The organism is Sphingopyxis sp. NFH-91 (assembly GCF_021401285.1).
GTDB lineage: Bacteria > Pseudomonadota > Alphaproteobacteria > Sphingomonadales > Sphingomonadaceae > Sphingopyxis > Sphingopyxis terrae_A.
The window spans coordinates 281,962-339,632 of sequence record NZ_JACBGA010000003.1; the positions used below are offsets into that span (position 1 = coordinate 281,962).

At 62.5% G+C, this 57,671-nt stretch carries 47 protein-coding genes and 1 tRNA gene (1 of these 48 running past the window's edge); 23 read left to right on the forward strand and 25 right to left on the reverse strand.

The window, feature by feature from the left end; translation table 11 throughout:
* From L0963_RS09480 to L0963_RS09510, 7 genes are all read right to left on the reverse strand, one after another.
* Positions 1–52 carry the 5' end (the start) of a heavy metal translocating P-type ATPase gene (locus L0963_RS09480; protein WP_003046486.1) on the reverse strand. The gene continues 2,489 nt to the left of window position 1, outside the view, so only the first 52 of its 2,541 coding nucleotides appear in the window; it begins with the start codon at positions 50–52; its stop codon lies beyond the left edge, outside the window.
* A 190-nt stretch (positions 53–242) separates the two neighbouring features.
* A complete protein-coding gene (locus L0963_RS09485; protein ID WP_003046490.1) occupies positions 243–713 on the reverse strand; it encodes an SRPBCC family protein in 471 nt (156 codons plus the stop codon).
* An 81-nt stretch (positions 714–794) separates the two neighbouring features.
* Positions 795–1,139 (reverse strand): DUF190 domain-containing protein, encoded by a 345-nt coding sequence (locus L0963_RS09490; RefSeq protein WP_003046493.1) that lies wholly within the window; start codon positions 1,137–1,139, stop codon positions 795–797.
* A gap of 12 nt (positions 1,140–1,151) precedes the next feature.
* Positions 1,152–4,394 (reverse strand): efflux RND transporter permease subunit, encoded by a 3,243-nt coding sequence (locus L0963_RS09495; protein ID WP_003046495.1) that lies wholly within the window; start codon positions 4,392–4,394, stop codon positions 1,152–1,154.
* Positions 4,395–4,397: 3 nt separating this feature from the next.
* A complete protein-coding gene (locus L0963_RS09500; RefSeq protein WP_003046498.1) occupies positions 4,398–5,567 on the reverse strand; it encodes an efflux RND transporter periplasmic adaptor subunit in 1,170 nt (389 codons plus the stop codon).
* A gap of 109 nt (positions 5,568–5,676) precedes the next feature.
* Positions 5,677–6,984 (reverse strand): TolC family protein, encoded by a 1,308-nt coding sequence (locus L0963_RS09505; protein ID WP_037553274.1) that lies wholly within the window; start codon positions 6,982–6,984, stop codon positions 5,677–5,679.
* A 65-nt stretch (positions 6,985–7,049) separates the two neighbouring features.
* Positions 7,050–7,412, reverse strand: a complete 363-nt coding sequence (locus L0963_RS09510; RefSeq protein ID WP_003046504.1) for a hypothetical protein — start codon at positions 7,410–7,412, stop codon at positions 7,050–7,052.
* Positions 7,413–7,858: 446 nt separating this feature from the next.
* On the opposite strand from L0963_RS09510, the gene L0963_RS09515 reads away from it, so the two are divergent.
* The 8 genes from L0963_RS09515 (at position 7,859) to L0963_RS09550 (ending at position 16,579) form a co-directional block, all read left to right on the forward strand.
* Positions 7,859–8,233, forward strand: coding sequence for a DUF3703 domain-containing protein (locus tag L0963_RS09515; RefSeq protein ID WP_037553271.1), 375 nt, complete (start codon positions 7,859–7,861; stop codon positions 8,231–8,233).
* Between the two features lie 49 nt (positions 8,234–8,282).
* Positions 8,283–8,621, forward strand: a complete 339-nt coding sequence (locus tag L0963_RS09520; RefSeq protein ID WP_003046510.1) for a hypothetical protein — start codon at positions 8,283–8,285, stop codon at positions 8,619–8,621.
* A 65-nt stretch (positions 8,622–8,686) separates the two neighbouring features.
* The gene (locus L0963_RS09525; RefSeq protein WP_003046513.1) at positions 8,687–9,922 is read left to right on the forward strand and encodes a TolC family protein; all 1,236 of its coding nucleotides are present in this window, start codon (positions 8,687–8,689) and stop codon (positions 9,920–9,922) included.
* The gene (locus tag L0963_RS09530; RefSeq protein WP_003046516.1) at positions 9,919–11,181 is read left to right on the forward strand and encodes an efflux RND transporter periplasmic adaptor subunit; all 1,263 of its coding nucleotides are present in this window, start codon (positions 9,919–9,921) and stop codon (positions 11,179–11,181) included. The genes L0963_RS09525 and L0963_RS09530 overlap by 4 nt, the downstream gene beginning before the upstream one ends.
* Before the next feature lie 17 nt (positions 11,182–11,198).
* On the forward strand, positions 11,199–14,360 hold the full coding sequence (locus tag L0963_RS09535; RefSeq protein ID WP_037553392.1) for an efflux RND transporter permease subunit: 3,162 nt from the start codon (positions 11,199–11,201) through the stop codon (positions 14,358–14,360).
* Positions 14,361–14,477: 117 nt separating this feature from the next.
* Positions 14,478–15,074 carry a cation transporter gene (locus tag L0963_RS09540; protein ID WP_003046522.1) on the forward strand — a complete coding sequence of 199 codons (597 nt, stop codon included), beginning with the start codon at positions 14,478–14,480 and terminating at the stop codon, positions 15,072–15,074.
* Between the two features lie 590 nt (positions 15,075–15,664).
* On the forward strand, positions 15,665–16,069 hold the full coding sequence (locus L0963_RS09545) for a rolling circle replication-associated protein (RefSeq protein ID WP_234179285.1): 405 nt from the start codon (positions 15,665–15,667) through the stop codon (positions 16,067–16,069).
* Between the two features lie 258 nt (positions 16,070–16,327).
* Entirely contained in the window at positions 16,328–16,579 is a 252-nt protein-coding gene (locus L0963_RS09550; RefSeq protein ID WP_234179286.1) for a hypothetical protein, read from the forward strand.
* 14 nt (positions 16,580–16,593) lie between these two features.
* Here L0963_RS09550 and L0963_RS09555 read toward each other — a convergent pair whose 3' ends face one another.
* The 4 genes from L0963_RS09555 to L0963_RS09570 form a co-directional block, all read right to left on the reverse strand.
* Positions 16,594–17,622 carry a hypothetical protein gene (locus tag L0963_RS09555; RefSeq protein WP_234179288.1) on the reverse strand — a complete coding sequence of 343 codons (1,029 nt, stop codon included), beginning with the start codon at positions 17,620–17,622 and terminating at the stop codon, positions 16,594–16,596.
* Between the two features lie 443 nt (positions 17,623–18,065).
* Positions 18,066–20,519: an SIR2 family protein gene (locus L0963_RS09560; RefSeq protein ID WP_234179289.1), complete on the reverse strand. Its 2,454-nt coding sequence runs from the start codon at positions 20,517–20,519 to the stop codon at positions 18,066–18,068.
* Positions 20,520–20,718: 199 nt separating this feature from the next.
* Positions 20,719–21,000, reverse strand: a complete 282-nt coding sequence (locus tag L0963_RS09565; RefSeq protein ID WP_234179291.1) for a hypothetical protein — start codon at positions 20,998–21,000, stop codon at positions 20,719–20,721.
* Positions 21,001–21,226: 226 nt separating this feature from the next.
* Complete coding sequence (locus L0963_RS09570) at positions 21,227–21,691, reverse strand: hypothetical protein (RefSeq protein ID WP_234179294.1); 465 nt, start codon at positions 21,689–21,691, stop codon at positions 21,227–21,229.
* Positions 21,692–21,778: 87 nt separating this feature from the next.
* Here L0963_RS09570 and L0963_RS09575 point away from each other — a divergent pair, with 87 nt between their 5' ends.
* Positions 21,779–22,453, forward strand: coding sequence for a recombinase family protein (locus L0963_RS09575; protein ID WP_234179296.1), 675 nt, complete (start codon positions 21,779–21,781; stop codon positions 22,451–22,453).
* Between the two features lie 84 nt (positions 22,454–22,537).
* A complete protein-coding gene (locus tag L0963_RS09580; protein ID WP_234179298.1) occupies positions 22,538–23,200 on the forward strand; it encodes a hypothetical protein in 663 nt (220 codons plus the stop codon).
* A 43-nt stretch (positions 23,201–23,243) separates the two neighbouring features.
* On the opposite strand, the gene L0963_RS09585 is transcribed toward L0963_RS09580, so the two are convergent.
* Positions 23,244–23,453 carry a helix-turn-helix domain-containing protein gene (locus L0963_RS09585; protein WP_267960601.1) on the reverse strand — a complete coding sequence of 70 codons (210 nt, stop codon included), beginning with the start codon at positions 23,451–23,453 and terminating at the stop codon, positions 23,244–23,246.
* A 129-nt stretch (positions 23,454–23,582) separates the two neighbouring features.
* Here L0963_RS09585 and L0963_RS09590 point away from each other — a divergent pair, with 129 nt between their 5' ends.
* Positions 23,583–24,398, forward strand: a complete 816-nt coding sequence (locus tag L0963_RS09590; protein ID WP_234179300.1) for a hypothetical protein — start codon at positions 23,583–23,585, stop codon at positions 24,396–24,398.
* Between the two features lie 50 nt (positions 24,399–24,448).
* On the opposite strand, the gene L0963_RS09595 is transcribed toward L0963_RS09590, so the two are convergent.
* The 3 genes from L0963_RS09595 to L0963_RS09605 form a co-directional block, all read right to left on the reverse strand.
* Positions 24,449–24,805, reverse strand: a complete 357-nt coding sequence (locus L0963_RS09595; RefSeq protein WP_234179302.1) for a hypothetical protein — start codon at positions 24,803–24,805, stop codon at positions 24,449–24,451.
* Between the two features lie 36 nt (positions 24,806–24,841).
* Positions 24,842–26,065: a tyrosine-type recombinase/integrase gene (locus tag L0963_RS09600; protein ID WP_234179304.1), complete on the reverse strand. Its 1,224-nt coding sequence runs from the start codon at positions 26,063–26,065 to the stop codon at positions 24,842–24,844.
* Between the two features lie 271 nt (positions 26,066–26,336).
* A tRNA-Gly gene (locus tag L0963_RS09605) sits at positions 26,337–26,411 on the reverse strand.
* A gap of 225 nt (positions 26,412–26,636) precedes the next feature.
* Here L0963_RS09605 and L0963_RS09610 point away from each other — a divergent pair.
* Entirely contained in the window at positions 26,637–27,548 is a 912-nt protein-coding gene (locus tag L0963_RS09610; RefSeq protein ID WP_234179305.1) for a tetratricopeptide repeat protein, read from the forward strand.
* Positions 27,548–28,198 (forward strand): LON peptidase substrate-binding domain-containing protein, encoded by a 651-nt coding sequence (locus L0963_RS09615; protein WP_186401323.1) that lies wholly within the window; start codon positions 27,548–27,550, stop codon positions 28,196–28,198. The genes L0963_RS09610 and L0963_RS09615 overlap by 1 nt, the downstream gene beginning before the upstream one ends.
* Before the next feature lie 207 nt (positions 28,199–28,405).
* Here L0963_RS09615 and L0963_RS09620 read toward each other — a convergent pair whose 3' ends face one another.
* Complete coding sequence (locus L0963_RS09620; protein WP_062901209.1) at positions 28,406–29,635, reverse strand: FAD-dependent monooxygenase; 1,230 nt, start codon at positions 29,633–29,635, stop codon at positions 28,406–28,408.
* Positions 29,636–29,774: 139 nt separating this feature from the next.
* On the opposite strand from L0963_RS09620, the gene L0963_RS09625 reads away from it, so the two are divergent.
* The 4 genes from L0963_RS09625 to ribA all read left to right on the forward strand — a co-directional run bounded on the left by L0963_RS09625 (position 29,775) and on the right by ribA (position 35,107).
* On the forward strand, positions 29,775–32,090 hold the full coding sequence (locus L0963_RS09625; RefSeq protein WP_234179307.1) for an FtsK/SpoIIIE family DNA translocase: 2,316 nt from the start codon (positions 29,775–29,777) through the stop codon (positions 32,088–32,090).
* 111 nt (positions 32,091–32,201) lie between these two features.
* Positions 32,202–32,858, forward strand: a complete 657-nt coding sequence (locus L0963_RS09630) for a LolA family protein (protein ID WP_234179308.1) — start codon at positions 32,202–32,204, stop codon at positions 32,856–32,858.
* Positions 32,859–33,245: 387 nt separating this feature from the next.
* Positions 33,246–34,040 carry an exodeoxyribonuclease III gene (locus tag L0963_RS09635; protein ID WP_062901212.1) on the forward strand — a complete coding sequence of 265 codons (795 nt, stop codon included), beginning with the start codon at positions 33,246–33,248 and terminating at the stop codon, positions 34,038–34,040.
* Positions 34,037–35,107 carry a GTP cyclohydrolase II gene (ribA, locus tag L0963_RS09640; RefSeq protein ID WP_186401326.1) on the forward strand — a complete coding sequence of 357 codons (1,071 nt, stop codon included), beginning with the start codon at positions 34,037–34,039 and terminating at the stop codon, positions 35,105–35,107. Before L0963_RS09635 ends, ribA begins: the two co-directional genes overlap by 4 nt.
* 102 nt (positions 35,108–35,209) lie before the next feature.
* Here the strand turns inward: ribA and L0963_RS09645 are convergent, their stop codons facing one another.
* Genes L0963_RS09645 through L0963_RS09655 form a run of 3 tightly spaced genes read right to left on the reverse strand, consistent with a single transcriptional unit; the run spans position 35,210 to position 37,716 of the window.
* A complete protein-coding gene (locus L0963_RS09645; RefSeq protein WP_186401327.1) occupies positions 35,210–36,016 on the reverse strand; it encodes a LytR/AlgR family response regulator transcription factor in 807 nt (268 codons plus the stop codon).
* Complete coding sequence (locus L0963_RS09650; RefSeq protein ID WP_186401328.1) at positions 36,013–37,158, reverse strand: sensor histidine kinase; 1,146 nt, start codon at positions 37,156–37,158, stop codon at positions 36,013–36,015. The genes L0963_RS09645 and L0963_RS09650 overlap by 4 nt, the downstream gene beginning before the upstream one ends.
* 48 nt (positions 37,159–37,206) lie before the next feature.
* Positions 37,207–37,716, reverse strand: a complete 510-nt coding sequence (locus L0963_RS09655) for a winged helix-turn-helix transcriptional regulator (protein ID WP_003046553.1) — start codon at positions 37,714–37,716, stop codon at positions 37,207–37,209.
* A 123-nt stretch (positions 37,717–37,839) separates the two neighbouring features.
* Here L0963_RS09655 and L0963_RS09660 point away from each other — a divergent pair, with 123 nt between their 5' ends.
* Together L0963_RS09660 and L0963_RS09665 are read left to right on the forward strand one after the other, a co-directional pair.
* Positions 37,840–38,175: a CC_3452 family protein gene (locus tag L0963_RS09660; protein ID WP_186401329.1), complete on the forward strand. Its 336-nt coding sequence runs from the start codon at positions 37,840–37,842 to the stop codon at positions 38,173–38,175.
* A 142-nt stretch (positions 38,176–38,317) separates the two neighbouring features.
* Positions 38,318–40,411, forward strand: a complete 2,094-nt coding sequence (locus L0963_RS09665; protein WP_058811283.1) for a RelA/SpoT family protein — start codon at positions 38,318–38,320, stop codon at positions 40,409–40,411.
* Positions 40,412–40,418: 7 nt separating this feature from the next.
* Here L0963_RS09665 and L0963_RS09670 read toward each other — a convergent pair whose 3' ends face one another.
* From L0963_RS09670 to gdhA, 5 genes are read right to left on the reverse strand one after another with little or no spacing between them, the layout of a single operon-like run.
* Positions 40,419–44,759: a hypothetical protein gene (locus L0963_RS09670; protein ID WP_442800556.1), complete on the reverse strand. Its 4,341-nt coding sequence runs from the start codon at positions 44,757–44,759 to the stop codon at positions 40,419–40,421.
* Between the two features lie 3 nt (positions 44,760–44,762).
* The gene (locus L0963_RS09675; protein ID WP_234179310.1) at positions 44,763–46,721 is read right to left on the reverse strand and encodes a hypothetical protein; all 1,959 of its coding nucleotides are present in this window, start codon (positions 46,719–46,721) and stop codon (positions 44,763–44,765) included.
* Between the two features lie 3 nt (positions 46,722–46,724).
* Positions 46,725–48,704: a heme-binding protein gene (locus tag L0963_RS09680; RefSeq protein ID WP_186401330.1), complete on the reverse strand. Its 1,980-nt coding sequence runs from the start codon at positions 48,702–48,704 to the stop codon at positions 46,725–46,727.
* A gap of 4 nt (positions 48,705–48,708) precedes the next feature.
* Positions 48,709–50,148, reverse strand: coding sequence for a cytochrome c family protein (locus tag L0963_RS09685; protein WP_234179312.1), 1,440 nt, complete (start codon positions 50,146–50,148; stop codon positions 48,709–48,711).
* Between the two features lie 37 nt (positions 50,149–50,185).
* Complete coding sequence (gdhA, locus tag L0963_RS09690) at positions 50,186–51,541, reverse strand: NADP-specific glutamate dehydrogenase (protein WP_003046570.1); 1,356 nt, start codon at positions 51,539–51,541, stop codon at positions 50,186–50,188.
* Positions 51,542–51,707: 166 nt separating this feature from the next.
* Between gdhA and L0963_RS09695 the strand changes: the two genes are divergently transcribed.
* Complete coding sequence (locus L0963_RS09695; RefSeq protein ID WP_234179314.1) at positions 51,708–52,634, forward strand: tetratricopeptide repeat protein; 927 nt, start codon at positions 51,708–51,710, stop codon at positions 52,632–52,634.
* A gap of 23 nt (positions 52,635–52,657) precedes the next feature.
* A complete protein-coding gene (locus tag L0963_RS09700) occupies positions 52,658–53,326 on the forward strand; it encodes a hypothetical protein (protein ID WP_186401333.1) in 669 nt (222 codons plus the stop codon).
* A gap of 13 nt (positions 53,327–53,339) precedes the next feature.
* On the opposite strand, the gene putA is transcribed toward L0963_RS09700, so the two are convergent.
* Positions 53,340–56,432, reverse strand: coding sequence for a bifunctional proline dehydrogenase/L-glutamate gamma-semialdehyde dehydrogenase PutA (gene putA, locus L0963_RS09705; protein ID WP_234179316.1), 3,093 nt, complete (start codon positions 56,430–56,432; stop codon positions 53,340–53,342).
* Between the two features lie 97 nt (positions 56,433–56,529).
* Between putA and L0963_RS09710 the strand changes: the two genes are divergently transcribed.
* Both L0963_RS09710 and L0963_RS09715 read left to right on the forward strand, forming a co-directional pair.
* Positions 56,530–57,000 carry an Lrp/AsnC family transcriptional regulator gene (locus L0963_RS09710; RefSeq protein ID WP_234179318.1) on the forward strand — a complete coding sequence of 157 codons (471 nt, stop codon included), beginning with the start codon at positions 56,530–56,532 and terminating at the stop codon, positions 56,998–57,000.
* A gap of 77 nt (positions 57,001–57,077) precedes the next feature.
* Entirely contained in the window at positions 57,078–57,605 is a 528-nt protein-coding gene (locus tag L0963_RS09715; RefSeq protein WP_234179319.1) for a hypothetical protein, read from the forward strand.
* Positions 57,606–57,671 lie beyond the last annotated feature (66 nt).

Below are 57,671 nucleotides of genomic sequence, written 5' to 3' on the forward strand. Positions count from 1 at the left end.
CGGCGACTTCGGGGAGGAGAAGCGGAATATCGAGCCGCAACTGGTCACTCATGATGCCATCCTTTTCTGTTGGCGGTCGGCAATGCGATCCGGGCGCATGTTAAACGCGCGGCAGGATGAGGTGCGGGAGCCATTGCGGGATGCGACCCGGCTCCCGCACCTCCCTGACAGCCGGAAATCCCTGCCCGTGGTGAGGGGGGCGATTGAGAGGGGCCTCCGACGGCCAGGTTTCGAATTCAAGATCATGCGCGGCGCCCGCTTGGCCGCGCGTAGCGGGACTGAACTGTCGTGCGACGGAGTTGCTGTTCGAGCGCCATGTTCGAGCGCTTGAGAAAAACGCTGCAAACCCGCCGCAGAATGGGATAGCCGAGCCATGAGAAGAGACCCGCGCATTCCAGGCGATGGGTAACCTCCACCCCTTGGCCGAGCTTTTCGAGCCGGTAGCTCTCCTCGATGACGAGCAGCCCGCGCGTGCCTGTCCGCCAGGAGAAGCCCGTCAGCCAGTCGAGGCCGGTTATCCGCCCCTCGGATGCAAATTCCGGACCCCGCTTCCCGCGCGGAGAATAGACATAGCCTACGCGCTCATCATCTCCCGGACGATCGGTGAAACGGAGCGTCGGATGCCAGTCGTCGTACCGCTCGATATCGACGAGCAGTCGCCAGACCCGCCCGATCGGGACCGGCAAGCGGAGCGAGGTGCCTACCGAGAACATCGGAGACCTCCTCGCTCGCACGAGCTGGTCCGCGACGCAGGCCGGGGACCTGCGCCGCGGTGTAGACCGGCAAGATGCCGGTCAGCTCTGAACATCGGGGGGCTCCGCGGCGGATTTCCCGCCGAGGATTTCGACCGCTTCGAGCGTGATGAGCCCGATGTCCGGTATTTCGGTCAGCTGCGCCGCAAAGTCGCGGAGCCGCTGCTCCTCGTCGATGATCTCGATCACGACCGCCCGGTCATTCTCCAGCGCATGCTTGCGGTGGAGATGCGCCGAGCGACCGAAACCGAGAACCGCTTCGAGCACCGTAACGCCTGCCAGCTTTTGCTGGCGAGCGAGTTCGGAAATGAACTCGAAGACCCGCTGATCACCGAAGAAGGCGGATTCATCGGTGTAGATGCGCAAGAGCTTGGATGCTTTTGTCATGACAGTCTCTCCCTATTCCGTGACCGGCTGGACCGCCGACTCCGCTTTTCGCTTGAGGAACTTCGGCTGCCAGTTCGCCCCGAGGACGACTTTTGCGATCGCGGGGAGAACGAGCAGCGTCAGGATGGTCGCCGCGATGAGACCGCCGATGACGGTCGTCGCGAGAGGCTTCTGCACCTCGGCACCCGTGCCGGTCGCGATCGCCATCGGCACGAAGCCGATCGCGGGCACGAAGCCGGTCATGATCACCGCACGCATCTTCTCGGTCATGCCCTCGCGGATTGCCTCCGTGAGCGGGACATCATTCTCGAGCCGTTCGCGGATCGCCGTCATGACGACGAGACCGTTGAGCACCGCGACGCCGGCAAGGCAGATGAAGCCCACCGCCGCCGACACCGAGAAGTTGATGCCCGTAAGCGCGAGAGTGAACACCCCGCCCGCGAGCCCAAGCGGCACGGCGAGGAACACGGCGGTCGCGCGCCCGAACGTGCCGAGCGCCATGTAAAGCAGGATGAAGATGCCCGCGAAGCAGAGCGGCACCACGATCGAGAGCCGCTGCGATGCGGCCTGCAGACTTTCGAACTGCCCGCCCCATTCGAGGTAATAGCCCGCCGGAAGCTTCACATTGGCGATCTTCGCCTGCGCTTCGGCCACGAAGGATCCCGCATCGCGGCCTTCGAGGTTCACCTGCACGACGACGCGCCGCTTGCCATTTTCGCGGCTGATCTGGTTGAGCCCTTCGGTCAGCCGGATCTGCGCCACCTGGGCGAGCGGTATCTGTCCGCGATTGCCGCCCTCGGAGGGCAGCAACACGGGCAGCGCGCGGATGTCGTCGAGATTGACCCGGGTCGCGTCGGGGACGCGAACCGTGATGTCGAAGCGCCTGTCGCCCTCATAGAGCAGGCCGGATTCCCGCCCGCCGAGCGCCGCCGACACCGTATCGGCAACCTCCTGTACCGAGAGACCGTAGCGCGCGATCGCATTGCGATCGAGCTTCACGTCGAGCGTCGGAGCGCCGCCCACTTGGTCGGCCTTGACGCTGCCCGCACCCGGTATGCCCTGGAGCACGCGCACCATCTCGTTCGCCGCGAGCGACATCTTGTCGAGGTCGTCCCCGTAGAGCTTGATGGCCACGTCGCCGCGAACGCCCGCGATCAGTTCGTTGAAACGAAGCTGGATCGGCTGGCTGACTTCATAAAGCTGGCCGAGCTGGCCGCCAGCGGCTTTCTCGATACGCTCGACGACATCGGCCTTCGAATCGACACCTGCCGGCCACTGATCCTGGGGTTTCAGGATCACGAAACCGTCGGAGATGTTCGGCGGCATCGGGTCGGTCGCCACCTCGGCCGTACCCGTCTTCGAAAACATCAGCTCGACTTCGGGCAGGCTCGAGATCGCCGTCTCGACGTTGCGCTGCATGACCAGAGACTGTTCGAGGCTCACCGAAGGCACGCGCGTCGAGGCAAGCGCCATATTCTTCTCGTCGAGCTGCGGAATGAATTCCGAGCCGAGCAGTCCGAACGCCGGGATCGCAAGGACGAAGAAGGCAAAGCCGCCGGCGATGAAAGCCCACGGCTTGGCGAGCGCCTTGTCGAGCAAGGGCAGGTAGCGCTCCTTCGACTTGCGGATCGCCCAGACTTCCTTCTCGGCAACCTTGCCGCGAATCATCAGCGCGACAAGCGCCGGAACCAGGGTGATCGCGAGAATGAAGGCCGCAACGAGCGCGAGCATGATGGTGATGGCCATCGGCGAGAAGGTCTTCCCCTCGACGCCCGTAAACATCAGCAACGGCGCGAAGGCCAGTAGGATGATCGCCTGGCCGAAGACGGTCGGTTTGATCATCTCCTGGCTCGCGCGCATCGTCTCCTCGAGACGTTCGCGAAGGTTGAGCAATCTCCCTTCATGCTCCTGCCGGTGCGCCAGTCTGGCGAGGCAGTTTTCGATGATGATCACCGCCCCGTCGACGATCAGACCGAAGTCGAGCGCGCCGAGGCTCATCAGGTTACCGGGGACCCGGAAGGCGTTCATGCCCATCGCCATCATCAGGAAGGAGAAGGGAATGACGAGCACCGCGATGATCGCGGCGCGCCAGTTGCCGAGCAGGAAGAAGAGCGCGGCCGCTACGAGCAGCGCGCCTTCGGTGAGGTTCTTTTCAACCGTGCCGACGGTTGCGTTCACGAGCTTGGCGCGGTCGAGTACCACCTTCACTTCGACGCCGGGCGGCAGGGTCTTCGACACCTGCGCGATCTTCGCCGAAACATCCTCCGCAACAGTGCGGCTATTCTGCCCGATCAGCATGAGCACGGTCCCGATGACCGCCTCCTTGCCGTTCATGCTGCCCGCACCGGTTCTGAGGTCGCCGCCGATCTTCACATTGGCGAGCTGTCCAACCGTCACGGGCACGCCGCCGCGCGTCGCGACGACGGCGTTGCGGATTTCGTCGACCGAGCGGACGCGTGCATCGACGCGCACGAGATAGGCCTCGCCTGCCCGGTTATAGTAGTTGGCACCGACCGCGAGGTTGGCGCGTTCAAGGGCTTCGCCCAGTTCGCTATAGGAAATGCCGTAGCTGGTGAGGCGGGTCGGATCGGGTTCGACCACGAAGGTCTTGGCATAGCCGCCGATCGAGTCGACGCCGGCGACGCCGCCGACCGACTTCAATTGCGGGCTGACGATCCAGTCCTGGACCGTGCGAAGATAGCCCGATTTGGCGATCTCGTCGGTGAGGATATCGCCCTCGGGGGTCAGATAGCTGCCGTCGGGTTGCCAACCTGGTTGGCCCGCGACCTTCTTGGCGCCCTTCCCGTCGGGATTTTTGTAGCCGACGGTGTACATGACGACCTCGCCGAGACCCGTCGTGACGGGACCGATCTGCGGCTGGGCCCCGTCGGGAAGATTCTCGCCCGCCTGGAGAAGCCGTTCGCCCACCTGCTGGCGCGCGAAATAGAGGTCGGTTTCATCGGTGAAGATTGCCGTCACCTGGCTGAAGCCGTTGCGCGAGATCGAGCGTGTCGTCTCGAGCCCCGGAATGCCGGCGAGCGAGATTTCGATCGGATAGGTTACGAGCTTCTCGATTTCGACCGGCGAGAGACGCGGATCGATCGTGTTGATTTGCACCTGCTTGTTGGTGATGTCGGGAACCGCGTCGATCGGCAGCTTGGTGAGCTGCCATACGCCGAGTCCCGCGATCACGAGGAAGAGAAAGAGTACCGCCCAGCGCGCGCGGACGGATAGCGCCATCAGTTTCGCGATCACGGTTTATTCCTCCTCGCCCGCGCCCTTGCCGAGTTCGGCCTTGAGCAGGAATGCGTTCTTGGTCGCGACGATCTGGCCCGGCTTCAGCCCGGCGAGGATTTCGACACGGCCCGCGCTGCGCTGGCCGACGGTCACCTGCTGCGCGCGGAAGCCGTCCTTCGTGCGGACAAACACCACGTCGCGGCCTTCGAGCGTCTGGAGGGCTTCGTCCGCGATCACGATACGGGCCGGCCCACCGGTTTCGGCGCCGCGGCTCGGAAGCAGCCGCACCCGGACCGCCAAGCCCGGCTGGAGCGCCCCGGGTACGTCGAGCACGGCGGTTGCCGAGCGCGTGTCGCCCGACAGGCCGGGCGTGACGGCGCGCACGCGGGCATCGATCGTCCGTCCGTCGGGAAGTTCGATGATCGCACGGTCTCCGGGCGAGAGCCGCTGGGCATCGGCCGGACCGACGGCGGCCTCGATCTGCACCTTGCTGGGATCGGCAACGCGGAACAATTCGGTTTCGGGCTGAACGAAGGCGCCAAGGCTGGCGTTCTCGGCCGTGATCCGTCCCGAGATCGGGCTTGCCACGATGACGCTGCTGCCATCGCGCGTGACCTGCGCGGCGCTCGCTGCGGCACGCGCGCGCTGCGCTTCGGCCGCGGCGGCCGCGGCTTCGGCTTGCGCCTGCTCATAGTCGACGCGCGCCGACACCTTCTGGTCGAACAGGGTCTTCTCGCGGTGGAGATTTTTCTGCGCGAGCGTCGAGCGCGCATCGGCGGCAATCCGTTCGGCCGCAATCTGGGCGGCGTCGCGGCTTTGCACGATCGCGATCGTCTCACCGGCGCTGACCGGATCGCCGAGCCGCTTGAAGAGACGGGTGACCGCGCCGCCCGCGCGGGCGGTGACGATCGCCTCGCCGCTCGGCGCGGCGGTAACGGTCGCTTGCGAGATGATTTCCGAACCGAGTCCGCCGGCGCCGATCGTCTCGACGCCGATCTCGGCGGCCTTGATCGCTTCGGGCGTGATGGCGAGGCTGCTCGGAAGGGCTTCGCTCGCCGCTTCCTTTTCGCCTTCGGCAGCCGGCGCGGCGGCCGGGTCGGCGGTGCAGCGTGCAACGCCGAAGCCCGTGACGGCAGCGAGTATCATGGCGCCCGCGACAGTGCCGAGGAGACGCTTGTCCTTGGTGATCATATTCTATCTCCGCTGTTGATGCGGTTCGCGCGCCGACCGGCGGCGCACCCCTGTTGACTTGGAAGGACGATGGCGAAGGCGCCTCCGTCCACTGGAAGGCTCGGTGCGCTCATGGCTGATGATCCGCATCGCCGTCGGCGGCTGCCTGGCGCGATAGGATGGCGCGGGCTTCGGCCCGGGCCTGGCGCGCCGCGATCAGTTCGGCCTGCGTTGCCGCATAGGCCTGCTGCGCGTCGATATATTCGACGAGCGAGGACTTGCCGGCGCGGTAGCTGAGTTCGGCGAGCCGGACACCTTCGCGCGCCTGCTCGATGCCGCTACCCTCAAGCGCCGCGAGGCGGGCCTCTGCGGCTTCGAGTTCGGCCTGCGCATTGGCGATCTCCGCCTGAGCATTGACCACTGCATTCTCGCGCCGCGCAATGGCGGCGGCGACATCGGATTTGGCTGCCGAGATGTTGCCGCGGTTGCGGTCGAAGACGGGGAGCGGCACGGAAACATTGGCGATCAATGCGCGATCGCCGGTGTCGCGAAGCTGACGCACCCCGAAGCCGACCGACGGATCGAGCCGGCCATCGGCGCGCTGCCCCTGGAGCCGCGCTTCAGCAATCAGCTTCTCGGTTTCTGCCAAGCGAACGTCGAGCGTCGCGAGCGAGTCCACCGTCTCCGGTGCCACCCACATATCGCCTTCCATCAACTCGGCAGGCGGGACCGAGCTTCCAAGGAGCGCCGCGAGCGAACGCCGGGCGGTCCTTTCTTCGGCCTCGGCCGTGCGTAGCTCGGCGGTGGCCTGAACGAGAGCCGCATTGGCGCGGAACGCACGGAGCGGCGGCTCGTTGCCGGTATCGACCATGGCCTGTGCCACGCGGACGAGTTCGCGGGCACGCGCTTCATTTTCGCGTGCGAGCGCGAGGCTATCGCGGGCCGCGAGAGCGGTCGCGAACTGGTTGCGGACATCGAGCGCAAGATCTGCGCGTGCAATCTCCAACTTGTACTTCGCGGCCAGAAACTCGGCGTCGGCGAGCGTCATGCGCGACCGGCGCCGGCCCCCGATATCGAGACGCTGATTGACCGACACGGTCGTTTCGAGACCGTTCAGGCCCGAGTAGGGGCCGGTGCCTGCGAAATTCTCGACATCGACATTGAGCGTCGGATTGTAGCGATAACCCGCCTGACGCTGGCGACCGCGAGCGGCCTCCACTTCGGCTTCGGCGGCAACCACGCGCGGCGAGCGCGCGTCGGCTTCCTCCATCGCCTGCGCGAGGGACAATCGAGCGGGAAGCGGGCCGGTACGCACGGCCTCGCCTGCGGAAGAAGGCGGTCCCACCAGCTCCGTCGCTGCCGACTGGGCAGCGGCGGGCGCGGAATTTGAGCCTGCAACGAGCGCCACGAGACTCGCGGCGACAACTATGGATTTCATGAAAAGGAGACTCCTGACGTTTCCAGGGAGAAGCGCACGCGAAGGGCACGCGCAGACCTAGAGCGTCAGGCGATTGGAGGGCGGAACGTCCCGATATAGGCGACGGGCGGCAAGGCGGCCGTCAGGATGCGCGTATGCGCTTCAGGGGCAGGCGTTTCGGTCGCTGCCGACAGCGATTCCGCCGGGACGCCCGAATGGTGACCGTGGCAGCCATGAGCGGCGGCAGGCACCTGCTGCTTTTCGCCGGGAGAGGATTTTTTCTTGTCGACTTCGGCGCCTTCGATCGCCGGTGCGGGAACGCAGCCGGCTTCGATCACAGCAACGAAAAGGCTCGCCTCGGCCCGATCCTCGGTCGCATGTGCGAGCGACCCCGCAACCGTTCCGGATGCAAGGAGAAGGGTCAGGAGGAAGAGGATCACCCGTCGCATTGAAACCGGCCCCTAGCATCGAAACGGCGCGGTGAAAAGTAGAAGATTTTCAATCAACTTCGGCGGCACTCTTCGAACCCCCGAACCGGCTCCGTAATTTTATCTCATGGAGGTAAGAGAGCAGTGCACCTTGCCCCTCTATAGTTGCAGATGCGCCTCAAGAAACAGGATATCGGCCGAACAATCACGCGTTAAGCACAATAATTCTACAATTGTCTTTCACTCTTATTTCTATCGCTTCGCTATTGGCCCCCGCCTCCTTTGTTCGGGACGACATTCGAGCGATATGCTTCCCGTGAGACGAGGGGGTAAATCGGACGCAGAGCGGCACAGCGTCCTGCCGGAACATCAGGGCTTGACCCTGTATCTACTACAGGGTGCAAGAGCCTGCCCTGCACAAAAAAGGGGGAAAGAGGATGGTGCCGCCGACAGTAAATCCCGTGAGCATGGCCGTCATCGAGCCGCTGCTGCGCGAGCAATATCGCCTGTTTTGCGAATCACGCCGAATCGGAGATGAAGCCGCTGCGTGGCAGGCGCTGGAATGGGAACATATATTGAGCCAGCCCTATATGGGCGCGCATCTCGCCTCCCACTGGCACATGTTTCGCTATGCGATCGAGCTCGGCGATGCCCGTGAAGCTACCGGTCAGGCAATGCGGTTCCTGCTCGTCCCGCTCGGTTCGCTGACCGGCCGCCTCCCCGCAGGGAATAATGGTCGCGCGCGGGTGAGCGCCTTCGAGCCGATGCCGATGCCGCAGGCCCTCGAAGCGCTGATCGAAACGGCCCGGTCGACGGAGAGCCGCGCTGCGCGAACCGATTGATCCGGTTTTGGACTTCCGGAACGGGTCATTCGCTGTTAGGGGCGCGACCATGTCCGGCGCTACCCTTCGCCTGTTGCTTGTGTTCATCCTGCTGCTCAGCGGGCTCCACAATGCTGCGCCGGCGATGGCGGGCATGACGCACCATGCGACGGATTCGCATCTTTCGCACCATGTCGAGCCGGGCCATGCGTCGGACAAGGACACGCAAAAAGGTCAGCAGGACGCCGACCTCCACGGCAGTCACCATAATTGCCCGGTCGCATCCGATCAGGCCCTTTCGGGTCATGACGATCTGTCCTGTTTTTCCGGCGGCCTGCACTTTGCGTTGCCCGCGACGCGCCTCGCTTCGCGCGCGCTCGCACCGCCCCTGAACCCTCCCCTCGCCTGAACGCCGCCTGCCGCGCGGCCCCTTTTCGGCCTGCGCTCAGTCGAATCGTTCAGGAGTGATCATTCATGCATATCCATATGCGCGCCGCCCTGTTGGCCGGGGCTGCGCTGCTGGCGGGGTCCGTTTGGGCCCAGCCGCTAACGCTCGACCAGGCGGTCGAGCGGGCCATCGCTGCATCGCCCGAGCTTAGAGCGGGCGAAGCGGGGGTCGACGCCGCGCGCGCCGACCAGCTGCAAGCCCGCGTCCGTCCCAATCCGACCGTGTCGGTCGACATGGACAATGGCGTCGGGACGGGCGGCTATGGCCTGTTCCGGCAATCGGAACTCACCGTCACCTATTCGCAGCCGCTCGAACGCGGGGGCAAGCGCGAGGCGCGAATGGCGCTTGCCGAGCGCGGTGTCGTTCTCGCCGAGGCGCAGTGGCGGCTCGTCCGGCTCGACATCGCCCAGGAAGTGCAGCGCGCCTATATCGACGTCCAGATCGCCGAGCAGATGGTCTGGATCGCAGAGGATCGCGTCAAACTTGAAAAGGAGATGCGGACCGAAGCGATCAGGCGCGTGCGCGGCTACAAGGATCCGCTCTTCGTCGAGACGCGCGCCGATGCCCGCATTCTCGAAGCCGAACTGGCCCTGAAGGAAGCCCAGGCGAAGCGGCAGTCCGCACGCGCATTGCTCACCTCCTTCTGGGGCGGCACGCCTGACAGCCTCGTTATCGCCGAGGGGATCGAGAAACCCGATCCGCGCGATCCGCCGCTCGCCGAAGCCGACGCGGCGGTCTTCGACGCCGCCGTCGACCGGGCCCGCGCGCAGGTCGTCGTCGAGCAGAGCCGTGCGCACCAAGACTATACGGTCTCGGGCGGCACGCGCTTTCTTCGCGAGACCAATGATGTCGCCGTTCTTGGCGGCATCTCGATCCCGCTCGGACGGTTCGACCGCAACCAGGGCAATATCGCCCGGGCGCAGGCCGAACGGCGGCAGCTCGAGTTCCAATCCGAAGCGAGCCGGCTCGAGCGGCTGCGGCGCCTCGCGTCGCTGCGCGCCGATGCCGACGCCGCACGCGTCCGGGCCGAGGGCATCATGAACGACGTCTATCCCAAGGCGGTGAAGACGCTCGGCCAGGTGCGCGAAGGCTATGCCCGCGGCGGGTTCCTGTTCGCCGACGTACAGGATGCCGCCGACGTCATCATCCAGATCCAGGGTCAGTGGGCCGAGGCCATGACACGCTACCGCGATTTGCTCGCGGAGATCGATCGCCTGACCGGCCGCTTCGATGCGGCTCCCCTTGCGGAGAATATTCCATGAAGAAGTTTCCATTTCCCGCCGCGGCTGCGGCGCTGTTCCTTGCTGTGCCTCTCGCTGCCTGCGGTGGCGGAGCCGAGGGCGAAGACAAGCATGAAGAAGGCGAAAGCCACGCTGAGGGCGAAGGCGAGGAAGATGCCAAAGGCCCGAACGGTGGCAAATTGCTCAAGAATGGCGATTTCGCGGTCGAGGTCATAATCTTCGAGAATGGCACCGAGCCGCAATTCCGCGTTTTCGCAACGCGGGACGGCAAACCGGTCGACCCGAAGGATGTCCAGCTCGCCATCACCCTCACGCGGCTTGGCGGCGACGTCGATCGCTTCACCTTCCGCCCGCAGGGCAAATTCCTCGCAGGGCAAGGTGTCGTCACCGAACCGCACAGCTTCGACGTCGAGGTTGTCGCGGTGACGGGCGGCAAGCGGCACGTTTGGAAATATGCGAACCCCGAAGGGCGCACGCGGATCGGGGCTGACGCCGCCAAGGCCGGAGGCATCGAAACCGCGGTCGTCGGACCGGCGACGGTGGGCGAAATGCGCGAACTCTACGGCACCGTCCAACTGTCGCCGACCGCCCGCTCCGAAATTCGCGGCCAGTTCCCCGGCCGCGTCGTCTCGGTGACCAAGGCGGTGGGCGACAGCGTCCGCCGTGGGGAACTGCTCGCGCGCATCGAGTCGAGCGAGAGCCTCCAGGTCTATCCGGTATATGCGACGGTCGGCGGCGTGATCGCCGAGCGCAACGCCAACCCCGGCGACGTCACCGACGGGCGCGCACTCTATGTGGTCACCGACCCGGCGCAGACCACGGTCGTCTTCAACATCTTCCCCCGCGACCTCGCGATCATACGTCCGGGCATGCGGGTGACGGTGGAGACGCAGGACGGCGCCGAAATCGCGACCGCGCCGCTCGGGCAGTTCCTGCCCGACGGCAATGTCGAGGCGGGCACTGCGCTCATCCGCGCGACCATCCCGAACCGCTCGGGAACGCTCCGCCCTGGCATGGCCTTGCGCGGCCGCGTGATGGTCAACCCCGTCACCGTGCCGCTTGCCGTGCGCACCGAGGCGATCCAGCCCTTCCGCGACTTCAAGGTGGTCTATGCCAATTTCGGGCAGGACTATGAGGTCCGGATGCTGAAGCTCGGCCGTTCGTCGCCCGAATGGACCGAGGTCCTGTCGGGCATCAAGCCCGGCACCGCCTATGTCACCAAGGGCAGTTTCCTCGTTCGCGCCGACATCGAAAAGTCCGGCGCGGGCCACGACCATTGATCGGGGAGCAGGATAACATGCTAGCCAGAACCATAGGCTTTTCGATCCGGCAACGATGGCTCGTCCTCGCGGTGGTCGCGCTCCTCTGCGCGATCGGCGCGTGGAGCGCGACCAAATTGCCCATCGACGCCGTTCCCGACATCACCAACGTCCAGGTCCAGATCAACACCAAGGCGGAAGGCTATTCGCCGCTCGAGTCCGAGCAGCGCATCACCTATCCGATCGAGACCGCGATCGCGGGCATCCCGAACCTCAACTATACCAGGTCGATCTCGCGCTATGGCCTGAGCCAGGTCACTGTCGTCTTCGAGGACGGGACCGACATCTATTTCGCGCGCCAGCAGGTCAACGAGCGGCTCCAGGCCGCGCGCGGCCAGCTTCCGCCCGGGATGGAGCCCGAAATGGGCCCGATCTCGACGGGCCTCGGCGAAATCTTCATGTTCTCGATCGAGGCCGAACCGGGCGCGCGAAAACCCGACGGCACGCCTTATACGGCGGAAGACCTCCGGACGATGTCCGATTGGGTCATCCGGCCGCAGATGCGCACGATTCCGGGGGTCGCCGAGATCAACACGATCGGCGGCTATGCCCGCCAATATCATGTGACACCCAACCCGGCCTCGCTCGCCTCGCTCAATCTCTCGCTCAACGATGTCGTCACCGCACTCGAGGCCAATAATGCCAACCGCGGGGCCGGTTATGTCGAGCGCAGCGGCGAACAGATTCTGATCCGCGTGCCGGGTCAGGCCAATAATGAGCGTGACCTGTCGCAGATCATCGTCACCACCCGCGGCGGGGTTCCGATCCGGATCGCCGACGTCGCCGATGTCGCGATCGGCTCGGGGCTCCGCACAGGCGCCGCAACCGAAAATGGCAAGGAAGTCGTCCTCGCGACGGTCTCGATGCTGATCGGCGAGAATCCGCGCGTGGTGGCGCAGGCCTCGGCCGAACGCCTCGTCGAAGCCTCGCGTGCGTTGCCGAAGGGTGTCGTTGCCAAGCCGCTCTACGATCGCACCGCGCTCGTCGAGCGGACGATTTCGACGGTGCAGAAGAATCTCGCCGAGGGCGCGCTGCTCGTCATCGTGATCCTGTTCCTGCTGCTCGGCAATTTCCGGGCCGCGCTGATCACGGCGGCGGTCATTCCGGTCGCGATGCTGATGACGCTGACGGGCATGCTCCAGACGCGGACATCGGCAAACCTCATGAGCCTCGGGGCGCTCGACTTCGGCCTCATCGTCGACGGGGCCGTCATCATCGTCGAGAACTGCCTCCGCCGGCTCGGCGAGGCTCAGCACAGGCTCGGACGCCTGCTCGACCGCGACGAGCGCTTCGGCCTAGTCGCTTCCGCAAGCGCAGAAGTGATCAAGCCGAGCATCTTCGGCATTATTATCATCACCGCAGTCTATCTGCCGATCTTCGCGCTCGAGGGCGTCGAGGGCAAAACCTTCCATCCGATGGCGATCACCGTCGTCCTCGCGCTTACCGCCGCTCTGCTGCTGTCGCTCACCCTGGTTCCGGCCGCGGTGGCGCTGTTCGTGACCGGCAAGGTCGAAGAAAAGGAAAATTGGCTGATGCGCGGGCTCGGCAAGGGCTACCGCCCGATGCTCGACCGCGTCCTCAATTGGCCGAAGGCTGCGCTGGCTGGTGCTTTGGCGCTTGTCGCGCTGAGCGGCGTGGCGGCGACCAGTCTCGGGTCCGAGTTCATCCCGGACCTCGACGAAGGCGATATCGCGATGCACGCGATGCGCATTCCGGGGACGAGCCTCACCCAGTCGATCGCGATGCAGGAGGCGCTGGAGAAGAGGATCAGGCAGTTCCCCGAAGTCGAGCGGGTGTTCGCGAAGATCGGCACTCCCGAGGTAGCGACCGATCCGATGCCCCCGTCGGTCGCCGATAATTTCATCATGCTCAAGGACCGGAAGGAATGGCCCAATCCGAGAAAGACGCGCGACCAGCTCGTTGCCGAACTCAACAAGGCGGCGAACGAGGTGCCAGGGAACAATTATGAGTTCACCCAGCCGGTGAAGATGCGCATGAACGAGCTGATCGCCGGCGTTCGCGCCGACGTGGCGATCAAGTTGTTCGGCGACGACCTCGATCAATTGCTCGAATCGGGGCAGGCGATCGAGGAAGTCGCGGGCGGGATTGCGGGCGCGCAGGACGTGAAGCTCGAACAGGTCACCGGCCTGCCGATGCTCTCGGTCACGCCCGATCGCGACAAGCTCGCGCGCTACGGTGTCAGCATGGAAACGGTGCAGGATGCGGTTTCGACAGCGACCGGCGGCCGTCAGGCCGGCGAGCTTTTCGAGGGTGACCGCCGCTTCGACGTCATCGTCCGGCTTCCCGAGGCCATTCGCACCGATCTCGCGTCGCTCGGCAATCTCCCCGTTGCACTTCCGGCCGGCGGCTTCGTGCCGCTTTCGGAGCTGGCGGAGATATCGCTCGCGGCGGGGCCGAACCAGATCAGCCGCGAAAATGGCAAGCGCCGCGCGGTGATCACGGCGAATGTTCGTGGGCGCGATCTGGGCTCGTTCATCGACGAGCTCACGCAAAAGGTCGAAGCTGAGGTCGTGCTGCCCGATGGTTACTACATCGAATATGGCGGCACATTCGAGCAGCTTCAGTCCGCGACCGAGCGCCTCCAGATCGTCGTGCCGCTGGTGCTGCTGCTGATCTTCGGGCTGCTGTTCATGCTGTTCGGCACGGTGCGCGATGCTGCGATCGTCTTCTCGGGCGTGCCTCTGGCGCTGACGGGCGGGGTCGCGGCGCTGGCGCTGCGCGACATTCCGTTATCGATCTCGGCGGGCGTCGGCTTCATCGCTTTGTCCGGGGTCGCGGTGCTGAACGGCGTGGTGATGCTATCCTTCATCAAGGATCTGCGCGAACGCGGAAAAGCGCTCGTCGAGGCGATCCGCGAAGGCGCGCTGACCCGCCTCAGACCGGTGATGATGACGGCGCTGGTGGCGTCGCTCGGGTTCGTACCGATGGCGCTCAATGTCGGGGCTGGGTCCGAGGTGCAGCGGCCGCTGGCAACTGTCGTCATCGGCGGGATCATCTCGTCGACGATCCTGACTTTGCTCGTGCTGCCGGCCCTGTACCTCCTGGTCCATCGACGGACCGCGAAGGCCGAAGAGGAAGAGCTGGCGCGCCCGAGCAGCGTCCCCAGCCCCGAAGGCTGAGACACTCCCGGATGGCCGCCATTCCCCCCTGTCGGCGGCAACCGAGAGTGCTGACTGGGGCGGAACCCAAGCGGGTTCCGCCTCCTTTTAGGGATGGTGAGGATTGAGGAGCTTGCAATGAATGAAAAAGCATCCGGGAGCGAACGCGAAAAGCGAACGCTCCAGATCGTTCTCGTCCTGAACTCGGCTATCGCGATCGCCTTCCTCGTAACCGGCGGGCTCGGCGATTCGAGCGCGCTCATCGCCAATGGGCTCGACAATCTGTCCGACGCCGCGGTCTATGCCTTGAGCCTCGTTGCGCTCAGCCACGGCCTGAAATGGAAAACCCGTGCTGCCACGGCATCGGGTGTCATGCTGCTGGTCTTCGCGGCCGGCGTCCTGTTCGATGTAGGACGGCGCTATTTCGAAGGCAGCGAACCGATCGGTCCGACAATGATGATCATGTCGGCCGTCGCTGCGGTGGTGAACTATGCTTGTCTGAAGCTCTTGCAGCGCATTCAGGATCCGGACGTCAACCTCAGAGCCGCGACAACCTTCAGCTACAACGACTTCATCTCGAACGGCGGCATCCTGATCGCGGGTGTCCTCGTCTGGTGGCTCGGTACGAACTGGCCGGACCTTCTGGTTGGATTTGCGACTGCGCTGATCGCGATCAAGGGCGGCATCGAAATCCTTCGCGACGCCCGCCAAGAGGCCAAACAGCAGAAAGATTAGAGCATGTGAGGCGTGTCGGATCGGCGGAAGAATGTTCGGACCTCTGCGAACAACGTCGCCGATCCTGCCCTAGAGGCACCCGACAGCTCGCTCCCATCATATTACGTCCTTATTACGCGAGGCAAAAATCGAGCCCACGTAACGACGCGTATTACGCCGCCATTCGGCGTAAGTGTCTGAAATTGTTAGGAAAACTGGAGCGGGCGAAGGGATTCGAACCCTCGACCCCAACCTTGGCAATATTCATCTCATTTATAACTAGATGATTTTCAAAGTCAAATTTTCCGACTTCTATATCCGTATATGATCCGAATATGGTAGAGAGAAATCATTATCAAACCTTATCAATGGGTTATTGCAGATCAAGCAACCTCTCTAAAGAAGGTGAAGGCAACAGAGATCATCAAGTGGGAGGAGGTGATGGGAATATCGTCTCGGAGGTATTGAGTGAAAATCGGACCTGTGTTTGGGTAATAAGACTTCTCTCAACACCCAAAAACCATTTAATGACTCACCATAAAACCAACAAAATTTACCAACAATCATTCCGTGAATTTACAAATCCATCTCGATTTGTGAATCCTATTGCTGTGACCCTCACCCTGAAACAGGGGATTAAGGTAGGTTCGTCGTTCGAACGGATCACACAAGATCGAGCAATACAGAACTATCGTCACTTCTCGAACCTGCTGAACACAGAGGTTTATGGGAAACGGTTCAAACGACACGGTGTCCGTGTCCAGATGGTCCCAGTCCTCGAAGGGGGTAACGGCACCCGTCTTCATTTCCACTGTGTGATCGATCGTCCCGACGAGGTCAGCTATAATCGGTTCTCCCGAATGATCGAGAATTCGTGGAAACGAACCGACTGGGGCTACAACCAGATCGACATCCAGCCGTCCTGTGACGAAGGATGGACTAAATACATTAGCAAGTTCCGTGGGAAGACCGACTACATCGACTCGTTCGATTGGTCCAACACCCACCTGTCCTGATCGACGGGTATAGACCCCTTTCAGACGACTTTCTCTCAGACCACCCCACCAACGAGGTTCGACCCTTCGGACCTTGATCCCTTGTTGTGTCTAAAAGACTTTTCAAAATCTCATTATGAAACTTGATGAGAATAGAAATTTACAAGCAGTTTCAACGAATTCAATCATCAAAAATTGTTCCAAAAAGCTCTATCATCCCGTTGATCGTTCCAACGAATTTCCAGATATCCTGCTAGCAGCCGCTATAAAGGATATGAAATGACAAAAGACGATCTGCCAGATGCCAACGATCCCCCAGCGATTTTTGAATTCGCTATGAGCTTCAACGGATATGAGCATTTTGGGTCGTTTGAGAAATGTTGCCATGCGGCAAATGCTCGTTCCAGAGCCTCGTTAGAGGATGTCCGGAACGAGCTATTTTTTTGTGCTCGGGCTTCTCGCCATCGGGGCGATTGGGAGTTCGTCGAGCGGTATGCGCAGTTATTGCCCTATTTTGAAAACTTCACCTGATCTGCCCTTGCGGCTTAGACGGCAACGATATCTGCATATTCGGTCATTGGCCCTATAGTTAGATGCAAGGGTTCAAGCAGCGAGGACGGCTTTTTTCTCGGGCAAAAGGCAACGCGAACTTCCTTCTGATACGCATATCCGAAGTGCTTTGCCATCTGTGGTATCCGGAATTTTGAGTAGTCTCTATACGGATCGTAGTAAATTACACTTCCTTCATATGGTATCCATTCTGGATAACGAGAAAGGAACGTTGAAATCAAGCGTTGCTTAAAGCGGACCGGGTCTTTGATTACTATTGCAGCGTCAGCTTCAAAATCCGTCGGCATACGATAATGGATGTTCTGGCATAGGCTGAAAAGGTAATAATCATCAAAAACGAGCGGGATGACGATATCATCATCGTTGAATGAGACCTTATGGCCATCGAAAACAAGGTGATCTTTTCCTTCCATCCGTTCCTTATATGTTGGTATGAAGAACGTTCGGCTTGTTTCATCATCTCGAACGGCGTTGAGCAGGTTCGCGTCATTGTAGAGTCCGGCGTTAGCTAATCTTAGTTCACCCTTCTGAAGCATCGGCTCAAGAAACTGACGCTTTCCGTACTTCACGACGATGGGCGTCGAGGGAGCGGAATAGCCCTCGAACATTGTGATGCCGATCGGTGTCCCGTGTTCGAAATATTTGACCAAAGGCGCTCGAGCCGACGCGATCACGTCTGGTGGCGCATGGCCGCCAAGTCGAGCCCCGTATTCCTCGAGCATATGAGTGAAGACCTGCATATACTCATCAGTCTCAGTGAATGGGACTAGCCCGATTTTGCCCTCTGGCGTGAGATCCATCGCATTCATGAAGATGTTGCAGAACCGCTCCGCGACGCGCTCATCTGGAGCCCCTACCAAATACGGATCGGTGAGATACATATGTCGCCACATCTCATGGCGCTTCAAACGCCCCGGCTGTTCCGACTTCCACTCATAATGTTGTCTTCGCTTATGAATGCCCTGGAGCCGTTCGCGGATCTGTTCAGCGCTAACCGTTGCCATCAGGTTGCTATTATCCCCCAAGATGGCGTTCTGCCATCATTCCGAGCGGACCTATCTTAACAATGACACTGTGCCGAGCACTGCTCCCAACAGACCTAAGAACAAAGAGATGGCTCCTAAGCGCGTGGCAATTCGAGATATCGGCTCTGACGCATGCCACCCCCACAACACCTCATCGAGCCAATTGGCAGGTTTAAAATCCACTTCGACCTCGTGGTCGTATGAAGAAATTCCAAGCCGGTTTCGTGTGCGAAGATCGACCGCGACGCTGTCCGGCTGATTCCTCCTTGCTCCGCGAGCTACCAACAAAACTGATTTTCCGTTGCAGCTCATTTTGCAGACGCGCCCCGCTGGCACGTCGCGTCTGTGCTTGCGATGAACGCGAACCATGCCTTGAAAGACATCTGCGGTTCTCAGTTCGATTATTTTCAGCCTACTGGGCACTAATCAAGGTCCCCAACCAACTCTGCCTCCATCTCACTGGCTGAAATATCGCTCAGGATGTTGGATTCTAGCCGCTCATAGTGCCGGATAATGGAGCTAATTTCCGGATCAGCCAAACGCTCGTAAGCCTTGTTGAGCTTCGCCATCGCGTCGTCGAAAACGGTGCGGTCACCGCTGTAACGCAGTATGTTGATGCCAACATTGCAGTAAGCCCCAAACACCCCTGTTGCATGTGCATGGCGCTGGGTGCCGACTAACGCCGCCTCTCGCGCCTGATTCAGAATGGCCAGCCGATCTTCAACTAAAAGCCCAGGGCTTTCGGTAGCGCGTGCAATTAGAAGCTCTATCTTCAATCGGGTGACGGGCGCATCGATTTTCCTGAAATCGGTTTCAAAAATTCGAATCTCGGTTTGAGCCTGATCGTATTGGCCAATGTCAGTTAGATTGCGGATCAGGCGATGCCGCGGCACCCTCTGTCCCGGAACCAGCGAAACTAGCTTACGCAAAAGTCGATTTTGCACCTCCTTGTCGGGAAGGCGGGGAATCCCCGTTTGGACGTTGCAAAGCTCGATCAGTGACCTAACCTCAATATCGTACGTTGGGACCGCGGTATCGATAATTTTGTCGTACAGATCGACGATCTTATTCGTGTCATTGTATTTATACTTCACGATAATTGCACTGATGACTGGGTGGCGGCCTCTCCATCCATAGATATGGTGCTTTGCATTGATCGTGTATTCATTGACGATATCCGTCATATTTTCCAATAGCGCCATGGTGCTAGCCATCGGGATACCCAATAGGCGGATGATAAGCTGCCGATGCACCTTCACGCCCACATTCTCGAGCGCTGCAACCAAGCGATATACATCCTGATAGACTTCATCGAGTTCAGCGAACTCTCGAAGAATAATGTTGTCGAAGCTCTCGGACGCAAAAATATTGCGCATACAAACGAACATGTCGGATTCGCACCGGTCGATGAGGCGCCGGCGCTTTTCCGCCCGAGTGAAACCGGAGAAGCTAGTTTCGACCAGCTTCGCTAGATCGGTGCTGGAGTCGACCAGCGAAAGCAGTCGCTCGATCTCCTCGCCACCGACTTTGGACAGCACGAAAAGCTTTCCGCGCTTGTAGATATTGGGAGACTTGATTCTTGGTTTCCAATGGTTCCTGCTGGATGCCATCAAGACCGTTAGTGAGCCTAGACCGGCACCGACGAGACGATCCACGAGATCATTGATTTCACGAATATGTCCGTGGGCCTCATCTACGAAGAGCACACCTTTTCGACCCGCTTTGTCCAGCGCACCAGCCAAGCTAAGCCAACAGTCCGGCTCTAGATTCAAATCGGTGCGGTGCTCCCAACAGCTATGGCCCTGGTTCGCGAGTGTGACCAATACCTGCCGGGCAGCAGTGGTTTTGCCGACCCCACTGGCTCCAACAACCGTCATGCAAATCCCATCTTCCGCTGAGATATGCGAGGCTATGCTCTGAGCTACCGAACGCTCGAACGTCAGTCCTCGATGAATATCTGCAAAGCTAGCAGGCCAACCCGCGAACATGCGACTGACATTAGATGTGCCGGTATCGAGTTCATGCTTTACATCGACTACGGTGGGAACGAGCTTAGGAAAGCTCTCCAGAATTGAATCCGACGGTTGATAATCGAACAGCGGCCCCGGAGATACCTTTGCCAAATTTGCAAAGAAGTCGTCGATTCCGCCAAATACGACATTGATGCCTTGACCACGATAGAGGTCCGCTCGCCCTTCATCGCGTTGGTACATCAACAGGCTGATCCTGCCGCCGACCATTGCCTTCGCATTTAGCTGAAGGGCCTTCGTGATTAGAGGCTTGATATCGTCGTCTGAAAGAGAGCTACCAATTATAATAAGATCGGAATCAGCCAGCTCAGCCTGTAGAGAAGCGAATATATGCTCCCGATAATCGATCGCATTATTGTAGTCTGATTCTGTTAAAATCATCCTAGATATATCACCGAACGACGGGTCCTTTTCGATCGTACCATGTATCTTAAAGAGCCTCGTATCCGCATTACGAGGAGAGTTTCCAAAATCGAAGTTGGAGGTGAACACCCCCAGTTGTTTCCCTTTTTTCTTATACGCTTGCTCGATGAGATCATCGTAGTTCGTCGTGTAAATTGACTTCCAAGCGTAGAGCGGGAGATTGAGAAGGCCCGCGGTCGGTTTGATGCCTTTGAAAAGGGAACGCACGTCGGTGATCATCCGCCGCCTATCCTTGGAGCGCTGCTCAACAAGCTCGGTAAATTCGGAGAGACTGAATCCTGCGGAAGTGAGTGAAAAGCGGGCCGACAAGTGATCGATGATCGCTTGAACGGTTGGGGCATTGGAAGGAATGGAAGACCCTGCTCCAAATAGAAGAATGGTATGCTCCGGCCGCAAATCTCGGACGAGTTCTTCAAGCTCCATCTTCGTCGTGTTCCCCAATTGCGGTCGCCATCGACCCATTCCCCAAGGTTAGCTACCGTGTCATCGGAGTCGAAAGCAATCGACGAGTTGCCATACTCAACGAGTGCGCACCACGACACACAAACGATCTATCCCATAATGGATGATAGACGGTTGATTGAAAAGCCGATCAGGCAAGGGGAGAGGCGCCTTACTCCGCCTACTTATTCCACTGATCGCGAATATGGCTTGCGACATTATCAGGCAAGTTTTCCCACGCAGAGTTATTGTTGGTTGCATCGACCACGTATATCGTGTCGCGCGCGTCCATTGCGGGCCAGATGTGATTCACAGCCTGTCGAGCGGTATAGGGCGAGTTCACATACCAAAATGACTTGTGAACCTTGGCCCAACTGCCAAGCTCTTTGATTTTGGCGATTACGCCATCGTAGTTCTGACCCGGCTGATACAGGTCGTAAGAGATGTGCAGATTGTTAGCCATGCCGACCTCGCACTGATTCGAGCCTGCCTCGCAGACCACACAGAGCTGGTAGCACGATTGGGGAATAATGGAAACATAACGAAAACATATTGGCACTATTGCTGAGGTAGATGTTCAACGCGCGCGGCTCGACTGCTCGCTCGACGCCTGCACCCCGCGAGCGGGAGCGATGAGACATTCCCTTCAGGCTCTCTTCCAGTACGCCTAATGGCGGTGGGCCAGTCGATTAGAACGGAGTTTCAATAACTAACGGGCCTCTGGGTACAAAATTGGATTTTAGTTTGGCCGTGGAAGACAGCTTGGTCAGATTCCGAATTTCGATGGGAACGGCCAATCGCGTCAAGTTGCTGACGACATAAAAGCTCTGCCACCTCCCGTCCGGGGCGGTCGTAGGAGGCCGAAACGCCGCCTCCTTCGCGGGTGCCGTGCCGTCAGATTTCGCACCCAAGTATCTTTCGAAGCGAGCACGATATGTTGCTCTGGGAACGCCGGAGACTGGTGTTCCCGAAGCGTAGAACAAGACATCAGCAGTCGCATCATCTCCGATCTGCTGAACAAACAACATCATCGCATCGACCGCATCGGTCCCATAGGTCACGTAGCCATGCTGTTGGCAGGTGGCCTCACCTGAAATCAGATGCTCGCTTGGAACAGGTGTCAGAAGCGCGACATCAGCGTTAGGCTCATCCATAAGAATCCGTCTCCCCCGTTGCCCAACCGCATTCGAGCCTTGATCCGTCAACGACAAACCTTGGTTTGATTTTGACGGAGGCATCGATTGGCCGATTACGTTGCATATTATCGGGTATCGACGACAAGCCAAGGCCGATCCGGCTTGGGGCTGGCTGCTCAGAAATCGAAAGTGCAAGAATTCCTGTCAGTCGATGATCGACTGATCGGTGAATTTGTCGAGGTCCAGTCCGGTAAGAGTGACGATCGGACTGAACTCTGGAAAGCGATCGCCTCTGCCAAGAAGCACTCGGCGAAGATCATCATAGCCAAGCTGGACCGATTTTCCCGGAAGGTCAGTTTCATTGCCGGGATCATGGAGCAGGGCATAAGTCTCGTCGTTGCCGAGATGCCTAATGCCACGGACTTCCAACTCCACATATTCGCTGCCCTTGCTCAGGAGGAACGGAGGCTGATTTCGGAACGGACCCGTGCAGCGTTGGCCGAGGCGAAGAAACGAGGTGTGATCCTCGGTTCGAATGGTCGGGTGCTGGCCGAACGGAATCGTCAGAAAGCCCTCGAAACAGCACGGCAGATGGAGCCGGTGATCAGACCGCTGCTTGATGCCGGTCACTCCTATTCAGCCATTGCTCGGATTCTGAACGACCAGGGATTGGCTTCGTCGAAGGGAGGCCGGTTTCATCCGCAGACCATTAAGAACATCGCTATCAAGTTCAGAAAACGTAGTGCGGAATGCATTTCATCTCAAAATTCTGGGAAATAATTTCTGCAAGGGCTTGTTCGAAAATACCTACCTATGTCAGAGTTATATGGTTGAAAATCATTTCAACACAATTCCAACCCTATAATGAGTATATTTTCGATGCCTACTACAACTATATCTAAATTCCCCATTCACTCCATTCTCGATTCCCATAACACTCGAGTTCCGTCCTATCAGTTCGAGATCGACTTTATTGGAACCGGGGTCGATGCTTTCGTCGGTCAGATTTCCAAGAAGCATGGATATCGCTTCAAAGATCGAGATCAGAAAGGCTTGAACAAGCTCGTAGGCCTCTATGTGTGTGAAGGCAGCCCTCAGGGCTTGGTGTCAGAAATCCCTGCATGGGCTTGGCAGCGTGACCATTATTTCAATCAAGGGATCGATATCTCTAGCCCGCTTGAGATGACGGTCTGGAACGGCGAGCAGCGGCTTTATTATGACGATGAAGCTGGTTTGTCCTCGATGACCGATTTCGTCGATGAGGACCGTTACGGGACCGATGCCGCCGATTTGATGACAAAGACACCCTACCTATATGCCCGTGACACCTACAGGCTTCATGCCAGCTATTCGGTGACCACGGACAAACCCTTCAACCCCGACCTCATTTCCCTTCACTGCAAGGACGTGCTTGGTTGTCGATTTATCACTCGTTTCGATTACGACGGGCAAACCTTCGAGCCAGAATTGCTCGACTGGCCATATGCCGATCCCAACGACCGTATCGTGCAGATACTTTTCAAGTGACACCATTGAAGCCCCCTCCTTGTGAGGGGGTTTTCGCATCCGGTCATTCCGATTTCAGCAATTCGTCAGGCTTCACCGACAACGCCTCGGCCAGCCGACCCAAAGCACGGACGCTGGGATTTCGTGTCCCTCGTTCCAAATCGCTGACGTAGCTCCGTTCCATCTCGGCTTCGAGTGCAAGCTGCTCCTGAGTCATCCCCTTTAGCTTCCGATGCTTCCGGACATTTTTTCCGAGGAGTTGGACCACATCCATTCAGCGAAATGGCCGCAAGTCCTGTTCGCAGTCTGTATACCAATCGTGTCATTTTTCTCTTGCCCTAGCATCGAGTCCAACCGGATATGTCACGATTGGAACACGTTACAGGGTGAGGGAGGGATAGCTGTGAAATACGGCCAGAAGGAATGCTACGACTGTTTGGGGATATTCCCATCAAACCTGATGCGGAGATTCCGGTTCGAGGAAATCAGCGGCAGCAGCGAACGGATGTTCGACCCCAACCGGAAGGGGGACTATACAAATCCAGCACGGACAAGGGTTCACACAAGGGTCAGGGAAGTCTTCCTATGCTCGTTTTGCTACCCAAAGCGTATGAAGAAGAGACTTTTCAAGAATGTTCTATTCTTCTCGTTCGTCGCACTGGTCGGGGTGATCCTTTATGCAGCGGCAACAAAATCATCGAGCAGACGATCTGCCACCGTTGCTAATAGTTCTGAGGCCGTGACGAATTCCGACAAAAGGTCAGAGGTGATCGACCAAGTTTCCGGGTCGAATGACACGATTCAAAAATCAAGCCAGCCGACCGTCTCGACCCAATCAACCTCCAATCCGGCTGAGCAGCCGCCGACGGATATACCGAGTTCGAACTTGGCTTATTCTCGTTTCTTTGATGTACCTAACGATACAATTGCTGATGCCAGCTGCACTGTGTCGGTCCACGGAAACCCAATCATTCGAGGACGATGCACCGTTAACACGAAAGATGATCGGGCAATTGTGTTTTCCAACGTCGACGGCTGCACTATCGACCTCAACGGCAGCGGTCCGAATGCGACAGCGGAACTGTCGTCATACAAAAATCCTTGTCCTCTTCTCTACGTAGACGAAGCTGAACCGATATATCAGCTTCCGCTGGGCAACGTCACTCGTCGGGGTGATTGCTGGACCAACGACGATGCAACGATCTGTGCAAGACGGTGAAAAAATTGGGGCTTCGGCAGCGGCCGTTTGATCGACCGCTGCCGAGCAGTTCACTTCCCGAATTTCTTCCTGATCTCGGTCGATGCCTTGGTCAGATGATCGTCGAGTTCACCGGCCAAAATCATCGTTCTGAACGTGCAGAAGACGTGTTCACACTCGTCGAGGTCCTTGCACTGCACCGAGAACATTCCCTTCTTCAATTCGAGGGGAAATCGGCCGTATTTGATCGGGACGAAATAGGTGCCCTGCTGATCCATCCAGACCCATGATCCACGACGGACCTCTCCCCCGATCATGTCCCGGACGAACTTGATCTGCTGATCGATCCGACGAACCAGCTTCTGACGACGAAGGATCGAGGAACTGGCTTTTTCCGGTCCACGGCTTGCAACGAAATTCAATTCCATGACGACATCTCCTTGGTTGATGTCGTCGGGGTCCGGTCATTCCGTCATAAGGTCCACATAGGTCGGTTCGACCGATAGCTCCGCTGAATCTGACACAATGGTCGAAGGCATTTCCTCCGTGTCGGCAGTTTCCAGCCATCCGAAGGCCGTGTCCTTCGACTTTGGGGTAGATTTCCGCTTTGCGGTCCCTTTGGATGCTGACTGGCCACCACCCTTGGTCAATTCCTCCGACATGGTGAGGTTGGAGGTATGACCATAATATTCTTCCAGCATCTGAACGGACGTCCCCATGTTCCGGGACAAGGTGTAGTGGTTGACCCCTTCGTGAAGCCGGAACGTCGCATAGGTGTGACGAAGGGAATAAACCGTTCGTCCCCGTCCGAATGAATCCTTCTCGAGACCGCAGGCCTTGAGAAGGGACTGGAACGACTTCTTGAACGACCCGATTGCCGACCCGTCCTTGTGACAGAAGACCAGCCCATCGGAGGACAGGGGTTCACCATCCAGCTCCTCGATCCGCAGATCATAGATGCGACGGACATATTTCTTCACGTCCGGGGTTCGGGCAACGACCTCCCGAATTCCGGTCTTACCGGTGACGGTCAGAACGACATTCTTGGGTTTCCCCGTTCCACCATCGACTTCCCGAATATCCCTCCATTTGAGGGTACGGGCTTCTCCGACCCTGATGCCGGTGTTGGCCAGGATCAGCACATAATCGATCAGCATCTTCCGTTCTCGACGGGTCTTCCGATTCTCGACTTTCACGAACTCCCGGAGATACCGAACAAGTTTCCTCCATTCCGCTTCGTTGAAATGGGGTCGACGGGACTTCTCGCTGTTGATCCGGGGGAACTTCGGAATCTCCTTCAGAAGTCCTTCTTCGACGCACCATCGGAAGAAGTTTCGAAGGTCGTTGTGAATCCGTTTGACGGTGTTGGGGGACATTTCCCCTGTCTTCGTTGCTTTCCGGAGATCGTCGGTCAGTTTGGAGATCGTCGAGGTGGTGAGACCATCGAACGTCTGTTTACCTACCAGCAGCTTGACCCGTTTGAGAAGCAAAATCCTGTACTGGACCGACTGCTTCACGTCAGCTTCGAACCGTTCAATGTATCGATCGATCCCGACAGTGATCTTCGTTCCCTGAGACAACCCTCCGGTATGAACCTTGACCAGTTGCTGGTGGTAGAGGTCGTCCGCAAACTTATAGGCTATGTGTTCGTCAGTCGTCCGGGTGGACCGGTAGACATATCCCGTCATTCCCGGTGCTCTGATACGACACATCCATGTCGGTTTCACATAGTCCCCACGGACGAAGAGGTAGATTCCTCCGTCCCTGAAAGTCTTCGATTTCAGGATGTTCTGTCCACGGGGAGTTTTCGATTCCTGTGAATCGACGGGATCGGTCGTGGAACCGTTAAGACCCGAATTTTCCAAAATCACCCCTCCAAATCACATATCCGTATGTGATCCGTATATACTCGATTTGGAGATTTTTGGAAACAGGGGGCGGTGCTAACCCCTTGAAAACTGGAGCGGGCGAAGGGATTCGAACCCTCGACCCCAACCTTGGCAAGGTTGTGCTCTACCCCTGAGCTACGCCCGCTCTGGCGGCTGGCGACCGGTGGGTGCCAGCGGGTGAGGCGGGCGATTAGCACCGGCTTTTGGAGTCGGCAAGCCCCCCCTTGTACTTTTCTTAGAGGGGCCGGGCGAAGGGTTGGCATCCGGCGTATAATTCCCACATAACGCGGCGAAGAGATTCTTTTCGCGTCGGCACGGAGCCATTGCAGCCCGCCGCCATGGCGCGAAACAACCGGCAAGGAGCATGAGCGTGGCGACATTGGGGCTGAACCCGCAGGAAAAGGAAGCCGTCGAAGCCTTCCGCCGCGACGTCGTCGAACCGTCGATGACGAAGCTCGTCATCCTCGATTTCTGGGCCGAATGGTGCGGGCCGTGCAAGCAGCTCGCCCCCGTGCTCGAAAAGGTCGCCGCCGATTACGCCGACAAGGGCGTGGTGCTGGCGAAGGTCGACGTCGATACCAACGGTTTCATCGCGAGCCAGTTTCAGGTCCAGTCGATCCCGACCGTTTATGCGATCTTCCAAGGCCAGCCGGTCGCCAACCTGACAAACGCGCGCAGCGAAAGCCAGCTCAAGTCGATGCTCGACCAGCTGCTCGCTCAATTGCCGGTCGAAAGCGACGCCGGAGCACGCGCGGTCGAGATCGCCCCGCTGCTCGAAATGGGCGAATCGGTTCTGGCCGAAGGCGACGGCCCGCGCGCGGTCGGCATTTTTTCGCAGGTCGCCGAAATGGCGCCCGACAGCGCCGCCGCGCACGGCGGGCTGATCCGCGCGCTGCTCGCCGCAGGCGATAGCGAAGGTGCGGCGCTGGCGCTGGCCGCCGTCCCCGCCGACATTGCGGGCGATCCCGCGATCGCGCAGGCGAAAAGCGCGCTCGAACTCGCCGCAGATGCGCCCGACGCCGGCGAACTCGCGGCGCTGGAAGCCGCGACCGCCGCCCATCCCGACGACCATCAGGCGCGCTTTGATCTTGCCGTGGCGCAAATCGGCGCGGGACAGCGCGATGCCGCCGCCGACAATCTGCTCCACATCGTCGCCGCCGACCGCGAATGGAACGACGGGGCAGCGCGCGCGAAGCTGCTGTCGCTGTTCGAAGCGGTGGGGCTGGAAGATCCGTGGGTCGCCGCCCAGCGCCGCCGCCTGTCACTGATCCTGTTCGGCTGATGTCGACCGACGCGCCCCTGACCATTCAGCGGATCGCGATTTTTCCGCTGCCCGGGGCGGTGCTGTTTCCGGGACTGCACCTGCCGCTCCACATTTTCGAGCCGCGCTACAAGGCGATGGTGCAGGAAGTGCTGGCGCGCGACCGCCAGATCGGGATGATCCAGCCGCGCCAGATCCCGGGCGAGGAGGATCGCGAGCCCCCCGCGCTTTACGATGTCGGCTGCGTCGGGCGCATCATCGACGTCGAGGCGCTCGCCGAGGGTCGGTTCAACATCGTCCTGGAAGGCGTCGCGCGCTTTCGCGTCCGCCGCGAGCTCGACGTCACGACACCCTTTCGCCAGGTTGAGGCCGAAATAGAGGCCGAGGTCGAGGATGAAGCAGCGCTGTCGAGCATCGAGCGCGCGAGCCTTGAGCGCGAGGCGAAACGCTTTGCCCAGCGGCAGGGCTATGTCGTCGACTGGGCTTCGGTCGGTCAGCTCGACGACGAAACACTGGTGAACGGCATCGCGCAGGTCGCACCGTTCGACGCTGCGGCCAAGCAGGCGCTGCTTGAAACCTCTCCGCTCGAAACGCGCGCCGAACTGGTGATTCAGTTGATGCAGTTTTTCGGCCGCTTCGACGGCGACGACGGACGCGCGACGCTGCAGTAGAGCGTTAGTGCGGCGAGCGCCAGCGACGCGCAAAGGCACGATCGATCCGCGCCCGCGCACCCGGCGTCACCTCTGCCGCGGTGTGCGCCGTGCCTCGATCCTGTCCGACATCTTATGTCCCCTGTTCCCCGCGGCAAAATGGCCGCGCAGGATCAGGCTATGCCGCAATGGTTAGCGCGGTCGCACGGGGCGCCCAAGCAGGACTAGCTATATTTCGGTGCCAGCCAGCAGCCGCGGCAGATCGCCCGCTTCGCCGCGCGCTTCGTCCATGAAGAAGCGCTTGAGCGCCGGCATGCGCTGCACCGCGCCGAGCCCGGTACGGCGGACGAGGGAGGCGGTGCGCCCCGGAATGCCGAACAGCCGCGTCAGTCCGTCGGTCGCGAGGCTGACCATCAGATTGTCGAGCCCGCGCCAGCGCTGATAGCGCGCGAGCAGCGCCGCATCGCCAAGATCGAGTCCGATCCGCGCGCCGTCGACGAGGACCTCGGCCAGCGCCGCGGCATCGCGCAGCCCCAGGTTGAGACCCTGCCCCGCGATCGGATGGATGCCGTGCGCAGCGTCGCCGACCAGGACGATGCGGTCGCCGACGATCTGCGCGCTGTGATGGAAGCCGAGCGGATAGGTCATGCGCGGCGCGACGAGCTCCATCGTGCCGAGAATGTCGCCCGCGCGCTTGCCGAGTTCGGCAAGGAAGCCCCGGTCGCCAAGCTTGGCGAACCCCGGCCCGTCCTGTTCGGATACGGTCCACACGAAGGCCGAGCGATGCCGCCCCTCGCCATCGTCGACAAGCGGAAGCAGCGCGAAGGGTCCCGAGGGGAAAAAGATTTCGTGCGCGATCTGATCATGCGGACGCGAATGCGCCACCGCGCCGATCATCGCGTGATGATGATAGGACCAGTTGGCGATCGTGAAGCCCGCCGCATCGCGGGTCGGCGAACGGCGCCCTTCGGCGACGATGAGCAGTGGCGCCGCGAGCCGCGTGCCATCGGCGAGGGTCAGCGTGACACCATGCGCGTCGATATCGCGCGCGACCACCTTCGCCGGCATGAACAGGCGCACCAGCGGCGCCTCGGCAAGCGCCGCCGCGAGCGCGACGCGAAGCTGGCGGTTTTCGACCATCGTACCAAGCGCGGGGGCGTCCGCATCGGCGACGAAATCGAGCTCGCCCGCCTGTCCCCCGTCGCTGACCTTGATCGCGCGGATCGGGCAGCCGTGGGGTGCGAGCCGGTCGGCAAGGCCGAGCACGCCGAACATCTGCCATACCGCGCTGGCGATCGCCGAGGCGCGGCCATCGAAGCCTGGCGCGATCGTCGCAACCGGATCGGCGGGGTCGACGATCTGCGACGACAGACCATGATGGGAAAGCGCGATCGCCAGAGCCTGGCCGACAAGCCCGCCGCCGGAGATCAGGACATCGCTGCGCAATATTTCGCTCATGCCGCCGCTCTACTCTGGCCCGGCGCGCTTGGGAAGCGGGCAGGCGCACCCGGATCGCCGGCGCGCCGGGCGCCGCTTGACGACGAGTCCGCCCCATGCGCATATCGCCGTGGTTAATCGATCGAGGACCGCATTCCGCATGGCAAGCCGCAAGCCCGCATCGGCGAAGGCCGACTGGCGCACCGTTTTCAGACAAAGCATCGCGCGATCGCTGGTGATTGCCGCGGCACTGGCGCTCGCCGCCTTCACGCTGTTTTTCGCGCTCGCCCTGCTCACATACGACAGCACCGACGCAGCGCTCAACACCGCTGCGGGCGGCAGCGCCGCCAACTGGATGGGCCATGCGGGGGCCTGGTTCGCCGACCTTGGCCTGTCGGTCGGCGGCGCGCCGGTCGCGCTGCTCGTCCCGCTGTTCGGCATCATGGCCTGGCGGCTGTGGGCGGCCGAGCCGCAGCCCTATTGGCTGCGTCAGCTCACCTATTGCTTTGCCGGCATCCTGCTCGTCGGCATGGGCGCCGAGCTTTGGTCGCCGGCGTCGGGATCACCGATGCCCGCGGGTTGGGGCGGCCTGCTCGCTCTGCTCGCGGGGAGCGCGGTCACCCCGCTGTTTGCGCTGGCAGGCGACCCCGCCGCGGCGCTGATCCGCTTCGGCACGATCCTGCTCCTCATCCTTGTCGGCCTCTGGCTCGCGATGCGCTCGCTGCGGCTTGAAAAGGGCTGGCTCGGGCGGCTCAGACTGCCGGCGGCCGAAGGAAACCGGGTCGTCGAACCGGCGCGCGCGGCCCCGGCCGATGCGCCGCGCCCCGCCAATCTGGTCGAGCGCGTGATCCGGCCGCGCCCGCGCGCCGAACCGAGCGATCGCGCCCCGCCCGAGATTGCCGACCCGGCGCAGCGCTCGGCGCCATCGAAGCCGCGCGCCAAGCCGCAGACCGAGCTGTTCACCAATTACCGGCTTCCCTCGATCGACCTGCTTTCCCCGGCCCCCGACACGCCGGCGGGACAGATCGACAAGGCGGCGCTCGAACGCAATGCGCGCTTGCTCGAATCGGTGCTCGAGGATTTCCAGGTCAAGGGCGTGATCACTGCGGTCCGCCCCGGTCCGGTCGTCACCATGTACGAGCTTGAGCCCGCGCCCGGAACCAAGGCGAGCCGCGTGTCGAACCTCGCGGACGACATCGCGCGCAACATGTCGGCGCTGTCGGCGCGCATCGCGCCGATTCCGGGGCGCACCGTCATCGGCATCGAATTGCCCAATGCGCACCGCGAGGCCGTCGTGCTGCACGAAATCATCGGCAGCGGGCTGTTTCAGGAACATAGCGGCGCGCTGCCCATCATCCTCGGCAAGAATATCAGCGGCGACGCGGTGATCGCCGATCTTGCGCCAATGCCGCACCTGCTGATCGCCGGCACCACCGGGTCGGGTAAATCGGTCGGCCTCAATGCGATGATCCTGTCGCTGCTCTATCGCCTCGGTCCCGATCAGGTGAAGATGATCATGATCGATCCCAAGATGCTGGAACTCAGCGTCTATGACGACATCCCGCACCTGCTTGCCCCGGTGGTGACCGAACCCAAGAAGGCGGTGCGCGCGCTCAAATGGGCGGTCGAGCAGATGGAGGATCGCTACCGGATGATGTCGTCACTCTCGGTGCGCAACCTCGCGTCCTACAATGACAAGGTGCGCGGTGCGCTCGCCAAGGGCAAGTCGCTCGGGCGGCGTGTCCAGACGGGCTATGATCCCGAGACCGGCCAGCCGGTCTATGAGGAAGAAACGCTTGATTATCAGCCCCTGCCGCAGATCGTCGTCGTCGTCGACGAGCTGGCCGACCTGATGATGACCGCGGGCAAGGAAGTCGAATTCCTCATCCAGCGCCTTGCGCAAAAGGCGCGCGCGGCGGGCATCCATCTGATCCTTGCGACGCAGCGTCCGTCGGTCGACGTCATCACCGGCGTCATCAAGGCGAACCTGCCGACCCGCATCAGCTTCAACGTGACGTCGAAAATCGACAGCCGTACCATTTTGGGCGAGGCCGGCGCCGAACAACTGCTGGGCAAGGGCGACATGCTCTACGTTCCCGGAGGCAAGCAGATCACGCGCATCCACGGTCCTTTCGTGTCCGACGACGAAGTCCGCGCGGTCGCCGACCATTGGCGCGGCCAGGGACGCCCCGACTATGTCGAGAGCGTCACCGAGGATCCCGAGGATGGCGGTTTCGCGATGGAAGGCGCGCCTGCGGGCGGCGACAGCGCCGAGGACCGCATGTATGCCAAGGCCTGCCAGATCGTGGTCGAAAGCCAGAAGGCATCGACCAGCTGGCTGCAGCGCCAGCTGCGCATCGGCTATAATAGCGCGGCGCGCCTGATCGAGCGGATGGAGGACGAAGGGCTGGTCAGCGCGCCGAACCATGTCGGCCGCCGCGACGTGCTGACCGACCAATATGGGCAGCCGCGATAGGGAACTTTCGCCACGCCAACGACTTGAACAGCGTCTAAAGGCCGGGTTCAGGGCGGGTTCAATGCCGCCCTGCAACAAGCCGGTATCGACCGAAACAGACAAGAGAGCCCGATGACCCTGACGATCGACCGCCATTTCCTGACCCGCGCCGCCGCGCTGACGCTCGCGCCCGCCGCCGCCCTCGGCCTGACGCTGACCGCGCCCGCCATCGCGCAATCGGCGAGCGCGCTCGCCGCGGTGCAATCGCACCTCAAGTCGACCAGTTCGATGACCGCCGACTTCGTGCAGACCGATCGCAACGGTCAGCGGCTGAGCGGACAGCTGACGCTGAAGCGTCCGGGCAAGATCCGCTTCCAGTATCAGAAGGGCGTCCCGCTGCTGATCGTCGGCGACGGCAGCCGCCTGACGATGATCGATTATGAGGTCAAGCAGGTCCAAAGCTGGCCGGTGAAAAATTCGCCGCTCGGCGCGCTGCTCGATCCCGATCGCGATCTCGCCAAATATGCGAAGGTCGTTCCGACCGGAAACAGCGATGTGCTGAGCGTCGAGGTCAAGGATCCCAAGCGCCCCGAATATGGGACGATCACCATGGTGTTCATCCGCGATGCGGGGGCGCCGGGCGGATTGCGGCTGCGCGGCTGGGTGGCGCTCGATTCGCAGAACAACCGGACGCGGATCGATCTGTCGAACCAGCGTTTCAACGTGCCGGTCGCCGATTCGGCCTTCCGCTGGACCGATCCCCGCCCCAAACAGCGCGGCCGCGTCTGACGCCAGCACGACTTTTATGAACAGGGCACCGTCTCCCCAATGGGATTCGGCGCCCTTTTTCCGTCCAACCGACGTTCGGCATCGACGAACTGCAAATGTCGCCGACAGCCGCCGATTTTCGTTCAGCTTGGGGACAGGGAAGAGGGGCTATTTCAACTCTCGAAGGCGCCGACACGGCCTCCGGATTTTGGGTTTCCCCCTGTTGCCCCAACCGGATTGCCAGGTGTCTTCATTCAAGAGCGTGACGAACGCTGACCTTGAACCCCCGTTCCACCGCCCCTGGAACGGGGGTTTATGTTTATGCGCGGCGTGTCCGGCGCGTCGCTGCAGGCGGCACCAGCCCGCAACGATTGCAGTGAAGGCTTCGCACCGATAGAGCCGGACCCCATGACCCAAACGAGCATTGCTTCCTGGAACATCAACAGCGTGCGTGCGCGCATTGGCATCGTCGAGAAATTCCTGCGCGAAGAGGCGCCTGACGTCCTCTGCCTTCAGGAAACGAAGGTCGAATGCGGACTGTTTCCGAAGCAGATGTTTGAGGATCTGGGCTATCGTCACATCGTCACCAACGGCCAGCGGATGCACCATGGGGTCGCGATCGTCAGCAAGCTGCCGCTCACCGATGTGCGCAAATATGATTGGCAGGCCAATGGCGAGGCACGCCATGTCGGCGTGACGCTGCCGTCGGGCGTGCGACTGGACAATGTCTATATCCCCGCCGGCGGCGATATCCCCGACCGCGCGCTAAACCCCAAATTCGGTCAGAAGCTCGACTTTCTGGAGCGCATGACCGAATGGGCGGGCGCGCTCGCCGATACGCCCACAGTGCTGACTGGCGACTTCAACGTCGCGCCGCTCGAAAGCGACGTATGGAACCATAAAGCGCTGCTCGACGTCGTCAGTCATACGCCGGTTGAGGTCGATACGCTCGCCCGCCTGCAGGCCGCGGCTGGCTGGATCGATCTCGGCCGCCAGTTCGTGGCGCCGCCGACGCCGCTCTACACCTGGTGGAGTTACCGCGCGAAGGACTGGGAAGCGTCGAACCGCGGTCGGCGGCTCGACCATATGTGGGTTACCCCGGACATCCGGAACGCGGCGCAGAGCCACCGCGTCGTCCAGCCGGCGCGGAGCTGGGAACGCCCGTCCGACCATATCCCCCTCGTCACGGAGTTCGCATTTTGAGCGACGCGGCGGGTAGCGACCGCGGCGCCCGCCGCGCCGCGCGCGCAATCGACGCGCTGCGCCGCGGGTGGCCCTTTCGGATCGAAGGCGCCGACGGGGCTCTTGATCTGCTCGCCGTCGAAAGCGCGCGCGATGCGGCGCTGGCCGAATTCGGCAGCGCCGACCTGCTGATCTCGGGCGAGCGCGCGGTCACGCTGAAGCTTACCAACCAGCGCGCCGCCGCAACGCCGGGGCCCGTGCGGCTCGCGGATGGCGCCGCGAGCATCGCCGCGGCGCTGGCGATCGCCGACCCGGCGCTCGACCTTGCCAATCCGCTCAAAGGACCGTTTCGCACGATCGCAAACGGCGGCGAGGCGGCGGCGGCGACTGCGATGACAATGGCGCGCCACGCGGGCCTGCTCCCCGCCTTTTTCGTGCACACGGCCGGAGGTGAAGCCGAAACCGTCTGTTCCGCCGCCGACGTCGCCGCCCTGCTCGACCCGGCGCGGCTCGAAATCGCGGCGCGCGCGCGCCTGCCTGTCGCGGCGAGCGAAACCGCCGAGATCGTCGCCTTTCGCAGCCCCGAGGAAGCGTCGGACCATGTCGCGCTGATTATCGGCAAGCGCGACGGCAATCCGCCCGTGGTGCGTCTGCACAGCGAATGCCTGACCGGCGACGTGCTCGGCAGTCTCAAATGCGATTGCGGACCGCAGCTGCATGCGGCGCTGCACGCGATGGCCGACGCGCCATGGGGGGTGTTGCTCTATCTGCGCCAGGAAGGCCGCGGCATCGGCCTCGTCAATAAGCTGCGCGCCTATGCGCTGCAGGATCAGGGCTATGATACAGTCGACGCCAATCTGCGGCTGGGTTTCCCCGTCGAGGCGCGCGATTTTGCGATCGCCGGCCAGATGCTCGCGCTGCTCAACATCCCGCGCATCCGCCTGATGACCAACAATCCCGAAAAGGTCGCGCGACTGGAAAAGGAGGGCGTCGACGTCGTTGAACGCATCCCGCTCGCGCTGCCGACGAACAAATATAACGCGCAATATCTCGCGACGAAGCGCGACCGCACGGGGCATCAATTGTAGAGCCTCGCCATTGCGAGCGCAGCGAAGCAGTCCAAAGCGGCTTACGCCTGCTCTGGATTGCAGCGTCGCTTCGCTCCTCGCAATGACGATATGTGTTGGCGCTTAGTGCACGAACCGCGCGACCACGTCGCGGTAGCTGCGGCTGACCTTCACCTGCGCGCCCGAGCCGAGCACGAGGAAACACTCGCCGTTGGTGTGGGGCTTGACCTGCTTCACCTGGCTGAGGTTGACGATGGTCGAGCGATGCACGCGCTGGAAATTGCGCGGGTCGAGCCGCTTTTCGAGATCCTTCATCGTTTCGCGCAGGATCAGCGAATTGTCGGCGGTGTAGATGCACATATAGTCGCCGGCAGCGTCGATGCGTTCGATGCTGTCGACATCGACGCGGAAAATCTGCCCGCGATCCTTGATGTTGATCATCTTTTCGTAGCGGTCAGCGGCAGGCGCATCGGCCGCCGTTTCGGCATCATATTCCTCGACCGCGTCGGGCGCGACTTCGGCAAGCACCGTCTTCAGCCGCTCAACCTCGGCCGCGCCACGCTTTTCAGTGAGGCGCTGGCGCACGCGGTCGAGCGCATCGGCGAGCCGCTCGGGTTCGACGGGCTTCACCAGATAATCGACCGCCTGCGCCTCGAAGGCGCGGATCGCATGATCCGAATAGGCGGTGACGAAGACGACGAGCGGCGGCTCGACTTCCATCAGCCCCTGGATCACCGAAAAACCGTCGAATCCGGGCATCTGGATATCGAGGAAGACGAGGTCGGGCTTGTGCGTCTTGATCTTGCGAATGGCCTCCCGGCCGTTCTGCGCGGTGTCCACGACTTCGACATCGCTATGCGCTTCAAGCCGCAGCTGCAGGCCCTGGGTCGCCAATTTCTCGTCATCCACCAGGATGGTTCTGATCGTCATGTGCGTTCGGTTCCAATCGTCGCTTGTCCATCGGGCTGAAACGGAATCTCGATAATCACTGTGAATCCGCCATCGGTGCCCGATTGCACCTCGAACCGTTGCTGGTCGCCATAGGCCTGGGCCAGCCGGTCCCTGATGTTGGCTAAACCCACACCGGTCGATTCCGTTGCAATCCCGGTGGTGGGGTCGACGCCATCGGCTGACAATCCCGTGCCGGTGTCGGACACGGTAATCCGAACATTTTGACCGGCAAGCTGAGCCGTCAGGGTAATGTCGGCTCCTTCTTCCTGCGGTGTCACCGCATATTTGATCGCATTTTCGATCAGCGGCTGGAGCAGCAACGAAGGCAGGCGGGCGCGCTGCGCCGCCGGATCAATCTGGAAATGCGGCCGCAGCCGGTCCTCGAAACGCATCTTCTCGATGTCGAGGTAGAGCTTCAGCGTCTCGACCTCCTGCGCCAGCGTCACCTGCGCGGTCGGTTCGTTGGCGAGCGTGTAGCGCAGAAAGGCCGACAGGCGCGACAGCATCGCATTGGCGGGCTCGGTCTGTTTCAGAAGGACAAGGGTCGAGATGCTGTTGAGCGTGTTGAACAGGAAGTGCGGGTTGAGCTGGTAGCGCAGCATCGCGAGCTGCGCCGACGCGGCCTGCGCCTCGAGCCGCAGCACGCGGTCATTCTGTTCCTCGAGCTGCAGGAAATAGTTGATCGCGAAATAGAGCGCCGACCAGGCGGCGAGCGTCGTCGCGTCGATATAGATCGATACCAGCAGCAGGCCAGTAAAGCTCGTCTCGCTGTCGGGCTTCAATATCTGGAACAGCCAGGCGTCGATGAAGGCCCAGACCGCGGTGGCGAAGGCCAGGAGGCCGAAGCTTGCCCCCCACATCAGGATCGTGCGGCGGTTGATCAGCGCGCGATAGCAAACCGAAAGCAGCAGTGTCAGCGAAAAGCCCGTAACCGCGGAAACGACGACGAGGAAAAGGAAATCGAAGGATTGGCCGCCCGCCAGCCCCGACACAACGCGCAGCCCGAACCAGCCGAGCCAGCCGAGGATCTGGAGATTCCAGAAGGCGCGGATCTTGTTCCCGAAAAACGGCCCGGGCGAGGAAAAGCCGAACAACGGAATCGGGGAAGTCTGGCTTGCCATATCAGCCGCCGAAATCAGGGGACGAGCGCGTCGTCCGCAAAGTGGGGATCATTCGGCCGCGACCGGTGCCATCCGCACGCGCGCCTGGCCGAGCGGCTGGAGTTCCGAACGATGTTTCCAGACAAGCTCGCCATATTCCAGCGGCCGGCCGTCGTGCGCGGTGATCGTCACCGGGCCGATCGGCTGTTCGTCATGCGAATCGACGAGCACCGGGGTCGAGGGAACCCCCGCCCCCCATTTTTCGCCCCACTGGCGCAGCGCGATCATCGCGGGCAGCAGTTCGACGCCCTTCTGGGTAAGCTGATACAGAACCTTGCGACGATCCTCGGCCATCACTTCGCGCGCCATGATGCCATGATCGACCAGCTTCGACAGCCGGTTTGACAGGATGTTGCGCGCGATATTGAGCTCCTGCTGGAACTCTTCGAAATGATGGACACCGTTGAAGGCGGCGCGAAGGATCATGAAGGACCATCGTTCGCCCATCGCCTCGAGCGCGAGCGGCAGGGCGCAATTGCCCCCATCAAGATCGTTCAGTTTTTCGCGTAATTTTCCCATAGGCCATGCCCTAACGTAAAATCGCCGCCGTGCCAAAAAAATATAGGGCCTCGGTTGCATTTCGCAACGGACGCACCAGATCGCGAAGCGCAACCTTTCGGTTGTCAAAAAAAGGAGGCTCCCATGTTCCATTTCCGGCTTTCCCCCGGCACCCCGATGCTCGCCCTGGCGGGCGCGCTGTCGATCGGCGCCGCGGCGCTCCCCGCTGTTCCTGCCGCCGCCGCTGGCGGCCCTTTCTATCGCGCCGAACTGGCCGACGCGGCGAAGACCGCGCGCTTCGTCGCCCGCGATGTCGTCTGGGTCTGTGAGGGCACGACCTGCACGGCAGGCCGCGGCACCAGCCGTCCGCTGATGATGTGCGCCGCACTCGCCAAAAAGACGGGCCGGGTTACCAGCTTCACCGTCGATGGCAAGCCGCTCGAGAACGCCGACCTCGCGCGCTGCAACGGCGAAGGCTGACCCTTCGCCCGCAACAAGGGCCGCGCCGGCTCTCCCCCTGCACCGCGCGGCCCTTTTCTTGCCCTGGCGAAGCCTCGTGGCTTCGCTGCTCCACCGATACAAATATATTGCAATTGGCCTCGCATGAACGACATTGGATGCGATGCTGAGGCAGTATGAACTTGTCGAGCGCGTGCGCGCTTATGATCCCGACGTCGACGAGGCGCTGCTGAACCGCGCCTATGTCTTCACCGTACAGAAGCACGGGAGCCAGAAGCGCGCGTCGGGCGACCCTTATTTCAGCCATCCGGTCGAGGTCGCGGGCATTCTGACCGACCTGCATCTCGACAGCGAGACGATCGTCACCGCGCTGCTCCACGACACGCTGGAAGACACGCTGACCACACCCGAAGAGATCGAGCGGCTGTTCGGCGCCGACGTCGGGCGACTGGTCGATGGCGTCACCAAGCTCAGCAAGATCGAGGCGCAGACCGAGAATGAGCGCGCCGCCGAAAATCTGCGCAAATTCCTCCTCGCCATGTCCGACGATATCCGCGTGCTGCTCGTCAAGCTCGCCGACCGGCTGCACAATATGCGCACGCTGCATTTCATCAAGAATCCGGACAAAAGGCGCCGCATCGCCAAGGAGACGATGGACATCTATGCCCCGCTCGCCGAGCGGATCGGCATGTATGAATATATGCGCGAAATGCAGCTTCTGGCCTTTCGCGAGCTCGAGCCCGAGGCCTATGCGACGATCACCGGCCGGCTCGCCAAACTGACCGCGGGCGGCAAGGACAAGGTGGCCGGGATCAGCCGCGAGTTCAAGGAACTGCTCGCGAAAAGCGGGATCGAGGCGGACGTGTCGGGGCGCGAAAAGCATCCCTATTCGATCTGGCGCAAGATGCAGGAACGCCACGTCAGCTTCGAACAGGTCACCGACATCATCGCCTTTCGCGTCATCACGCGCAGCGATGCCGACTGCTATGCCGCGCTTGGCGTCTTTCACCGCAAGTGGAAAATGGTCCCCGGCCGCTTCAAGGATTATATCTCGACCCCCAAGCGCAACGGCTACAAATCGCTGCACACGACGATCATGCACAATGAAAATATGCGGATCGAAATCCAGATCCGCAGCGAAGCGATGCACCAGCAGTCCGAATTCGGCTTTGCCGCGCACTGGGCCTACAAGCAGGGCGGCGGCTCACCCGACGGACAGGCGGGATGGATTCGCGACCTGCTCGAAATCCTGGACCAGACGCACGATCCTGACGAACTGCTCGAGAATACGCGCATTGCGATGTATCAGGACCGCATCTTCGCCTTCACGCCGAAGGGCAGCCTGTTCCAGCTTCCCAAGGGCGCGACGCCGGTTGATTTTGCTTATGCCGTCCACACCGGGCTCGGCGACCGCACCGTCGGTGCCAAGGTCAACGGCCGGCTCGTGCCGCTGCGCACCCAGCTCGTCAACGGCGATACCGTCGAGATATTGTCGTCCGAAAAGCAGACGCCGCAGCCCGCGTGGCTGGGCTTTGCGGTGACGGGCAAGGCGCGCGCCGCCATCCGCCGCCACGTCCGCTCGAAGGAAAAGGTCGAACTCGCCGCCCTTGGCCGCAAGATGTACGACGAGATCGCCCGCCGCCTGCCCAACAAGGTCGGCGACAAGGCGCGCGCCGCCGCGCGCGAGCGGCTGAAGCTAGAGGATGACAGCGCGCTCTATGTCGCGATCGCGCGGCGGCGATTGTCCGACGACCAGATTCTCGAAGCGCTCGTCCCCGGCATCACCGCCGAGATGAAATCGAAGCCGGGCAAGCTGCGCCAGGGCGCTGCGGTGTCGATCGAGGGGCTGACCCCCGGCGTCGCCTACAAGCTTGCCGACTGCTGCCACCCCGTTCCCGGCGACCGCATCGTGGGCCTCGCACGGCCCGGCGAGGGGATCGAGGTTCATGTGATCGATTGCCCCAGCCTGGCCGACGGAATCGACGCCGACTGGATCGACCTGAGGTGGCAGGAGGACAGCGAGGGCGGCAATGCCCGGCTGTGCGTCGTAATCCTCAACGAAACCGGTACGCTCGCCGAAATGTCGGGCATCCTCGCCGCCAATTCGGCGAATATCACCAATCTGCGGCTGTCGAACCGGGAGGGCGATTTCCACACCTATGACGTGGTCGTCGAGGTGCGCGACGTTCAGCATGTCATGCGTATCCTGTCCGCCCTTCGCGCATCGGACAGCGTCGTGCAGGCCGAGCGGCTCTAGCGAAACGTCAGTTCGGGTATGCCAGGGGCGGTCGCCATGCCGCCTGATCGACGGTGTCGCTGACCTTGTAGACCAGCCCCTCGCTGTTCAGGAACAGCTTCTCCATTTCGGGCCGGGTGAAGGGGCGCGAACCGACGCGGCCGAACACCGCCATCTGCCCCCCCGTTTCGTCGACCGCCCGGTCGCGGTCGAGCCCCTTCGACAGCGCGAGCGCCGGCGAAGGAGTTTTGGCCCAGGCGATCAGTTCGGGCGTCGGCGCGGGCGAGAAGCCATAGAGGCCGGGATTGTCCGGACTGGTAAGCTGGAGCACCTTGATGCCGTTCCGTCCGTCGGCGACATAGGCGAAGAGCGACGCGTTGGTCGATGCGACGATTACATCCTCGGCATCGTTGAGCGCTCCCCCGAAGGTCATCGCGGGCCAGACGGCCGGCGCCATCGGCCGCGTGACGTCGACGATCACCAGACCATCCTGCTTGGCCGCGACATACATGAAAGTGCGCGCGAGATAGATTTTGCGCGCGTTGGCGAGCCGCACCGTTCCCGCCGGAACCGGTTTCGGCCGGTCCATATGCGTGATGTCGAACAGCTTCACGCCCTCCGCGTCAGTGACCCACAGGTACCGGAACTGCACGGCACTCGCGCGCGCATCGGTCAGCGGCAGCTGCGCCGTCACCTTCGGTTCGAGCGGCGTCGACAGGTCGAGCACGACGAGCCCGGCATCGGTGGTGACATAGGCATAGTCGCCCGCAAGCGTCACGTGGCGGGCCCCGGCAAGCACATTGTCTGGATTCCACGTTAGCGCGCGGCTCAGCTTGTTATTACGGAATTCGCCGTCCGCCATCGTGTCAATGTCGACCAGAATCAGGCCTTCGACGCTGTCGGTGATGACGGCATAGCGGTAGAGCGGGTGCAGTGCCTGTTCGTGATTTTCAGGGAAATCCTTACGGATATGCTCGTTGCGGGCCATGCTGATCGGCTGGGTCGTGCCGATCGCCATGCAGGTCGCGTTCGTCGTTTTGACATGCGTATCGTGCCCCAGCGGCGAAAAAGGCGCGCGGGTGATGCGTTCGGAGAAGCCCTTGTTGCCGATCGATGCGACGTCATAGACGCGAAAGCCGCCCCTGCCTTCGGCGACAAACATATATTCGCCGCGCAGTTGCAGGCAGTTGACCCGGCCGCTCGTCCCCTGGACGATATTCGCGAATTCCTCGAGCGCATGGCTTTCGCCCGACCCCTTCTTGTCGAAGGTCTTGCCGCGCACCCAATTTTTGAGCTCGCGATGGTTCTGATCGACGTGCAGGCGCCAATAGTCGGGATAGGCATATTTCTGCAGATAGCTGCCGATCACCGCCTGCGGCTCGTCCCATTCGGTGACGCGGGTCGCCTGGAAGCCGTCCTCCAGCCCCGACCAGACATTGAGCCCGACGAAATTGACAAAATTGGTCCCCATCAGGAGCAGCTGCGACATGATCGCATTATTGTCATCCGCCTGCGACAGATGGCAGTCGGTGCACTGCTTCGTTTCCTGACGCCGGACCGTATGCGGGAAATGCGGCGCGAAGGCCTGGCTCGAGAAGCCTGCAGCAGAGATCGGCGGTTGCTGGATATAGATGCGTTCGCGGTTGAGGTTCGTCGAGGACAAGACCAGCGCCGATGTCGACCGGATCGGCGCGATGATCCCACGCGGATTGCCGTCGGCGTCGGGCTCGCCGGGCTTGGTCAGCATGTGCCGGCCGAGCTGGAACATTTCGTCGCGCGCGACCTGCGGGTTGTAGGTTGCGAAGTTGCGCGTCTCCTCCCCTTCGAAATGGTGCATGCTGGTCTTCCAGTTCGCCTCGATCGGCAAATGGCAACCGCCGCAGCTCGTCGTCCACGACAGGTGACAGGTGAAGCAGGCCATCTTGTCGTCGCCGTGCGCGCGATCTTCCCTTGCCACGCCCGGCCCCCACGCAAAGCTGCCATCGTCGGCGCCGCTGCGCGACATCATTTTGGCGCGCGCCGCCTTCGCGTTGAAATGCGGTCCCGGCGTCACCGCCTGCTTGACGAGGCTGACCTGCCACTGGAGCTTCGGATCGACGATCGACCGCTGGATCAGCCCGGTGATTTCGCCATTGTCGTCATATTGGAATTCGAACCGGCGCCGGCCGTCCGAATTGCGGAGCAGCGCAAGATTGGTTCCCTGCGGCCGTGCCGCGACATTCGAGGTGAGCAGATTGGGATAGGCGTCGGCGGTGCCATGGCAATCCTTGCACCCGATCTCGACCGCGTTCGCGACCTCGCCCTGGATATAGCCATTGCCGTGCGCATCCTGCGCGAAGTGACAGTCGGCGCACTGCATCCCCTTTTCGGCGTGAATGTCCATCATATGGACCGCCTTGCCGGGGTTGATGCCGGGCGGCACGAATTTGCCCTCGACACCGGGTTTGGCGGGATCGGCGCTGGCGAGGCACAGGTCGCGCTGCGCCGGGTCGCTGTAGCTGGCGCAGCTCTTGCGCCATTTTTCGGGATCTTTGGGATCGACGATATGCGCCTTGTCGGTGCCATAGGTCGACATATTGCCGTCGGCGTCGAGCAGATTGCCGCTGCGGTCGCGTTTGAAGATGCCGCGGAAGTTCCAGCCATGGCCGTGATAGTCGGCGAACTGGGTGTCCTTGTTACTGTCGTTCACGTCATAGACGTCGCGCAGAAACTCGACGTCGGCCCAAAGGCCGCGCGGGCTCGCGCCTTCGGGATTGCGTTCGAGAACCTTGTGGACTTCGGCGGCGGTCGGATAGCGTTGTTGCTTGTATTTCTTCTGATATTCCTCGTCGCTCATCCCCGGCGGCCGCGGCGCGGTGTTGTCGGGGCCGGGCCATAGCTGCGGCGCATCCGATTCATAATCCCACATCGTGTAGCCGAGGTAGGAGTTCAGGAAGATATTGGGCTGGTGCATGTGGCAATTCATGCACTGCGCCGTCGGGATCGCGCGGGTGAAGGTATGGGTGATCGGATGCCCCGATTCGCGCCGTTCCTTCGCGGGAACCGCCTGCGGTCCGGCTTTCGCGGCTTCGGGATCGATCAGCGCGCCATGGCCGTCGGGCGACGGCGCATGCTTCGCCGTATCGCCAAGTGCGTCGCCAGCGCTCCCACCATGTCCGCCGTCATGTCCGCCGCCGTGCCCATCATCATCGGGTTTCCTTTTCTTCTCCGCGATCGTCGGATCGATCGTCGCGCTTTCGCCATCGCGGCCATATTGCGCATAGGTCAGACTGTGCCGCGGTTCGCGGTCGTTGGCATAGATGACATGGCAGCCGGCGCAGCCCGACTGGCGATAATCGCCCGGCTGGTCGTTGGTGCCCATGAACCACATGAAAGGATCGTTGAGGCGCGTCTTGTGGATGTTGAGCACCGGAATCGCGACACGCAGCCCGGTGCCGGGGCCGCGGTTCGACTGTTTGAGGTCGGGGCGTCCGGGTTCCTCGAGCCGCTGGATGCTGCCGGTCGGGTTCGGCAGGCCGATTTCGGCGAACTGGGTGTTGATGTTGCGGCCACCGCGTTCGAAGACGCGGAAGACGTCGCCGGGCGGGATCACGCTCCAGCGCGGCAGCGGGTACATCTTGGCAAGCGCGCCGCGTTTCTTTTCGGCGTCGGTCAAAATCTTGTCGAAGCCGAACTCCGGCTTGCACGCCTCGGCATATTCCTCTTTCGTCAGCCGCGACGAGGGCGACAGGATGCAGGCGGCCTTGCCGTCGCGCGTATAGGCCTCGCCGAAGATGTAATTCTTGTAGGGAACGATGCCGTTGTTGTACGCCGCCCCGCCCCACAGCATCGCGCCGGTCGACATCAGCGACCGCTCGGTCGCCTCGATGATCTCGAGATGGCACGACCCGCAAGCCTCGCGCGCCACGCGGTAGTCGCTCGGGTTGACGAAGCGGATATATTCGGGCGCCTCCTTGTTGAGCAGCGTGTAGCTGCGTTTCGGGTTCGCCGATGTGCCGCCCCACGCGCCGGGCAGCGTCGGCTGGGGGTGCGCAAGCTTCATCGCCGCCAGATTATAGGGATTGTCGTAGCCAAGTTCGGGGCGCCCGAACGCCGCGGGCGATTGCGAATCGCCGCCGTGGCAGTCGGTACAGCCGAGCCGCACCGCAGGCGTCGCGTGCATCGACGGCCGGTCGGTCTGGGTATGGCAGCTGTAACAGCCCTTCGACTTTGCCTCGACGTCGGCCTCGCTCTGTTCGCGCGGTGCGGGCGGGGTGAAGCGATAGGTGACGGCGACCGGCTTTTCGCCTTCCGACGCGCGCGCGCCCTGCATACCGGCGGTCATCGCCATCAACAGGAAGATCAGGAGGGCGAGGAGCCTGCGCATCATCGTCTAGAAACTCACGATCAGATTGGCGAGGACCGAGACATAAGCCCGGTCGCGCTCGCGATTCTCGAACAGATCCTTGAAACCGTCGCCGGGCAGCAGCACCGCGGCGCTGAGGCGGCCGACGATATTCTGCGTCGCCTTGGGCCGCCAGATGCCTGCCACCGACAGATCCCAGCCGATATCCTTGGGGATCGACCCTTCGCTGCGCAGCACCTGCAAACCCGCTGTATTGTCGAACCACAGATGATTGGCGTTCACGCTGACGCGCGTTTCGGGCGACAAGTCGAAATCGGCACCGGCGCCGACGAACACGGTGCCGGGGTTGTTGAAATTCGACTGCCCCTCTTCCTTCGAAGAGCGCAGCGAATTGAGAATGCCGTTGCGACCGCTCAACGAAATGACGCGCCCGCCGCCCGCAAAGGGAATCGTCTGACGAATCCAGTAGCTGGTGTCGGCGCCGCCGAAGATCGGATTTTCGAAGATAGCATCGAAACCGCCCTCGACATTGTTATAGGGATCGCTGTCGCCCGTGGCGTAAAGGCCCGACAGGCGAAAGCGCATCCAGTCGTGATCGTAGCTGAGTTCGGCAGCGCCGAAGCCCGCGCGGATCTTTGCCGGCTTGCTGGTGAAGAAACTGTTCCGGTCCTCACCCAGTGCTGCATAAAAGCTGGCGGTCAGATTGATCCGCCCGATACGCCCGTCGGCGCTGTAACCAAGATAGGTCACGTCATATTCGCGGCCGCGCAGATCGCCGAGCAGGGCCGGGCGCACCGGAAAGCCATTATGGTCGATCTGGATGTCGTTCTTTTCGCGGTTGCGATTGTAGGTGACGCTGAGCTGGCTCGTCAGCCCGACGAACGGGAAATCCTGGCGATAGAGGTTCGCGGTGAAGATGAAATCGTCGCGCGGGCTTTGCGTGATGTCGTTGAGCCCGCTGTTGGTGTCCTTTTCGAGCCGCCAGAAGGCCGCGACATTATATTGAAAACGGTTGTTGTCGCGGTTGCCGAACAGGCGGATGCCGAGTTGGCTGTCGTTGAACAGGAAACCGCGAAAATCGCTCTGGAACGGCTGGATGCCGATGCGGATCGAATGGAAGTCGTAACGGTCGCTGTCGTTGCCCAGATGCTTGTCGACGAACAATTCCTGCACCCCCAGGAAATTGTCGTAACGATGGCTTGGCTGCGACGGGCGCACATCGAGCACGCGCCGTTCGGGCACGTCGACATAATTGAAATTATAGGCCAGCGTGACGCGATATTCGACGTCGGGCGGCTTGAAGGCGGTCGACCCCTTGATGAGCGCGGCGCCCGCGATCAGCGTCTGCGACAGCACGAAGCTGCGATTCTTGCCGAACACGTCGAGGCTGCCCGGCCGCTCGGTGGTCTGGACGCCGACCGGAATCGGAAAGGTGCGCGGTTCGAACACCGTGTCTGACACCGCACTGGCGACGAAAAACCAGTCGTCGCCCCGGATGGGGAGCCACGGCACCTTCGACCGGTCGATCGGCCGGTCGCCCTTCAGCGTATTCTGATGATAGGGATCGAACCAGCGTTCCTTGACCACGCCGAGCGATTCGATGAGGCGCCAGCGGTCGGGCACCGGCAGTTGATCCTCGATCCCCGGAAAGGCCTGCGGCGGCGGCGGACGCAGCGCGCCAACATTGTCCTGCCGCATCTGCTCGGGCAGATCGGGCGTGTAGCCGGGGCGGCGGCGGCCTTCGATAATCTGGGTGACCAGATCGTCTTTCAGCACATCCTTCCAGTCGACCGGCGGCGGCGGCGGGATCAGCGCTTCGCCGTCAGGCGCCGGGAACGCAGCCGGCGCCGCGCCCTGCGCAGCGCCATCGGGCGCGGGCGGTTCGGGCGGCGGCGGGGGCGGCGGCAACGCCTGCCCCGCCGCGGGTGCACCCTGCGCCGCGAGCGTCGCGATGATCGGCAGCAGGCTGCTTCCAAGCGCGCTCATCGCCTATAGCCCCTGGCAGACATTCTGCTGGCTGGTGTCCAGGAAGGGCGCGAAGGGGCAGCTGATGTAGCGCAGGCGCACCGTCTTTCCATCGGACAGGGTGACGACGATATTGTCGGCACGCTTGTCGATCGGGGCGTTGCCGATCGTGCCGACACGCGCGCCGCCGTTATGCGCTCCGAGGAAGCTGATCATATCGTCCTGGTCGATGCCGTCGCCCGACACGCCGATCGCGCCGACAAGCTGCGCCCCGCGATAGATGGGCACCGAACCCGGGAAAATCTGGATACCGTTCTGCAATCGGTTCTGTCCCGCGGCGACGTCGGGCAAGGTCGTGCAGCGCTGCGGCGTGTCGGTCGCGCTGGCGCCCGATACGAAGCCGAGGTGCGCGCCGATATTGCCGATGACGAGCGCCGATTGCAGCCCGGTCGAAAAGGGATTGAACTGCGCGATCGGGCGCGACAGCGGGCCATTGGGCCGCCCGACCTCGCCGTCGGGGAAATAGGGACGCGAGAGATTGCCCCCCGACCGGTCGGCGAAGGCGAAGGTACCGGTCAGCGCGCTGGGATCGTTCAGAAAACTGCGCACCGCGGGGACGAAATGCTGCACGTCGGCGCTGGCGTTGGCGCTGAGCTCCGCCCCGGCGTTGGCGCCCGAGAAAAAGGCCGCGGTGCGCGCCTTTTGCAGCGACACGTCGGTGCCGAAAATCGGCGCGTCGGGCGCGCGGACGATGCCGAGCACGGCGCCATGCGTATCGACGAGACTGATCGTCACCTGCGCCCGGCTGTCGAGCGGGCGGCGAATCTGCGCGCGCGCGCGGCTCATCACGGCAAAGGCGTCTTCGAGCACGGCGCGCACCTCGGCCTGGGTCAGCGGCGCGCTGTTGGTCGATGCATCGGTGCCGGCGCGGATCGGAAAGCGGTTGGTGCCGCTGCCATTGGTCAGGACAAAGGCGTCGCGGTTGGAAAATTCGGCCGCGGTCGAGGCGCGGATTCCCGACGCTTCACTGCCATAGGCGGTGCCCGCGACGATCGCCGCGGCGGCATAGCCGATGACCGCGACCAGATTGCCGGCCGTGCCGTTCAGGCTGGCGAAGCTCGCGCCGCCGCTCGTCTGCAAGCCGCCATAAGTGGCGTCCGAAAAGCGCAGCGTCGTCCCGTCGACGGTGATCTTGTCGGCGGTGATCGCCGCCGGCGCCTCGAATCCGCGCGTCCCGGCGAGCGCAATGAACTCCTCGGCATCATTGTCGATGTCGAGAATGTTGGAATCGCTGCCATAGACGCCGTCGCCCATCACCCCGATGCCGCCGACGAGCACGCCATTCTTGTAAAGCGGCAGACCGCCCGGGTCGGCCGCGAGGCCGAGCGGCGAGCGCTTTGGCCCGATCAGCGCGCCGCCGCCCATGGCGCCGAAGCGCGCGGCAAGATCGCTGCACGGAAGCTGGCTGAACTGCACCCCGAACAGCGGCCCGCTCTCCAGCCCCGCAGTCGTCGGCGCGGGCGGGAAATGCTCCTGGACGATCTGGCTCGCGGTGCGCGTCGAAAAGGCGTTGCCGCCGCTCGACAGATAGGCGCCGGTGATCGCCTTCGCGATCGCACCCGCTTCTGCAGGGAAGGTGACGTTCTGCGCGTCGATATTGTCGCCGTTGGGCGCCGCCGAGGTCGTCGCGGTGGCGCGCGCGCCGTTCATGCGGAAGACACCGAGGACATTGCCGACGCGGTCGGTGACCGCGATTACCGACGGAAGGCCGCGCGCCTGCGCCTCGGCGATTGCGCCGGCGAGTACGGTCTGGACGTCGGCGACGCTGAGCGACTGGCTCGCGGGCGGCGTGTAGAGGCCGCCGGTCGGAGTGGGAGTCGGCGTCGGCGTGGGCGTTGGCGAGGGGGTCGGCGTGCCGCCGCCTCCACCGCCGCACGAGGCGAGGAGCAGTGCCGGGCCGGCGACAAGGGCGGCGGTGCGAAAGAGGCGCGATCGGGTCCGCATCGGCTTACCGCAGCGCCTGAATCGCGCGCACCGCGCTGCCGAAGGAGGCCTGGAAGTCGCTGGGCTTGTAGGCGTTGGGATCCTTGACCGAGGCATAGGCGCGGTCGATGTCGGCGCGGATGCCCGCCGCAGCGCCGATGGTGATCCGCCCCGACGAAACCATCGCGTTGAGCAGCGTGTCGACCCCCATCACCGCCTGCGACGACCCCGCATAGTCGGTGAAGCGGTCATTGACCGCCTTGCCCGCAATCGCATCGACCATCGCAAAGGCGTCGGTGCCCGAAAAGGCGCGCGCTGCGAAGGCGCTTTTGAGCGCCGCGACCGTCTGCGCCAGATCAGCGGCGGCGCGAACCGCGGCCGGACGATCGGTCGCGATCGCGCGGTGGAAGGCGGCGCTGCGCGCGCCGAGCTGTTCGGCAAGCGCGGGCGAGGCCATGCGCGCGGCGGCCGAGAGCATGATCAGATTTTCGTCATTATAGGGCGGCATGCCTTCGGGAATGCCCGGCCGCGCCGGATTGTCGACGCTGGTCTTCACCGGCTTCGCCTGATCGTAGATCCGGCGGTGGCAACTGTGGCAGTCGAGGAAATAAAATTCGGGGAACATCCCCTCGGTCCCGCGTTTCGACTGGAACAGCGCGAGGCTGCGTTCGAGCGCGGTCGCCTGCCCCACCGCCCACATCTGCACATGGTCGGTGCGCGCGCCCGCCGCGCCGAACTTGCGCCAGCCATAATCGGCATCTTCCTGATGATGCGCCTGGAGCGAGGAGAAGAGGTCGAGCTCGAATGAAATGCGCGGATGCCCCGCCGCCATGATGCGGTGGGTGACGAACTGCCCCTCGCCCGCGGCCCCGAAATGGCAGTCGACGCACACGCCCGCGCGCACCACCGGATCCTCGAGCCGGCGCAAGCCGGCGCGCAGATTGGCGAGATGCTTCTCGCGCATTTCGCCGCCGGGGCTGGGGTTGGCGCCGACCCCGGCATAATGGCTCGCGATCCAGCTGCCTGCAGGACCGTGGCAGGATTCGCAGGTGACGCCGTCCTCGACCGGCGCGGCACCGCGGCTCGTTGCCGCATCGCTGTGGCACCCAAGGCACATCGAGGCGCGCGCCGGATCGCCGATGCCGAGGTTGCGGGCAATGAACTGGCTTCGGCTGGTGTTGAGCACGGCCCAGGCGCGGCTATGCGCGCCGCCGGGGGTCGAGGGTTCCTGCCAGCGCATCAACTCGTCCTGACGGACAACGACGCCGTCGCCCTCCATCCGGCCGTGGCAGGTCGATCCCGCGCAGGACGCAACACCCAGAAAACGCCCGCCGCTTTCGTCCTGCGAGCGCGCCGGAGGCGCCGAAAGCGTCGCGGCGATCGCAAGCATAGCAAGCAGCAGCGCCAGTGCCGCCACCGCCGCCCACGACCGATCGCCGCGCCCGATGCCAGCGTGCGTCGTCATTCCCACGAGTCCCCTTTTGCCCTGAGGGCCTTTTACCCTAAACGACCCCGAACGCCAGCATCGCGTCGGCGACTTTCTTGAAGCCGGCGATGTTCGCGCCCTTCACATAATCGATATAGCCGCCGCCCTGATCGCCATAGGTCAGGCAGCGTTCGTGGATGCCCGCCATGATATCCTTGAGCATCTGTTGCAGCTCGGCTTCGCTCCAGCTGCGCCGGCCGCTGTTCTGGCTCATTTCGAGGCCCGAAACCGCAACCCCGCCGGCGTTGGCCGCCTTGCCGGGCGCGAACATGATCTTTGCGTCCTTGAAGACATGAACACCGGCAAGGTCGGTCGGCATGTTCGCGCCCTCGCTCACCGCGATGCAGCCGTTCGCCACCAGCATTTTCGCATCATCGCCATTCAGCTCGTTCTGCGTCGCGCACGGCAGCGCGACGTCGCACGGCACCGCCCACGGCGTTTTGCCCGCGGTAAAGGTGGCGCTCTTGAACTCGGCGCAATAATCCTCGATCCGGCCGCGCCGGTGCGTCTTGTGCGCCTTAACCCAGTCGATCTTTTCCTGGGTGATGCCGTCGGGATCGTGGATGAAGCCGCCCGAATCGGACAGGGTGAGCACCTTGCCGCCCAGCTGCACGATCTTTTCCGCCGCGTGCGTCGCGACATTGCCCGATCCCGAAATCACCGCGCTCTTGCCGACGAGATCCTGCCCCTTCGCCGCAAGCATGTTTGCGAGGAAATAGACAGCGCCATAGCCCGTCGCCTCGGTCCGGATCAGCGAGCCGCCCCATTCAAGGCCCTTGCCGGTGAGCACCCCGGTAAATTCGTTCGTAATGCGCTTGTACTGGCCGAACATGAAGCCGATTTCGCGTCCGCCGACGCCGATGTCGCCCGCCGGCACGTCGACGTCGGCGCCGATGTGGCGATAGAGCTCGGTCATGAAGCTCTGGCAGAAGCGCATGATCTCGCGCACGCTCTTGCCCTTCGGGTTGAAGTTCGACCCGCCCTTGCCGCCGCCCATCGGCAGGCCGGTGAGCGCATTCTTGAACGTTTGTTCGAACGCCAGGAATTTGAGGACGCTTTCGGTCACGCTCGGGTGAAAGCGGATGCCCCCCTTATAGGGGCCGATGGCATTGTTGTTCTGAACCCGCCAGCCGCGCTGGACGCGGATATTGCCGTTGTCGTCCTCCCAGCAGACGCGGAAGGACACGACCCGGTCGGGTTCAGCAATGCGCCGCAATATCTGCTGCGCGTGATATTCTTCCTTGTCGGCGATGAAGTCGAAAATATCCTCGGCGACTTCCTGCACCGCCTGGACGAACTCGGGCTGGCCCGGGTTGCGCCGCTTCACACCTTCCATGAACGTCGGAAAATCGACGTGATCCGCTACCGCCATGCACCCCTCCCACGCAAAGACTTGGGAAAACCGGTGCGACCCCCTGTTTTACGATTTTATCGTTGACCGACCTCGCCCGACAGAGGCTACACCTTTGCCCGCCAAAGGCAATATGGCGCGGCACCGTCGCGCGCGATTTCGCCGCGGCGAATATTCGGGGGATGGAATGAGCGAAACCAAGGCCATGTCGACGACGAACCGTGCGATCCTGATCGCCGCCTTCCTCCTGCTCGCCGGCGCGATCGGCTACGCGATCTGGCGCGATTCCGCCAATTATGCCGCGGCGCCCGCGCCGACGGCCGCAGCGTCACCCGATGCACAGCTTGCCGCAATCGAGGACCGGACGCGGCGCGAACCGCAAAGCGCCGACGCGTGGATGGCGCTCGGTGCCGCGCGTTTCGACCTTGGCGATTATCCCGGCGCCGCCGCAGCTTATGAAAAATCGGTCGCGATCGCGCCCGAGTCGGCTGGGCTATGGTCGGCGCTTGGCGAGGCGCGCGTGATGGCAAGTCCGCGCGATCCGATGCCCGCCGCCGCGGCCGAAGCCTTTGACAAGGCGATCGCGCTCAATCCCAGAGATCCGCGCGCACGCTATTTCATGGCAGTGAAGAAGGATATCGCCGGCGATCACAAGGGGGCGATCGACGAATGGTTCGCGCTGCTCGCCGACACGCCGCAGGGCGCTCCGTGGGAGGCCGACCTGCGCCGCACGATCGAGCAGGTCGGCGCGATCAACAAGATCGACGTCGCCCCGCGCCTCGCCGCGACGCAGCCGCGCGCGCTCAAGGCCGACGAGATGCCCGTCGCCGCGCGCGCAATCCCCGGCCCCAGCCGCGCCGACATGGAAGCCGCCTCGCAGCTTCCCAAGGGGCAGCAGGACGCGATGATCGTGGGGATGGTCGACGGGCTGGAGGCCAAGCTGAAAGCAAATCCGGCGGACGTCGACCGCTGGATCATGCTGATGCGCAGCCGGATGACGCTAGGCGAAACCGCAAAAGCGGCGCAGGCACTGAAAGACGCGCTCGCCGCCAATCCGGGTGCGGCACAAAGGCTGAAGGCGCAGGCGCAGATGCTCGGGGTGCCGGGGACCTGATTTTTTAGCAGGGGGAGAAAGTCGTGAAATCCGTGATGATATTGGCCGGTATAATGGCCATGGCCGCCGCCGCACCGACCGCAGCCGCACGCGAGAGCTTTGTGCTGGAAATCGGCGGCGAACAGCTGACGGGACTCGCGCCCGAAGGATATTGCGTTCCCAAGGGCAGGGACAAGGAAGCCAGCGATCTGCTTGCCACGGGTGACACGCAGAATTTCACCTTGATCATGCTGATCCGGTGCGATCGCCAAAATCATCCGCAAGGGTTCGGCGCCGACTATTTCCTGATCAAGGCGGCGCGCGAGACGATAGACGTCGTTATGGAACGCGCCGAATTCCTCAAGCTGATGGAGGCCGAGATTGGCAAAGCCGAATGGCGATCGGGTGAAACTTCGGACGCGTTGCTGAAAAATGCGTCGAAGGACGTAAGCAGCGCGCTGGGGACGGATATCGCGATATCCGGCGCACTGCGCCCGCATGGCGTCGACACGAGCTGCGCCTATCTTGGCGGTTCGCTGAACGTGGCCACCGACGGAAAAACGCTCCCCATAGTCGCGGGGGCCTGCCTGACCTCGGTCGCAGGCAAGCTGCTGTCGGTTAACGCCTATGACGAGGCGAAGCCGCCCGTCGACGCGGCCGTCCAGATGCGCCGCGCGCGCGCTTTAGCGATGCAGTTGAAGGCCGCTCCCTGACCCGAAAGCTGCCCTAACCCGCCATCAGCGCCGCATTGCCGCCCGCGGCGGTGATGTCGGTCGAGATCGATTTTTCCTCGGCGAAACGGTGCAGATAATGCGGGCCACCGGCTTTCGGCCCCGTGCCCGACAGACCTCGGCCGCCGAAGGGCTGCGATCCAACGATCGCGCCGATCTGGTTGCGATTGACATAGACATTGCCGACCGCCGCGCGCGCCGCGACATGCGCCGCGACGCCGTCGATCCGCGTGTGGACGCCTAGCGTCAGGCCATAGCCCGAGGCGTTGATCGCGTCGATCAGCGCGTCGAGCTCGCCGCCTTTCCATGTCGCGAAATGCAGCACCGGTCCGAAAATCTCGCGCCTGAGATCGGTGACATGATCGAGGCGGATCATCGTCGGCGGTACGAAGGTACCGCCCGCCGGCCAATCGGTGCGCGCCGCCTCTGCGATCACGCGGCCCGCGGCGCGCGCATCCGCGACATAAGCCGCAATGTTCGCTTGCGCCTCGGCATCGATGATCGGACCGACGTCGGTCGAGAGGATCGCCGGGTCGCCGATGTTGAGTTCGGCCATCGCGCCCGCGACCATGTCGATCATCGTGTCGGCGACATCCTCTTGCACGCAAAGCAGGCGAAGCGCCGAACAGCGCTGGCCCGCCGATTGGAAAGCGCTCGCGACGGCGTCACGCGCGACCTGTTCGGGAAGCGCGGTCGAATCGACGATCATCGCGTTGGCACCGCCGGTTTCGGCGATCAGCGTCGCGATCGGACCGTCACGCCCCGCGAGGCTGCGGTTGATCGCGCGCGCAACCTCGGTCGATCCGGTGAATGCGACGCCGATGATATCGTCATGACCGGTCAGCGCTGCGCCCACCGTTTCGCCGCGACCGGGGAGAAATGCCAACACATCGGCGGGCACACCCGCCTCGAGCAGCAATTCTATCGCGGCATGCGCGATCAGCGGCGTCTGTTCGGCGGGCTTCGCCAGCACGGCGTTGCCCGCGGCGAGCGCCGCCGAGACCTGCCCCAGAAAGATCGCCAGCGGGAAATTCCACGGGCTGATGGCAACGAAGACGCCCTTGCCTTCGAGGATCAGTTCGTTGCGCTCGCCGGTCGGGCCGGGCAGCGCGATGGGGTAGGAGAAATCGGCGCGCGCCTGGGCGGCATAATAGCGCAGGAAGTCGACCGCCTCGCGCACTTCGGCCACCGCATCGACGAGCGTCTTGCCCGCCTCGTCGATCGCCAGCCCCAGAAAGAGAGCATCGCGTTCCTCGAGCAGATCGGCCGCGCGTTCGAGCCGTTCGGCGCGGAAAGCGCCGCCGGCAAGACTCCAGTCGCCCTGCGCCGCGCGCGCGGCGGCGACGGCGGCATCGACCATATCGGCATCGGCCTCGATCATATGACCGACGACAGCGCCGGTTGCGGGATTGCGCACCGCTTCGGCGGTGCCCGCCGCTGCCGTGCCGCCGACGATCGGCGCCGCGATGCGCCCGCTGTCACGCGCCCCGGCAATCGCGGCCGCCAGCGCCTCGGGCACGCCGGGTTCGCCAAGGTCATAGCCGCGCGAATTGCGCCGGACGGGATCGAAAAGCTGGAGCCCGGTCGGGATCTTCGACGGCACGCTCGCGATGCTGCGCGGGTCGACCGCCAGCTCTTCGGCGGTCACGTCGGGGTCCGAAAACTGGTGCACGAAACTGCTGTTCGCGCCATTTTCGAGCAGGCGGCGGACGAGATAGGCGAGCAGGTCGCGGTGGGTGCCCACGGGCGCATAGACGCGTACCGGGCGCGGCGGCGGCGACAGCGCAACGATCGCATCATGCGCGCCTTCACCCATGCCGTGCAGCCGCTGCAGTTCGTAATCGGCGCCGTCGAACAGTTCGGCGATGAAGGCCAGCGTCATCGCATTATGCGTCGCAAAGGCCGGGAAGATGCAATCCTGATGCTCGCGCAATATCTGCGCGCACGCCATATAGTTGAGGTCGGTGTGGTTCTTTGCGGTGAAGACCGGAAAATCGCCGAGCCCCATCGTCTGCGCGCGCTTGATCTCGGTATCCCAATAGGCGCCCTTGACCAGCCGCATCGACAGCATGACGCCCCGCGCGCGCGCCTTGGCGGCAACCCAGCGGATCGCCTCGCTCGCGCGCTTCTGATAGGCCTGGATCACGATGCCGAGCCCGGTCCAGCCGTCGGCGAGCCCCGCGTCGATCAGCGCGCCATAAACGTCGAGATGCGGTTCGAGCCGGTCGCTTTCCTCGGCATCGATCATCAGCGGAATGTTGACGCCGCGCGCGGCGCGGGCGAGCGCGATAACATCGGGGATCAATTCTTCGCGAACGCGCTCGGCCTGCAGATATTCGTAACGCGGGTGGAGCGCCGACAGCTTGATCGAAATGCCGTGGTTGGCAAATGGGTCGCCCGGCTTCGCATCGCGGCCGATGCGCGCGATCGCCGCGGCATAGCTGTCATAATAGCGCCGCGCATCCTCTGCGGTGCGCGCCGCTTCGCCGAGCATGTCGAAGCTGGCGAGTTCGCCCTTGTCCTTGTCGGCACGCCGCACCGCGGCGTCGATCGTTTCGCCCATCACGAACTGCTGGCCGAGCAGCTTCATCGCCGCGAGCGCCGCCTGGCGGATCACCGGCTCGCCCGAGCGGCGGATCATCGACTTGAGCAGGGTGAGCGGGTTCGCCTTGCTGCCCATCGCGCCGAGCATCAGCGTCGCCGAGCCCAGCGACAGGCCGCGCGCCGACAGCGCGACAACCAGCGGGCTGTCCTCATCCTCGCCCTCGCGCCAATGGCGTCCGGCGATCTTGTCGCGGATCAGCGCATTGGCGGTCGCGCTGTCGGGAACGCGCAGCAGCGCTTCGGCAAGGCACATCAGCACGACGCCTTCCTCGGTCGACAGGCGGTAGCGATTCATGAGCTGCGCGACGAGCGTTTCGCGCTCGCCCTCGGCCTTCGCCTTGCGGATGAGCGCGAGACCCCGCCGCGTCACTGCCTCGAGGGTGGCGGGCGAGCGGGCAAGCTGGGTCCGCAGATCGGCGACAAGGTCGGCTTCGGAACGGCGGGCGAGGGCGCGGATGGCGGCGCGGTCGGTCGGCTGGGTCATGGCGTATGATAGCATGCGCTGCAAAGGCAATCCGCCTTCAATCGCGCGCCTACGTTTATCTTTTGACCTATTATCGGCGTCATATTAGGCAATTAGTATGGCAAACTCGAAAATCATGGTCGATCTGGACGAATTTGATCGCAAGATCATCGCAATATTGGGCCGCGACGGGCGGATGACCTACACCGAACTGGCGCAGCGCGTCGGCCTGTCGAAGACGCCGTGCCAGCAACGCGTCAAGCGACTGGTCGACTGCGGGCTGATCACCGGCTTTCGCGCGATCGTTGACCCCGCCAAGCTGGGGCTCGACCATGTGGCCTTTACCGAGGTCAAGCTGTCCGACACGCGCGAGGAGGCGCTACGCCGCTTCAACGACGCAGTGCGGCGGATTCCCGAGGTCGAGGAATGCCACATGATCGCGAGCAGCTTCGACTATCTCCTGAAGGTGCGTACCCTCGACATCCGCCGCTATCGCATCGTGTTGGGCGAGAAAATCTCCAGCCTGCCGCATGTCGCGAGCACCTCGACCTTCGTCGCGATGGAAACGATCTGCGAATCAGCGCGCTGAGCCGCCGGTCTGCGCCGCTGCCGCATCGGCGTCCCCTCGGCGCCCGCATCAGGCCACGCGAGAGCACCGTAGCGGCGATGCGGATCGTTCACCGGACCATAGATTCGCGGCGATTCGGAAATATTCTGCCCGGAGGGTGCGATCAACGCTGGCGCCGTCGCCCACTGGATTTCCTCGCACTCATCGTTTTCGTCCCTGCAATATTTCGCCATGGCCTTTTCTGCCTTGCCTTTATCGGTGTGCTCAACGCGCAGGCGCGCGAGCTGCACCTTGACCTGCAAGCGGCCCGCGACGGCTCCCTCCACACCATCCGCGCCGATGCGCAGACTGTGCTCGACAGCCTGATGGCCGTAGCCTCCGAACACGCAAAGGCGATCGTCGACGCATTCGCCAGCATCGAGGCTGTCGCCGTGGGTATGCGCTGCGGGGCGACCGAGGCAAGCGCCGCGCGGAAAGCGGTCGATGGGTTGACAGACGGTGGCGCGCTTCTTCGGTATAATCGCACCCTGCCCGTTCGCCCGGAAATCGTCGCCATGATCGAGGCGCTTTCCGACAAAGGCCCGGCGGTCCGCGTGACGAAGCTGACCGAAATCACTGCGCCCTGACAGAATCCCGGCTGGCTTTTCCTTTTGCGCCAGTCCGGTCCGGGGTCGCGCTTCGGCTCATCGGCG

What these genes read in the sequence shown, in the direction of transcription:
- L0963_RS09675 (WP_234179310.1), bottom strand. Translation starts at nt 46,721, where the DNA reads ATGAGCGCGCTTGGAAGCAGCCTGCTGCCGATCATCGCGACGCTCGCG.
- L0963_RS09485 (WP_003046490.1), bottom strand. Translation starts at nt 713, where the DNA reads ATGTTCTCGGTAGGCACCTCGCTCCGCTTGCCGGTCCCGATCGGGCGG.
- L0963_RS09710 (WP_234179318.1), top strand. Translation starts at nt 56,530, where the DNA reads ATGGCAAACTCGAAAATCATGGTCGATCTGGACGAATTTGATCGCAAG.
- putA (WP_234179316.1), bottom strand. Translation starts at nt 56,432, where the DNA reads ATGACCCAGCCGACCGACCGCGCCGCCATCCGCGCCCTCGCCCGCCGT.
- gdhA (WP_003046570.1), bottom strand. Translation starts at nt 51,541, where the DNA reads ATGGCGGTAGCGGATCACGTCGATTTTCCGACGTTCATGGAAGGTGTG.
- L0963_RS09515 (WP_037553271.1), top strand. Translation starts at nt 7,859, where the DNA reads ATGGCCGTCATCGAGCCGCTGCTGCGCGAGCAATATCGCCTGTTTTGC.
- L0963_RS09655 (WP_003046553.1), bottom strand. Translation starts at nt 37,716, where the DNA reads ATGGGAAAATTACGCGAAAAACTGAACGATCTTGATGGGGGCAATTGC.
- L0963_RS09585 (WP_267960601.1), bottom strand. Translation starts at nt 23,453, where the DNA reads ATGGATGTGGTCCAACTCCTCGGAAAAAATGTCCGGAAGCATCGGAAG.
- L0963_RS09635 (WP_062901212.1), top strand. Translation starts at nt 33,246, where the DNA reads ATGACCCAAACGAGCATTGCTTCCTGGAACATCAACAGCGTGCGTGCG.
- L0963_RS09615 (WP_186401323.1), top strand. Translation starts at nt 27,548, where the DNA reads ATGTCGACCGACGCGCCCCTGACCATTCAGCGGATCGCGATTTTTCCG.
- L0963_RS09555 (WP_234179288.1), bottom strand. Translation starts at nt 17,622, where the DNA reads ATGGCAACGGTTAGCGCTGAACAGATCCGCGAACGGCTCCAGGGCATT.
- L0963_RS09715 (WP_234179319.1), top strand. Translation starts at nt 57,078, where the DNA reads ATGCGGATCGTTCACCGGACCATAGATTCGCGGCGATTCGGAAATATT.
- L0963_RS09660 (WP_186401329.1), top strand. Translation starts at nt 37,840, where the DNA reads ATGTTCCATTTCCGGCTTTCCCCCGGCACCCCGATGCTCGCCCTGGCG.
- L0963_RS09540 (WP_003046522.1), top strand. Translation starts at nt 14,478, where the DNA reads ATGAATGAAAAAGCATCCGGGAGCGAACGCGAAAAGCGAACGCTCCAG.
- L0963_RS09520 (WP_003046510.1), top strand. Translation starts at nt 8,283, where the DNA reads ATGTCCGGCGCTACCCTTCGCCTGTTGCTTGTGTTCATCCTGCTGCTC.
- L0963_RS09645 (WP_186401327.1), bottom strand. Translation starts at nt 36,016, where the DNA reads ATGACGATCAGAACCATCCTGGTGGATGACGAGAAATTGGCGACCCAG.
- L0963_RS09535 (WP_037553392.1), top strand. Translation starts at nt 11,199, where the DNA reads ATGCTAGCCAGAACCATAGGCTTTTCGATCCGGCAACGATGGCTCGTC.
- L0963_RS09600 (WP_234179304.1), bottom strand. Translation starts at nt 26,065, where the DNA reads ATGACGGGATATGTCTACCGGTCCACCCGGACGACTGACGAACACATA.
- L0963_RS09650 (WP_186401328.1), bottom strand. Translation starts at nt 37,158, where the DNA reads ATGGCAAGCCAGACTTCCCCGATTCCGTTGTTCGGCTTTTCCTCGCCC.
- L0963_RS09665 (WP_058811283.1), top strand. Translation starts at nt 38,318, where the DNA reads ATGCTGAGGCAGTATGAACTTGTCGAGCGCGTGCGCGCTTATGATCCC.
- L0963_RS09505 (WP_037553274.1), bottom strand. Translation starts at nt 6,984, where the DNA reads ATGAAATCCATAGTTGTCGCCGCGAGTCTCGTGGCGCTCGTTGCAGGC.
- L0963_RS09560 (WP_234179289.1), bottom strand. Translation starts at nt 20,519, where the DNA reads ATGGAGCTTGAAGAACTCGTCCGAGATTTGCGGCCGGAGCATACCATT.
- L0963_RS09525 (WP_003046513.1), top strand. Translation starts at nt 8,687, where the DNA reads ATGCATATCCATATGCGCGCCGCCCTGTTGGCCGGGGCTGCGCTGCTG.
- L0963_RS09685 (WP_234179312.1), bottom strand. Translation starts at nt 50,148, where the DNA reads ATGACGACGCACGCTGGCATCGGGCGCGGCGATCGGTCGTGGGCGGCG.
- L0963_RS09620 (WP_062901209.1), bottom strand. Translation starts at nt 29,635, where the DNA reads ATGAGCGAAATATTGCGCAGCGATGTCCTGATCTCCGGCGGCGGGCTT.
- L0963_RS09595 (WP_234179302.1), bottom strand. Translation starts at nt 24,805, where the DNA reads ATGGAATTGAATTTCGTTGCAAGCCGTGGACCGGAAAAAGCCAGTTCC.
- L0963_RS09670 (WP_442800556.1), bottom strand. Translation starts at nt 44,759, where the DNA reads ATGATGCGCAGGCTCCTCGCCCTCCTGATCTTCCTGTTGATGGCGATG.
- L0963_RS09550 (WP_234179286.1), top strand. Translation starts at nt 16,328, where the DNA reads ATGACAAAAGACGATCTGCCAGATGCCAACGATCCCCCAGCGATTTTT.
- L0963_RS09630 (WP_234179308.1), top strand. Translation starts at nt 32,202, where the DNA reads ATGACCCTGACGATCGACCGCCATTTCCTGACCCGCGCCGCCGCGCTG.
- L0963_RS09510 (WP_003046504.1), bottom strand. Translation starts at nt 7,412, where the DNA reads ATGCGACGGGTGATCCTCTTCCTCCTGACCCTTCTCCTTGCATCCGGA.
- L0963_RS09570 (WP_234179294.1), bottom strand. Translation starts at nt 21,691, where the DNA reads ATGGATGAGCCTAACGCTGATGTCGCGCTTCTGACACCTGTTCCAAGC.
- L0963_RS09680 (WP_186401330.1), bottom strand. Translation starts at nt 48,704, where the DNA reads ATGCGGACCCGATCGCGCCTCTTTCGCACCGCCGCCCTTGTCGCCGGC.
- L0963_RS09490 (WP_003046493.1), bottom strand. Translation starts at nt 1,139, where the DNA reads ATGACAAAAGCATCCAAGCTCTTGCGCATCTACACCGATGAATCCGCC.
- L0963_RS09530 (WP_003046516.1), top strand. Translation starts at nt 9,919, where the DNA reads ATGAAGAAGTTTCCATTTCCCGCCGCGGCTGCGGCGCTGTTCCTTGCT.
- L0963_RS09580 (WP_234179298.1), top strand. Translation starts at nt 22,538, where the DNA reads ATGAGTATATTTTCGATGCCTACTACAACTATATCTAAATTCCCCATT.
- L0963_RS09500 (WP_003046498.1), bottom strand. Translation starts at nt 5,567, where the DNA reads ATGATCACCAAGGACAAGCGTCTCCTCGGCACTGTCGCGGGCGCCATG.
- L0963_RS09565 (WP_234179291.1), bottom strand. Translation starts at nt 21,000, where the DNA reads ATGGCTAACAATCTGCACATCTCTTACGACCTGTATCAGCCGGGTCAG.
- L0963_RS09695 (WP_234179314.1), top strand. Translation starts at nt 51,708, where the DNA reads ATGAGCGAAACCAAGGCCATGTCGACGACGAACCGTGCGATCCTGATC.
- L0963_RS09625 (WP_234179307.1), top strand. Translation starts at nt 29,775, where the DNA reads ATGGCAAGCCGCAAGCCCGCATCGGCGAAGGCCGACTGGCGCACCGTT.